Source organism: Halorubrum sp. (assembly GCF_046498025.1).
In the GTDB taxonomy this organism is placed as follows: domain Archaea; phylum Halobacteriota; class Halobacteria; order Halobacteriales; family Haloferacaceae; genus Halorubrum.
In genome coordinates, this window is sequence record NZ_JAWOBM010000013.1 from 1 (window position 1) to 53,914 (window position 53,914).

The 53,914-nt window shown below is 70.6% G+C and carries 59 protein-coding genes and 2 tRNA genes (1 of these 61 cut by a window edge); 30 read left to right on the forward strand and 31 right to left on the reverse strand.

Annotated features, from left to right (window positions below):
• The 6 genes from R6U01_RS02130 to R6U01_RS02155 form a co-directional block, all read left to right on the forward strand.
• Positions 1-426 (forward strand): hypothetical protein (locus tag R6U01_RS02130; RefSeq protein ID WP_410284814.1); only part of this gene is annotated, 426 nt, incomplete at its 5' end.
• 81 nt (positions 427-507) lie between these two features.
• Positions 508-1,071, forward strand: coding sequence for a hypothetical protein (locus tag R6U01_RS02135; protein ID WP_410284815.1), 564 nt, complete (start codon positions 508-510; stop codon positions 1,069-1,071).
• On the forward strand, positions 1,061-1,453 hold the full coding sequence (locus R6U01_RS02140) for a hypothetical protein (protein WP_410284816.1): 393 nt from the start codon (positions 1,061-1,063) through the stop codon (positions 1,451-1,453). Before R6U01_RS02135 ends, R6U01_RS02140 begins: the two co-directional genes overlap by 11 nt.
• On the forward strand, positions 1,450-2,739 hold the full coding sequence (locus R6U01_RS02145) for a helix-hairpin-helix domain-containing protein (protein ID WP_410284817.1): 1,290 nt from the start codon (positions 1,450-1,452) through the stop codon (positions 2,737-2,739). The genes R6U01_RS02140 and R6U01_RS02145 overlap by 4 nt, the downstream gene beginning before the upstream one ends.
• Positions 2,736-3,038: a hypothetical protein gene (locus tag R6U01_RS02150; protein ID WP_410284818.1), complete on the forward strand. Its 303-nt coding sequence runs from the start codon at positions 2,736-2,738 to the stop codon at positions 3,036-3,038. The genes R6U01_RS02145 and R6U01_RS02150 overlap by 4 nt, the downstream gene beginning before the upstream one ends.
• Positions 3,039-3,111: 73 nt before the next feature.
• Complete coding sequence (locus R6U01_RS02155; RefSeq protein WP_410284819.1) at positions 3,112-3,576, forward strand: universal stress protein; 465 nt, start codon at positions 3,112-3,114, stop codon at positions 3,574-3,576.
• Positions 3,577-3,609: 33 nt separating this feature from the next.
• Here R6U01_RS02155 and R6U01_RS02160 read toward each other — a convergent pair whose 3' ends face one another.
• From R6U01_RS02160 to R6U01_RS02175, 4 genes are all read right to left on the reverse strand, one after another.
• Positions 3,610-4,245: a DJ-1/PfpI family protein gene (locus tag R6U01_RS02160; protein ID WP_410284820.1), complete on the reverse strand. Its 636-nt coding sequence runs from the start codon at positions 4,243-4,245 to the stop codon at positions 3,610-3,612.
• Positions 4,246-4,319: 74 nt separating this feature from the next.
• Positions 4,320-5,006 carry an SCO family protein gene (locus R6U01_RS02165; protein ID WP_410284821.1) on the reverse strand — a complete coding sequence of 229 codons (687 nt, stop codon included), beginning with the start codon at positions 5,004-5,006 and terminating at the stop codon, positions 4,320-4,322.
• Positions 5,007-5,078: 72 nt separating this feature from the next.
• Entirely contained in the window at positions 5,079-5,981 is a 903-nt protein-coding gene (locus R6U01_RS02170; RefSeq protein WP_410284822.1) for a sulfite exporter TauE/SafE family protein, read from the reverse strand.
• An 81-nt stretch (positions 5,982-6,062) separates the two neighbouring features.
• The gene (locus tag R6U01_RS02175; RefSeq protein WP_410284823.1) at positions 6,063-6,566 is read right to left on the reverse strand and encodes a winged helix-turn-helix transcriptional regulator; all 504 of its coding nucleotides are present in this window, start codon (positions 6,564-6,566) and stop codon (positions 6,063-6,065) included.
• Positions 6,567-6,709: 143 nt separating this feature from the next.
• Here R6U01_RS02175 and R6U01_RS02180 point away from each other — a divergent pair, with 143 nt between their 5' ends.
• Positions 6,710-7,057: a hypothetical protein gene (locus R6U01_RS02180; RefSeq protein WP_410284879.1), complete on the forward strand. Its 348-nt coding sequence runs from the start codon at positions 6,710-6,712 to the stop codon at positions 7,055-7,057.
• Positions 7,058-7,084: 27 nt separating this feature from the next.
• On the opposite strand, the gene R6U01_RS02185 is transcribed toward R6U01_RS02180, so the two are convergent.
• The 3 genes from R6U01_RS02185 to R6U01_RS02195 are packed head-to-tail and all read right to left on the reverse strand — an operon-like array spanning position 7,085 to position 10,813.
• Positions 7,085-7,948 (reverse strand): copper ABC transporter permease, encoded by an 864-nt coding sequence (locus R6U01_RS02185; RefSeq protein ID WP_410284824.1) that lies wholly within the window; start codon positions 7,946-7,948, stop codon positions 7,085-7,087.
• Positions 7,945-8,790: an ABC transporter ATP-binding protein gene (locus R6U01_RS02190; protein WP_410284825.1), complete on the reverse strand. Its 846-nt coding sequence runs from the start codon at positions 8,788-8,790 to the stop codon at positions 7,945-7,947. The genes R6U01_RS02185 and R6U01_RS02190 overlap by 4 nt, the downstream gene beginning before the upstream one ends.
• Complete coding sequence (locus R6U01_RS02195) at positions 8,783-10,813, reverse strand: NosD domain-containing protein (RefSeq protein ID WP_410284826.1); 2,031 nt, start codon at positions 10,811-10,813, stop codon at positions 8,783-8,785. Before R6U01_RS02195 ends, R6U01_RS02190 begins: the two co-directional genes overlap by 8 nt.
• A gap of 105 nt (positions 10,814-10,918) precedes the next feature.
• On the opposite strand from R6U01_RS02195, the gene R6U01_RS02200 reads away from it, so the two are divergent.
• On the forward strand, positions 10,919-11,488 hold the full coding sequence (locus R6U01_RS02200; RefSeq protein ID WP_410284827.1) for a nitrous oxide reductase accessory protein NosL: 570 nt from the start codon (positions 10,919-10,921) through the stop codon (positions 11,486-11,488).
• A gap of 95 nt (positions 11,489-11,583) precedes the next feature.
• Here the strand turns inward: R6U01_RS02200 and carB are convergent, their stop codons facing one another.
• Positions 11,584-14,805, reverse strand: coding sequence for a carbamoyl-phosphate synthase large subunit (gene carB, locus R6U01_RS02205; protein ID WP_410284828.1), 3,222 nt, complete (start codon positions 14,803-14,805; stop codon positions 11,584-11,586).
• A 91-nt stretch (positions 14,806-14,896) separates the two neighbouring features.
• On the opposite strand from carB, the gene R6U01_RS02210 reads away from it, so the two are divergent.
• Entirely contained in the window at positions 14,897-15,058 is a 162-nt protein-coding gene (locus tag R6U01_RS02210; protein ID WP_410284829.1) for a hypothetical protein, read from the forward strand.
• A 32-nt stretch (positions 15,059-15,090) separates the two neighbouring features.
• On the opposite strand, the gene R6U01_RS02215 is transcribed toward R6U01_RS02210, so the two are convergent.
• From R6U01_RS02215 to R6U01_RS02230, 4 genes are all read right to left on the reverse strand, one after another.
• Positions 15,091-15,306: a hypothetical protein gene (locus R6U01_RS02215; protein ID WP_410284830.1), complete on the reverse strand. Its 216-nt coding sequence runs from the start codon at positions 15,304-15,306 to the stop codon at positions 15,091-15,093.
• Positions 15,307-15,432: 126 nt separating this feature from the next.
• The gene (locus R6U01_RS02220) at positions 15,433-15,966 is read right to left on the reverse strand and encodes a DUF5815 family protein (RefSeq protein WP_410284831.1); all 534 of its coding nucleotides are present in this window, start codon (positions 15,964-15,966) and stop codon (positions 15,433-15,435) included.
• Between the two features lie 64 nt (positions 15,967-16,030).
• Positions 16,031-16,306, reverse strand: a complete 276-nt coding sequence (locus tag R6U01_RS02225; RefSeq protein ID WP_410284832.1) for a hypothetical protein — start codon at positions 16,304-16,306, stop codon at positions 16,031-16,033.
• A 122-nt stretch (positions 16,307-16,428) separates the two neighbouring features.
• The gene (locus tag R6U01_RS02230) at positions 16,429-18,651 is read right to left on the reverse strand and encodes a CDC48 family AAA ATPase (protein ID WP_410284833.1); all 2,223 of its coding nucleotides are present in this window, start codon (positions 18,649-18,651) and stop codon (positions 16,429-16,431) included.
• 229 nt (positions 18,652-18,880) lie between these two features.
• Between R6U01_RS02230 and R6U01_RS02235 the strand changes: the two genes are divergently transcribed.
• Together R6U01_RS02235 and larC are read left to right on the forward strand one after the other, a co-directional pair.
• Positions 18,881-19,069, forward strand: a complete 189-nt coding sequence (locus tag R6U01_RS02235; RefSeq protein WP_410284834.1) for a hypothetical protein — start codon at positions 18,881-18,883, stop codon at positions 19,067-19,069.
• 70 nt (positions 19,070-19,139) lie between these two features.
• Positions 19,140-20,489 (forward strand): nickel pincer cofactor biosynthesis protein LarC, encoded by a 1,350-nt coding sequence (gene larC, locus R6U01_RS02240; protein ID WP_410284835.1) that lies wholly within the window; start codon positions 19,140-19,142, stop codon positions 20,487-20,489.
• Between the two features lie 64 nt (positions 20,490-20,553).
• Here larC and R6U01_RS02245 read toward each other — a convergent pair whose 3' ends face one another.
• Positions 20,554-20,895, reverse strand: coding sequence for a hypothetical protein (locus R6U01_RS02245; protein ID WP_410284836.1), 342 nt, complete (start codon positions 20,893-20,895; stop codon positions 20,554-20,556).
• A gap of 550 nt (positions 20,896-21,445) precedes the next feature.
• Here R6U01_RS02245 and aspS point away from each other — a divergent pair.
• The 3 genes from aspS (at position 21,446) to R6U01_RS02260 (ending at position 24,072) form a co-directional block, all read left to right on the forward strand.
• The gene (gene aspS / locus R6U01_RS02250; RefSeq protein ID WP_410284880.1) at positions 21,446-22,750 is read left to right on the forward strand and encodes an aspartate--tRNA(Asn) ligase; all 1,305 of its coding nucleotides are present in this window, start codon (positions 21,446-21,448) and stop codon (positions 22,748-22,750) included.
• Positions 22,751-23,039: 289 nt separating this feature from the next.
• Entirely contained in the window at positions 23,040-23,333 is a 294-nt protein-coding gene (locus R6U01_RS02255) for a hypothetical protein (protein ID WP_410284837.1), read from the forward strand.
• A gap of 1 nt (position 23,334) precedes the next feature.
• A complete protein-coding gene (locus tag R6U01_RS02260) occupies positions 23,335-24,072 on the forward strand; it encodes a DUF4382 domain-containing protein (RefSeq protein ID WP_410284838.1) in 738 nt (245 codons plus the stop codon).
• Between the two features lie 423 nt (positions 24,073-24,495).
• Here R6U01_RS02260 and R6U01_RS02265 read toward each other — a convergent pair whose 3' ends face one another.
• From R6U01_RS02265 to R6U01_RS02275, 3 genes are all read right to left on the reverse strand, one after another.
• Positions 24,496-25,173, reverse strand: a complete 678-nt coding sequence (locus tag R6U01_RS02265) for a TVP38/TMEM64 family protein (RefSeq protein ID WP_410284839.1) — start codon at positions 25,171-25,173, stop codon at positions 24,496-24,498.
• Positions 25,174-25,309: 136 nt separating this feature from the next.
• A complete protein-coding gene (locus R6U01_RS02270; protein ID WP_410284840.1) occupies positions 25,310-25,837 on the reverse strand; it encodes a hypothetical protein in 528 nt (175 codons plus the stop codon).
• Between the two features lie 46 nt (positions 25,838-25,883).
• On the reverse strand, positions 25,884-26,711 hold the full coding sequence (locus tag R6U01_RS02275) for an NAD(+)/NADH kinase (RefSeq protein ID WP_410284841.1): 828 nt from the start codon (positions 26,709-26,711) through the stop codon (positions 25,884-25,886).
• Positions 26,712-26,832: 121 nt separating this feature from the next.
• On the opposite strand from R6U01_RS02275, the gene R6U01_RS02280 reads away from it, so the two are divergent.
• Entirely contained in the window at positions 26,833-28,146 is a 1,314-nt protein-coding gene (locus tag R6U01_RS02280) for a KaiC domain-containing protein (protein WP_410284842.1), read from the forward strand.
• A gap of 61 nt (positions 28,147-28,207) precedes the next feature.
• Positions 28,208-28,627: a hypothetical protein gene (locus R6U01_RS02285; protein ID WP_410284843.1), complete on the forward strand. Its 420-nt coding sequence runs from the start codon at positions 28,208-28,210 to the stop codon at positions 28,625-28,627.
• A gap of 123 nt (positions 28,628-28,750) precedes the next feature.
• Here the strand turns inward: R6U01_RS02285 and R6U01_RS02290 are convergent.
• A tRNA-Gly gene (locus tag R6U01_RS02290) sits at positions 28,751-28,821 on the reverse strand.
• 91 nt (positions 28,822-28,912) lie between these two features.
• Between R6U01_RS02290 and R6U01_RS02295 the strand changes: the two genes are divergently transcribed.
• A complete protein-coding gene (locus tag R6U01_RS02295) occupies positions 28,913-30,409 on the forward strand; it encodes a M28 family peptidase (protein ID WP_410284844.1) in 1,497 nt (498 codons plus the stop codon).
• 35 nt (positions 30,410-30,444) lie between these two features.
• Here R6U01_RS02295 and nadE read toward each other — a convergent pair whose 3' ends face one another.
• Positions 30,445-31,443, reverse strand: a complete 999-nt coding sequence (nadE, locus tag R6U01_RS02300) for an NAD(+) synthase (RefSeq protein WP_410284845.1) — start codon at positions 31,441-31,443, stop codon at positions 30,445-30,447.
• Between the two features lie 420 nt (positions 31,444-31,863).
• Between nadE and R6U01_RS02305 the strand changes: the two genes are divergently transcribed.
• Positions 31,864-32,394, forward strand: a complete 531-nt coding sequence (locus R6U01_RS02305; protein ID WP_410284846.1) for an Rrf2 family transcriptional regulator — start codon at positions 31,864-31,866, stop codon at positions 32,392-32,394.
• Here R6U01_RS02305 and truA read toward each other — a convergent pair.
• From truA to R6U01_RS02320, 3 genes are all read right to left on the reverse strand, one after another.
• Entirely contained in the window at positions 32,391-33,275 is an 885-nt protein-coding gene (gene truA, locus R6U01_RS02310) for a tRNA pseudouridine(38-40) synthase TruA (RefSeq protein WP_410284847.1), read from the reverse strand. The two genes, R6U01_RS02305 and truA, sit on opposite strands and share 4 nt — an antisense overlap.
• Positions 33,272-33,784, reverse strand: coding sequence for a universal stress protein (locus R6U01_RS02315; RefSeq protein ID WP_410284848.1), 513 nt, complete (start codon positions 33,782-33,784; stop codon positions 33,272-33,274). The genes truA and R6U01_RS02315 overlap by 4 nt, the downstream gene beginning before the upstream one ends.
• 75 nt (positions 33,785-33,859) lie before the next feature.
• Positions 33,860-34,060, reverse strand: coding sequence for a XapX domain-containing protein (locus tag R6U01_RS02320; protein WP_410284849.1), 201 nt, complete (start codon positions 34,058-34,060; stop codon positions 33,860-33,862).
• A 157-nt stretch (positions 34,061-34,217) separates the two neighbouring features.
• Here R6U01_RS02320 and R6U01_RS02325 point away from each other — a divergent pair, with 157 nt between their 5' ends.
• Positions 34,218-34,784: a peptidylprolyl isomerase gene (locus tag R6U01_RS02325; protein WP_410284850.1), complete on the forward strand. Its 567-nt coding sequence runs from the start codon at positions 34,218-34,220 to the stop codon at positions 34,782-34,784.
• A gap of 46 nt (positions 34,785-34,830) precedes the next feature.
• On the opposite strand, the gene R6U01_RS02330 is transcribed toward R6U01_RS02325, so the two are convergent.
• The 4 genes from R6U01_RS02330 to R6U01_RS02345 form a co-directional block, all read right to left on the reverse strand.
• Positions 34,831-35,778, reverse strand: coding sequence for a D-2-hydroxyacid dehydrogenase (locus tag R6U01_RS02330; RefSeq protein WP_410284851.1), 948 nt, complete (start codon positions 35,776-35,778; stop codon positions 34,831-34,833).
• Positions 35,779-35,893: 115 nt separating this feature from the next.
• On the reverse strand, positions 35,894-37,093 hold the full coding sequence (locus R6U01_RS02335; protein ID WP_410284852.1) for a cystathionine gamma-synthase: 1,200 nt from the start codon (positions 37,091-37,093) through the stop codon (positions 35,894-35,896).
• A 96-nt stretch (positions 37,094-37,189) separates the two neighbouring features.
• Positions 37,190-37,300, reverse strand: a tRNA-Glu gene (locus tag R6U01_RS02340).
• A gap of 213 nt (positions 37,301-37,513) precedes the next feature.
• Complete coding sequence (locus R6U01_RS02345; RefSeq protein ID WP_410284853.1) at positions 37,514-37,918, reverse strand: MaoC family dehydratase; 405 nt, start codon at positions 37,916-37,918, stop codon at positions 37,514-37,516.
• Between the two features lie 243 nt (positions 37,919-38,161).
• Here R6U01_RS02345 and R6U01_RS02350 point away from each other — a divergent pair, with 243 nt between their 5' ends.
• Genes R6U01_RS02350 through R6U01_RS02360 form a run of 3 tightly spaced genes read left to right on the forward strand, consistent with a single transcriptional unit; the run spans position 38,162 to position 40,374 of the window.
• Positions 38,162-39,160: a PhoU domain-containing protein gene (locus tag R6U01_RS02350; RefSeq protein WP_410284854.1), complete on the forward strand. Its 999-nt coding sequence runs from the start codon at positions 38,162-38,164 to the stop codon at positions 39,158-39,160.
• On the forward strand, positions 39,157-39,954 hold the full coding sequence (locus R6U01_RS02355) for an alpha/beta fold hydrolase (protein ID WP_410284855.1): 798 nt from the start codon (positions 39,157-39,159) through the stop codon (positions 39,952-39,954). The genes R6U01_RS02350 and R6U01_RS02355 overlap by 4 nt, the downstream gene beginning before the upstream one ends.
• Before the next feature lie 36 nt (positions 39,955-39,990).
• A complete protein-coding gene (locus R6U01_RS02360; protein ID WP_410284856.1) occupies positions 39,991-40,374 on the forward strand; it encodes a hypothetical protein in 384 nt (127 codons plus the stop codon).
• Positions 40,375-40,407: 33 nt separating this feature from the next.
• Here R6U01_RS02360 and R6U01_RS02365 read toward each other — a convergent pair whose 3' ends face one another.
• The gene (locus R6U01_RS02365) at positions 40,408-41,937 is read right to left on the reverse strand and encodes a GMC family oxidoreductase (RefSeq protein ID WP_410284857.1); all 1,530 of its coding nucleotides are present in this window, start codon (positions 41,935-41,937) and stop codon (positions 40,408-40,410) included.
• Positions 41,938-42,058: 121 nt separating this feature from the next.
• Here R6U01_RS02365 and R6U01_RS02370 point away from each other — a divergent pair, with 121 nt between their 5' ends.
• From R6U01_RS02370 to R6U01_RS02385, 4 genes are read left to right on the forward strand one after another with little or no spacing between them, the layout of a single operon-like run.
• Positions 42,059-42,340: a ubiquitin-like small modifier protein 1 gene (locus R6U01_RS02370; RefSeq protein ID WP_410284858.1), complete on the forward strand. Its 282-nt coding sequence runs from the start codon at positions 42,059-42,061 to the stop codon at positions 42,338-42,340.
• On the forward strand, positions 42,337-42,744 hold the full coding sequence (locus tag R6U01_RS02375) for a hypothetical protein (protein WP_410284859.1): 408 nt from the start codon (positions 42,337-42,339) through the stop codon (positions 42,742-42,744). The genes R6U01_RS02370 and R6U01_RS02375 overlap by 4 nt, the downstream gene beginning before the upstream one ends.
• Positions 42,744-43,196, forward strand: a complete 453-nt coding sequence (locus tag R6U01_RS02380; RefSeq protein WP_410284860.1) for a hypothetical protein — start codon at positions 42,744-42,746, stop codon at positions 43,194-43,196. The genes R6U01_RS02375 and R6U01_RS02380 overlap by 1 nt, the downstream gene beginning before the upstream one ends.
• Positions 43,197-43,256: 60 nt before the next feature.
• Positions 43,257-43,976 carry a fumarylacetoacetate hydrolase family protein gene (locus tag R6U01_RS02385; protein WP_410284861.1) on the forward strand — a complete coding sequence of 240 codons (720 nt, stop codon included), beginning with the start codon at positions 43,257-43,259 and terminating at the stop codon, positions 43,974-43,976.
• Between the two features lie 603 nt (positions 43,977-44,579).
• Here the strand turns inward: R6U01_RS02385 and R6U01_RS02390 are convergent.
• The 3 genes from R6U01_RS02390 to R6U01_RS02400 all read right to left on the reverse strand — a co-directional run bounded on the left by R6U01_RS02390 (position 44,580) and on the right by R6U01_RS02400 (position 48,804).
• Positions 44,580-45,800, reverse strand: a complete 1,221-nt coding sequence (locus R6U01_RS02390) for a DUF418 domain-containing protein (RefSeq protein WP_410284862.1) — start codon at positions 45,798-45,800, stop codon at positions 44,580-44,582.
• 130 nt (positions 45,801-45,930) lie between these two features.
• The gene (locus tag R6U01_RS02395) at positions 45,931-47,001 is read right to left on the reverse strand and encodes a Gfo/Idh/MocA family protein (protein WP_410284863.1); all 1,071 of its coding nucleotides are present in this window, start codon (positions 46,999-47,001) and stop codon (positions 45,931-45,933) included.
• Positions 47,002-47,079: 78 nt separating this feature from the next.
• Positions 47,080-48,804 carry a thiamine pyrophosphate-binding protein gene (locus tag R6U01_RS02400; RefSeq protein ID WP_410284864.1) on the reverse strand — a complete coding sequence of 575 codons (1,725 nt, stop codon included), beginning with the start codon at positions 48,802-48,804 and terminating at the stop codon, positions 47,080-47,082.
• A gap of 76 nt (positions 48,805-48,880) precedes the next feature.
• On the opposite strand from R6U01_RS02400, the gene R6U01_RS02405 reads away from it, so the two are divergent.
• The 3 genes from R6U01_RS02405 (at position 48,881) to R6U01_RS02415 (ending at position 50,728) form a co-directional block, all read left to right on the forward strand.
• Positions 48,881-49,621: a sugar phosphate isomerase/epimerase family protein gene (locus R6U01_RS02405; protein WP_410284865.1), complete on the forward strand. Its 741-nt coding sequence runs from the start codon at positions 48,881-48,883 to the stop codon at positions 49,619-49,621.
• Positions 49,622-49,883: 262 nt separating this feature from the next.
• The gene (locus tag R6U01_RS02410; protein WP_410284866.1) at positions 49,884-50,174 is read left to right on the forward strand and encodes a hypothetical protein; all 291 of its coding nucleotides are present in this window, start codon (positions 49,884-49,886) and stop codon (positions 50,172-50,174) included.
• The gene (locus R6U01_RS02415; RefSeq protein WP_410284867.1) at positions 50,174-50,728 is read left to right on the forward strand and encodes an adenylate kinase; all 555 of its coding nucleotides are present in this window, start codon (positions 50,174-50,176) and stop codon (positions 50,726-50,728) included. The genes R6U01_RS02410 and R6U01_RS02415 overlap by 1 nt, the downstream gene beginning before the upstream one ends.
• Positions 50,729-50,831: 103 nt before the next feature.
• Here R6U01_RS02415 and R6U01_RS02420 read toward each other — a convergent pair whose 3' ends face one another.
• Together R6U01_RS02420 and R6U01_RS02425 are read right to left on the reverse strand one after the other, a co-directional pair.
• On the reverse strand, positions 50,832-52,691 hold the full coding sequence (locus tag R6U01_RS02420) for a DEAD/DEAH box helicase family protein (RefSeq protein WP_410284868.1): 1,860 nt from the start codon (positions 52,689-52,691) through the stop codon (positions 50,832-50,834).
• A gap of 70 nt (positions 52,692-52,761) precedes the next feature.
• On the reverse strand, positions 52,762-53,481 hold the full coding sequence (locus R6U01_RS02425) for a hypothetical protein (protein ID WP_410284869.1): 720 nt from the start codon (positions 53,479-53,481) through the stop codon (positions 52,762-52,764).
• Positions 53,482-53,688: 207 nt separating this feature from the next.
• On the opposite strand from R6U01_RS02425, the gene R6U01_RS02430 reads away from it, so the two are divergent.
• Positions 53,689-53,914 carry the 5' portion of a hypothetical protein gene (locus R6U01_RS02430; RefSeq protein WP_410284870.1) on the forward strand. 473 nt of this gene lie beyond the right edge of the window, so the window shows 226 of its 699 coding nt (coding positions 1-226); its start codon is at positions 53,689-53,691; its stop codon lies off the right edge, out of view.

Consider the following 53,914-nt stretch of genomic DNA (forward strand, 5'->3'; position numbering starts at 1 on the left):
GACATGAACTCGGTCGAGGTCGCCAAGACGCTCGCGGAGACGGAGATCGAGGTCGTCCCGGCGATCACGCGGACGATCGACTCCAACGGCGACGTCACCTACTCCTCGGCGGACGCGATCGACGTCTCGCTGCTGCAGGCGGGGCTGTTCCCGACGTTCTACCAGTTCTCGGAGGCCGTCATCGAGGTCGAGATGGACATCAAAACGACCACCGAACGAGAGACGAACATCGACGTCAGCGCCGAGGCGCACGCCGGGTTCGGCCTCTGGGGCGGCAGCATCCAGACCGACGTGAGCCACAACCGCAAGTTCGGTAAGGAGGTCCACGGGACGAGCAAACTGAAGACCACGATGGTCCCGGTGCCGGAGCCGCCGTACCTCTTCCCCGAGGTCGAGACCGTCGACAACCGCACGACTGAGGAGTGATCGAGCCGGTTCCCGGCCGTCGACGGCGAGCGCCGCACGCTCGACCGCGACGCCCGAACCGCACCAGCGACACCGACATCAATGCCATTACGAGCCCATCACGTATCACCGGCCAGTATCGCCCGCCGCCGACCGACCCAGCCGGTCGCGGACGTCCCGTTCGACGACCTCGTCTACCTGCTGGCCGCGGGCCTCATCGACGCCCAGACCGCGCTCGACGCGCACACCGCCGAGACGGCGGCGTCGCTCGCGGAGACGGAGGTCGAGGTCGTCCCGTCGGTCACCCGGACGATCGACGCCGACGGCGGGGTCACCGCGGAGGCGGCCCCGCCGGAGCGCCGGTCCCTGCTCGAACTGGGGATCGCGCCCGCCTGGTACCGATTCAGCGAGGCGACGATCGAGGTCGACGTCGACGTGAGCGTGACGGACCGCGCGAGCGACGAAGACGACCGCGAAAGCGGCGACGAGGAGCGAGCGAGCGGGCTCAGGGCGGACACGCGGTCGGTGATCGGTCGGCGCCGGTTCGACCGAGCGGCGGACGCGAACGCCCGACTGGCCGCGCGTCTCGAATCCACGCCGCGCCCCGTGCGCGCGGGTCCACCGGCGGATTCCGAGCCGGCACCCGGAGGCGACCGTGCCGACTGACGAGTGGCTCGCGCGGCCGCTCACGGAGTTCATCCGCGCGGTCGCGTTCTCGGTCGCCGAGGGACAGGAGGAACTGGACCGTCGGTCATTGGCCGCACAGCGGGCGATCGAACGGGATATCGAGAGCGGCGAGCTCGCGTACGACCTCGACGCGTCCTGGCTCCGCTTCGCCGACGTCCAGGCGGACCTGGAACTGACGCTGTCGATGGAGGGCCGGGAGATCCGCGACCCGGAGACGAACGAGGTCCGCGCGTACAAGCCCGTCGTGAGCGCGGTCCCGCTCAACCATCGCGTCGTCGACGAGTACGAGGTGGACGCCGACATCGCGAGCGAGGTCCGCCTCACGATCGCCCCCGTGCCGCCGGAGTCGCGCCGCCCATGAGCGAGCGGTTCGACGCCGGCGACTCGTTCCGGATCGCCGAGACGTTCCAGCTGACGGAGATACCGCACCTCGACGTCGACAAGCTCGACACCGTCGAACGGGCCGCGGTCGAGCGGGTGATCACCGAGCAGCAGGAGTCGCTCGTTCGGCTCCAGACCGACGTGCTGGACGTGCGGATCGAACGCGACGCGCTCGAACACGAGCTCTCGAGGCTGACCGACGACCGGGAGCGGCTTCGGGACCGCGTGCACGAGCTGGAGGCGGAGCGGCCGGCACTGGAACCGAAGGCGGTCTTCTCGACCCTCGGCGCGGCGCTGGAGGCGGCCGACGACGACCTGTCGAGCGAGCGGTACCGCGTCGACGACGTCGATTTCACGCTCAAAGCGAACCTGACGCAGACCGAGGACGGGATTCGGATGCACCTCCCCTCGCTGGACGAGTCGTCCGTCTCGGCGAACCTCAGCGAGGTATCGTTCCGGCTGCGCGCGCCGCGCGAGCGCCCCGACCGACCCGAGGCGGAGTACGTCGACGTTCCGGAGCTGGGAGGTCTGTCGCGCGAGGCCGCGGTCCGCCGGTTGGCGGCCGCCGGCCTCACTCTCGGAACGGTCGAACGGACCGCCGACCCGACGACGACGCCCGGAGCCGTCGTCGAGCAGTTCCCCGACGCCTACGCCCTCGCGGAGCCCGGGGCGTCCGTCGACCTCGTCCTCGCCGCGGAGCCCGACGTCGAGGAGCAGGAGGTCGAGGGGCCCGACGCCGATCCGGAGACGCCGGGCGATTCGAGCGCGGAGTCGGACGCGTCGACGGGGTCGGACGGTACACCCGACGATGACGGCGGCGCCGAGGGGGACAGCGGCGCGGACGCGGACGACGGCGAGACCGACCTCGACGAACGGGAGCGCATGGAGGCGTTCCGGCGCGCTCTCGTGGAGGTCGACCCGGAGAACGGCTCCGCGGTCGCGGACCGGCTCGGCCGCGCCGGCGTCACGGACCTCGAGTCGTTGGTGCGGCAGGACCCCGAGGAACTCGCCGAGCGGCTGTCGATTCCGGTCGAACGGATCGTCGCGTTACAGGAGCGGCTCGGCGGCCACGGCGAGCCGAAAGAGCTCGAATCGGTCTCCGGCATCGGCCCCACGTACGCGAGCCGGCTTCGCGAGAAGGGAATCGAGACGGTCGCCCACCTGTCGACGCTCGATCCGGAGACGGTCGCCGAAATCACGCGGGCGTCGACGAGCCGGGCCGCGGACTGGATCGAACAGGCGGCGAAGATGACCGGGGACCGATGAGCCTCGCGGAGCGGTTCGGCGCGTCGATCGAGGTCTCGGGGCCGGACCCCGACGCGGAGGCGTTCTTGTTCGTGAAGCGTCCCGACTCGACCGACCACGACGCGTTCGTCACCGGTCTGCTCGGGATCGTGGGGACGTCCGGCCGACTCGTGCTCCACCACCGGTCCGGGTTCGCCGTCGTCCGCGTCTCGCACGAGCGCGCCCGACGGCTACGGCGGCTCCCGTGGATAGACACCGTCGGCGGCGTCCGGTTCGACCCGGCGCAGTTCGCGGCGGTGACCGGCGCTCCCGTCCCGTGAAGAGCGGGCCCGGTTCTCAACGCGATCACTCGGACCGACAGCGTATTTATACTCCCCATGCAACGAAACAGACATGACTCTCGTCGTGGTCCCGGTCCGGTACCCGCCGTCGTCGCACTCGGCGGCGACGCTGCGGGAGGCCGTCCGCGTCGCCGAAGAGCGCGACGCCGACCTCACGGTCCTCCACGTGGACCTGTATCAGAACCCGGGGGGCGTCTCGCGAAGCGACCTCAAGCGCGCCGTCGAAAGTCACGTCGGGAAGCTGGATCGCGCGCGGTACGTCGTCCGACGTGGGTTCCTCGTCGAGGAGACCATCTTGGAGGAGATCGTCGCCGAGGAGGCCGACGTCGTCGTCATCGGCTCGAAGCAGGCCGGTCGCTGGCGGCGAATGGTCCAGAAGCTGCTCTCCGACCCCGACATCGAATCGTTCCTCCGGAGCGAGCTCGACTCCACCGTGATCACGGTCGCCCGCGACGGCGCGACCGAGAGCGGCGACGCCGAAACGGGCGCGCCCTTCCCAGACGACGGCGACGACTGACGCGGCGACGCCGCTCGACGACGTACCGGCCTCTTATGCTCCCCGGCCGGCGACCTCGTAGCGACGCTCGTACTCGATGACGGTCGCGACGCGGTCGGCGACCTCCCGGCCGAACTCCCGCTCGACGACGTACAGCGCCAGGTCGATCCCCGAGGTCACGCCGCCCGCGGAGAGCAGGTCGCCGTCGTCGACGACGCGCGCGTCCACGACCTCGGCGCCCGACTCGCGCAACTCGTCTATCGCGCCGGCGTGCGTGACCGCGCGTCGGCCGTCGGTGACGCCGCCCTCCGCGAGCAGCATCGATCCGGTACACACCGACGCGATCCGGGTGCCGGCCGCGTGGTGGTCGGCGAGCGCGAGCGGCACGTCGCCCTTCTGTGCCTCCGCCCATGCGCTGGCCTCCTCGTCGCGGGCGTTCCACCCGCCACCGGGGACGACGAGGAGGTCGGGGATGTCGACGGCGTCCGGCTCCGGGAGGACGCCGTCGACGCCGACGCGGGTCCCGTGGCTCGCGGTGACCGACTCGCGCTCGTCGAGGCTCACGTATCGGACGCGTCCGGCGCGGTCGTCGCCCTCGGCGGCGTAGCCCAGCGCGTAGTCGAACACCTCGTACGGGCCGATCCCGTCCAGCTCGTCGAAGCCGTCGTACAGCAGCACGTCGACGTTCATCGTCGGGTCCGTACACGCCCGGGCGTCATGTGCGTTCCCCCGCCGTCACGCCTCGCCGAGCGCTCCGGAGGTCGTCACGCCTCGTCGAACGCGTCGGCGACCGCCTCGATGTCGCCGACGACGCGGTCGCGGTCGATCCGCTCGCCGCGGTACGCCCGCTCCACGACGCCGTCGGGGTTGACGAGGAAGGTGACGACGATGTGCGTGAAGTCGTAGCCGGGGAGCCGGTCGCTCTCGGTCGTGCGCTCGAAGCCGATCCCGAGCCGCTCTTCGACCACCGTTTTCGCCTGCTCCGGGCTCTCCGGGCGGAGATAGTGCCAGTTGTCCGCGTCGAGGTCCGCGCCGATCGACTCGGCGTTCTCGCGGAACGCCGCCGCGTCGTCGCGCTCGGGGTCGAACGTGATCGGGAGGAACACCGCCTCGTCGGTCAGCCCCGCCTCGGCGACGCGCCGCTGGACCCCCGCCAGTCGTCGGAGGAGGACGCCGCACTCCGCGGGACAGCTGATGAAGACGCCGGTCACGACCGCGGTTCGGTCGAGGGCCTCGCTGTCGACGGTCACCCCCGCGACCGGGTCCCGCAGCTCGAACGCGGGGAGCGGCTCGCCGTACGCGGGATACGCGAGGTCCTCGCTGTCCGCGAGCTGATCTTCCTGCGGCCCGAGCACGACCCCCTCCGGCTCGCCGCCGAGCACCGACGTACAGCCGGCCGTCGCACCCACCGTCGCCGCGGCGATCCCGCCGAGCAGCGCTCGCCGTTGCATGCCGAATCCGACGGACCGTGGTCGCATAACCGGTCTGGTGCGGGCGTCGAACGCCGCTCGCGACGCGGGCCCTTATACCGGCGCGTAGTACGGGATCGGCGGGTGCGGCAGCGGGACGCCGAGCGTCGCGAGCCCGTGCTGGAGCGGGATGTAACCGAGCGCGACGAAGGCGACACCCAGCGCGCGGTGGAGCCGCATGCGGGTCTCGACGCTCACGGCTCCGAACGCGGTACCGAAGAGGAACAGCGCCGGCACGGTGCCGAGACCGAGCGCGGCGAGCGCGACCGCGCCGCCGAGCGCGCTCCCCTGCACGAACGCGTACAGGAACGCCGGGTACAGCAGGGGACACGGCAAGAGCCCGTGTGCGGCGCCGAGTCCGACGATCCGCCAGTCGCCGACCCACGCGTCGACCCGGGGCACGATCCGACCCGTGACGACGCCCGAGGCGGCCTCGATCCCGGGGACCGGGATCCGCTGCAACTCCAGTCGGAGGGCGTACCGCGCGCCGATCGCGATGACGACCGCGCCGACCACGAGGCCCGTGAGCGCGTGCACGTCGTCGGCGACCGTCGTCACGGTGCGGCCCGTGACGAACGCGAGACCTCCCGCGAGGCCGAACAGGCCCCCGATCGCGGTGTAGCTCGCGGTCCGACCGAGGTTGAACAGCGCGTGCTGACGCACCTGTCGCACGGTGAGATCACCGCGGCCACCGACGCGTCCGCTTCCGGCGGCGGCGTTCGCGGCGGGCTCGGCGCCGTCGGCGGAGGCGCCGCCCCGCATTCGGTCCGCGTACGTCGAGACGAGCGGGCCGCACATGCCGAGGCAGTGCGCGCCGCCGAGGAGGCCGACCAGCAGGAACACGCCGAGGCTCAGCGGCTCCGCCGAGTGGATCGTCCCGGTGGGCTCACACGTCGCCGTCGCGGGGACGAGCGATAGCAGATCGAGTGAGCCGGCGCCGTCCCCGAGTTCGAACATGCCGTATCGCTCGCGCGCGGCGGCCCTAACGGATCTGGTGCGATCGACGAACGCGGGGGCGGGGACCGTCGCCGGAGGGTGTCACTCGAAGAGGCTGTCGACGGTCCGGACGAACCGGTCGACGATCCGGTCCGGGAGCGACGCCGACACCTCGTCGAGGAGCGCCGCGGTCCGCTCGGGGCGCGCGAGCGAGACGCGCACGGGCCGCTCGTCGGACTTCTCGACGATCCCGCTCTCGACCAGGTTCGAGACGTGCCACGAGACGGTGCTCCGCGCGATGTCCAGATCGTCCGCGAGCGCCGCCGGGCGGGTCGGCCCCTCGGCGTGGAGCCGGACGAGGATACCGCGAGCGGTCTCGCGTCGGAGGAAGGCGACGGCCCGCCGTTCCCACGGGTCGAACGTCGGGTCGAAGTAGTGGGCGCGGCCGCCGATCCGCTCGACGGCGACCTCGCCGTCGCGGACGAGGCGGCGCAGGTGATACTGCGCCTGCCCGGTGGCGATGTCGAGGTCGCGGCTCACCCGGTTGAAGTGAACGCCCGGCGTGTCGCGGACGTGTCGGCGAACCCGGGTTCTGGTGTCCGGCATGGGTGCTCGTCGTGACCTATCGTGTCGGTAGTTAAAACGAGCCCGCGCGTTCTCTCCGCGCGGGAGCGAACGGGAGAGTATTCTTGTCGCTCGCCGCAGTAGGTGTCGAGAGCGTGAGCCCGATCTCCGCGACCGCGACCGTGATAGGAACGACGACGGCGACCGCGACCGTCGGCGGCTGGGGCGTAGAGGGGTCGCTGCCGCTGCTCGGCGTCGTGCTCGTCGCCGGCGCGGGGACGGGGCTCCTCTTCCTCGTGAGCCTCGTCGCCTACCGCCGCCGCAGGAGCGCGCAGTACGCCCTGATAAGCGTCGCCGTCGGCGCCCTCCTCGCCCGCTCGGTCGTGGGCGCGGGGACCGTGCTCGGCGTCGTGCCGATGCCGGTGCACCACTTCCTCGAACACAGCTTGGACTTCCTCATCGCCGCGGTGGTCCTCTACGCGGTGTACGCGCACGCCCCCGGCTCCGTGGGCGACGACGCGCCCTCGGACTGACGGGAAGCCGTCCCGTCGCGCGCCCGCTCAGTCGCCGATACCGCGGCGAACGCGCTCGACGGCCGCGTCGACGTGACGACCGTACGCGAGCGTCACGCCGGCGACGACCGCGCCGAGGAGCGTCCAGCCGACCAGCGACCCCACCGCTCGGCCGGTCGAGACGAACCCGCCCTCAGGGGCGAAGGCGACGCCGATGACGTGCTCGAAGACGAGCCCGCGGAACGCCCCGTTCGGCGCGAGCGCGAGCGACGCGGGGACCGTCGCCGGCGACGCTCCGCCCGCGAGCGACCGGAGCAGGACGAGGTCGCCGCCGAGCACGCCCGCCGCGAGCGCGAGGGTCCCGAGGGCGATCGCGCTGCGGCGGCTCGCGGCGAGCGCCGAGACGGCCGCCGCGAGCGACACGTACGCCGCGCCCAGCAGGAGGACGAACGCGAGGAATCGCAGGTACAGCAGCGGCGAGTCGACGCCGGTGTGCGTCGCGAAGATCCCCGTGTCCGGCGCGGCCGTCAGCCAGACGACGCCGCCGATCGCCGCGTACGGGACGCCGACAGCGATGACGAGCGCGGCCAGCCGCGCCAGCAACACCCCCGCCACGTACTCGCCGACGCGGACCGGGTAGGTCCGGATCACCGCGAGCTCGCCGCTCGCGGCGTCGGTGAGCAGCGCGCGGTAGCCCAGCACCACCGCGACGAGCGGGACGAGCGCCTCGGTCGGGAGGAGCAGGTCGACGACCGCCGGCACGAATCCGGTCGCCCCGCCGCCGCCCGCCGCGAGGAGGCCGCCGAGGACGACGAGCAGTCCGACCGCCAGCACGCCGTAGCCGGGCGTGCGAACCACCGTCGCGAGCTCTCGCCGGAACACGGTCGCGACTCCGGTGAACCGGCCGCTCATCGGTCCGACACCCCCGTGACGTGAACGTCCGCCTCCGCGTCGTCATCCTCGGTGTCGTCGCCGTCGCCCTCGGTGTCGTCGCCGTCGCCCTCGGCGTCCCCGCTCGCCGCGTCGCCTGCGTCGCCCGCGTCGTCCGTGTGGTCCGCCCGCGCTCCGGAACTCCCCGTCACGACGCGGTAGAGCTCGCTCGCGTCGGTCGCGTCGTGCTCGTCGAGCAGTCGGTCCAGCGGCCCCGCGGCGGCGACCCGCCCTCGACGCAGGATCACGACGCGGTCGGCGTGAGCGTCGACGAGGTCGAGCGCGTGCGAGGAGACGACGACGGCCGTGTCGCCGTCGGCGCGCCGGGCGGCCGCGCGGAACGCGCGTTCGCGCATCCCGGGGTCAAGGCCGCTCGCCGGCTCGTCGAGGACCGCGAGCGATGGATCCCCGAGGACGGCCTGCGCGATGCCCAGCAGGCGGCGCATTCCCCCCGAGAGCGCCTCGACGCGCCTGCCGCCCGCGTCGCTCAGCCCGACCCGTTCCAGCGCCGCGTCCGGGTCGTCGCCGACGAGCCGCGCGTAGAACGCGAGCGTCTCGCGGGCCGTGAACCCGTCCCGAAACGGCACCCGCTGCGGCAGGTAGCCGATCGGCTTCGGACCGGTCGCGCCGGGGTACCGGACCTCGCCCGCGGTCGGCTCCGTCGCGCCGACGAGAACCCGCAGCAGCGTCGATTTGCCGGAGCCGTTCGGACCGATGACGGCGGTGAGGCCGGGCCGAACGTCGAGCGACACGGCGTCGAGCACCCGGACGCCCCCGTAGGTCCGGGCCGCCTCCGAGAGGCTCGCGACGGGCTCGTCAGGCATCCGCCACCCCGCTCGTCGCGTTCCGAGTGCTCGTGTTCATCGTATCGGCGTCTCCGTCGTCGTCCCCCTCGTCGAATCGGGCGCGCCAGTCTGCGTGGACCGGCCCCGCGTCCGGGTCGAGCGCGGCCGCCACCCGGTCGGGCGAGTGCGGCTCCGTCGCCGGCGCCGGGTCGATGATGCTCCCCGAGCGCGCGCCGGGGACCGTCCCGCGGAGGCGGTCGAGGAGGGCGACCGCGGGCGACTCGCGGACGGCCACCACGGCGACCTCGCGGTGGAGCGCGCCGTCGACGGGCGAGGTCGGTCGGTACGCGCGCTCGCCCGGCTCGTGGACCCCGACGTTCGCCCCTTCCCAGTAGTTCCCGCGGTCGCCGTCGGCCCAGACCCGGAGTGCGCCGGGCCCGGCGGCCGCGTGGTCCTCGTTGCCGACGAAGTCGTTCGCGACGACGCGGCTCGACGGGACGACCGTGGTCGCGCGCGCGCCGAGCTCGTTGTTCGCGGCGACGTTGCGCTCGTACAGCGACCCGCGCGAGCTGGTCGAGAAGCCGAGCTCGTTGCCGACGAGGGTGTTGTAGCCGAGGTACGCCCGTGTCCCCGACGCCTGGATCCCCGCGCTGGAGTTCCGCACGTCGTTGCCGACGATCGCGTTGCCCGACGGGCGCGTCATCACGGTGACGCCGGCGAACAGCTCGTCGCGGAACGCGTTGTCGGCGATCAGCGCGTCGCCCGTGTACATGAGGTGGACGCCGTAGCGGTTGTCCGCGAACGCGGAGTTCCGGACGACCGAGCCGTCGGCGCGGTGGAGGTAGATCCCGTCCCGGCCGCCCGCGAACGCGCTGTCCGTCACGGTCGCCCGCGACTGCATGCCGGTGATCCCCATGAAGCCGTCCTGCCAGCGATCGGTCCCGTCGACGCGGAGGTCTCGGACCACCGCGTGAGAGCCATCCCGGAGGAGCAGGCCGCTCGCGTTGGACTCGATCGTCACGTCGTCGACGAAGAGCCCCGGGGCGCCGACCGCGCGGATCCCCGCGTCGCCGTGCCCGTACCCGAGCTGGATGTTGGTGTCCCACGCCTCGCCCTCGCGGTCGCGAGCTTCGCGCGCCGCCTCCGGGTCGCGCGTCTCGTTCCCGCTCCCGTCGACCGTAATTCCGGTGATCGCCACGTCAGGCGCTCGCACCGTGATCACCGACCCGTTTCGGTCGCCGCTGATCCGCGCGTCGTCGCCGGCGATGGTGACAGACTCGTTCACCGTCGGGGTCTCCTCGTAGGTGCCGGGCGGGACGACGACCGTCGTGTTCGCCGGCGCGGCCGCGAGCGCCGCCTCGATCGTGGGCGCGTCTTCGCCGACGACGACGGAGACCGGCCGGTCGGCGCGGCGCTCGGCGGCCGCGACGCGCTCGTCGGCTTCGGTCCACCGCTCGGGGGCCGTCTCGCGCACCGTCGCCGCGGAGTCGGCGTCGAACGACAGGCCGCGGACCGCCTCCCAGTCGACCGCCCGCCCGCCGTGGTCGGCGGTGAACGCCTCGGCGGCGTCGCGCTCCCGGAACGGGACGACCGTCTCGCCGGCCGGGCTCCGGGCGTCGCTCCCGACCACGTAGACCGCCTCCGGCGCCGGCGTCCACTCGCCGTTCCGTTCGGCCTCGAACAGCCCGGTCTCCGTCGTCCCCGGCCGCGCGTCGTCGAACGTCTCGACGTAGGCGACGATCGGGTAGCCGAACTGCCGTTCCGTCCGGTCGTCGTCGAACGCCGACGCGAGCGACTCGACGCCGTTGTACCCAACGACGTACTGGAGCTGCGAGTAGAACACCTGCGTCCGCGGAATCCTCGCCGACCCCGCCATCAGCGCGTCCGTCTCGGAGGAGAGGCCGAGCTCGACGACGTCGTCGTAGGCGACCGGCGACGGCGCGGCCGACTCGGGGTCGGCGAGGAACGCCCCCGCCGTCGCGGCCGCGGCGACGAGGAGGAGCGTCGCGAGCGCGAGCCGAACCGGAAGCGAGGGATCGCCGTAGGGGTCGAAACGCGTCACGGTGAGGCTTCGATCGGTCGGGGTTTATCGGATCTGGTTCGTTCCTCGAACGACGGCGTGAATCGGTCCCGAGGGGCTAAGACGGACGTTCCGCAACTATCACGCATGACCGAACGCCAGCGTCCGTCGACGTCGCGTCGGAGTCTGCTCGCCGGGATGAGCGCGGGGCTCTCGCTCGCCGCCGCCGGCTGTCTCGGAGAGGAGAGCGAGTCCATCGCCCCCGTCTCGCTCGACGGAGAGCGCGCGTGCGACGAGTGCGGCATGATAATCGAGGACCACCCCGGTCCGGTCGGGCAGGTCCACTTCGAGGACGACGAGCCCGAGGGGGGCCGACCCGGCCAGTTCTGCAGCAGCACCTGCACGTACACCTACCGGTTCGACGCCGAAGACGCGGGACGGACCCCGCTGGCGACGTTCCTCACCGACTACTCGCTCGTCGACCAGGAGGTGTTCGAGGAGGGCTCCGACACGATGTTCTCCTCGCACGTCGAGCGCGACGCGTTCTCCCGGACGACCGACCTCACCGTCGTCGCACGCAGCGAGGTCGTCGGCGCCATGGGCCCCGAACTGATCCCGTTCAGCGAGGAGGCGGACGTGACGGCGTTCGTCGAGGAGTACGGCGGCGAGTCGATGCCCGCAGAGGACGTGGACCGGTCGACGCTCGAAGCCTTATAAGTAGTCGAGCGCGGTCGGCGTCGTATTCGCAAACAGAGCGTCGCGATTGCGGGTCGATTATAAACGGTCTGAGAGCGCGGCGGTCGATCCGCCGTCTACTCCGCGGCGCCCCACTTCTCGACGCGCTTCGGCCGGTCGGAGACGGCCATCACGTCGATGTCGTCGGCGGCGTGGTCGAGCGCCTCCAGGGCCGCCTTCGCGGAGGCGTGCGTCGAGAAGTAGGTGATCTCCTCCTCGACGGCGACCTCCAACAGCTCGCGCTGCCGGGAGACGATGAGGTCGATCTCGCCGTGTCTCGCGGCCTCGATCAGGTCCGTCGCCGTCGAGAGCTCGAAGTGCTCCGCGTACCCCTCGACCAGCGCCTCGCCGGCCTCGGTGTCGGGGTCCGGGAACTCCTCGGCGGAGAGGTCGACGACGGCGGTGCCGGACTCCGGGATCGGCTTGCCCGTGGAGTCCTGCGCCTTGTCGTACGCCTTGCCGAACGAGCGGGCCGTGCCCATGACCTCGCCGGTCGACTTCATTTCCGGCCCGAGACGCGGGTCCGAGCCCGGCAGGCGGTCGAACGGCAGGACGACCTCCTTCACGCTGCGGTGTTCCGGAATCTGCTCGTCGACGTCGAGGTCGGCGAGCGTCAGGCCGTCGGTCATCACCTTGGCCGCGAGCTTCGCGATGGGGACGCCCGTCGCCTTCGAGACGAACGGGACCGTCCGCGAGGAGCGCGGGTTCGCCTCTAACACGAACACCTCGCTGTCGGCGTCGTCGTCGCCGACGCCCGTCACCGCGAGCTGGACGTTGAGCAGCCCGACCGTGTCGAGCGCGCGGGCGATGTCCTCGGTGACCTCGCGGACCCGCGCCATCGTCTCGTCGTCGAGCGAGCGCGGCGGGATCATGCAGGCGGAGTCGCCCGAGTGGACGCCCGCGCTCTCGACGTGCTCCATCACGCCGCCGAGGAGCACGTCCTCGCCGTCGGCCACGGCGTCGACGTCCAGTTCGACCGCGTCGTCGAGGAACTGGTCGACCAGGATCGGCTTGTCGGGGGAGACCCGGACCGCCTCCTCGATGTACTCTTCGAGCTCCGCGTCGCTCTCGACGACCCGCATCGCGCGCCCGCCGAGGACGTAGGAGGGACGCACTAAGACGGGGTAGCCGATGTCGTGGGCCAGTTCGAGCGCCTCGCTCTCGCTCGTCGCGGTGCCGCCCTCGGGCTGGGCGATCCCCATCTCGTCCATCAGGACGTTGAACCGGTTGCGGTCCTCTGCCAGGTCCATCGCCTCGACGCTCGTCCCCATTATCTCGCAGTCGAGTCCGCGGCGTTCGAGCTCCGCCTCCAGCGGCTCGCCGATGTTCACGGACGTCTGCCCGCCGAACTGGACCATCACGCCGTCGGCGCCGGTCGCCTCGGCCACGTCGGCGACCTCCTCGGCGGAGATCGGGTCGAAGAACAGCCCGTCGGAGGTGTCGTAGTCGGTCGAGACGGTCTCGGGGTTGTTGTTGACGACGTGTGCCTCGATGCCGAGCTCGCGAAGCGCCTGGATCGCGTGGACCGCGCAGTAGTCGAACTCGACGCCCTGCCCGATCCGGATCGGACCGCCCCCGACCACGACCACGCTGTCGACGCTCTTGTCGACGACGAGCTCGCCGGCCGCGGCGTCGCCCTTCAGCGGTCCCCGGTTGAACTCCGACTGACGGGCTGAGTAGTAGTACGGGGTCTCGGCGGCGAACTCGCCGGCGCAGGTGTCGACCTGTTTGTACGTCCGACCGGGGACGTCCTCCTCGACGGCGGCGACGTCGGCGCCGCCCGCGAGGGTCGCGATCTCCGCGTTCGTGTGGCCCGCGGTGGCCGCCTGCGCGAACTCGCCGTTCTGGGCGGCCTGCGCGGAGTCGCTGACCCGCTCGAACCGCTCGAGGTACCACGGCTTGATGCCGGTCAGGTCCTCGACGTCCGCGACGGTGTACCCGCGGTCGAACGCCTCGAAGATCGCGTACGGGCGGTCGGGCGAGGGGCGTTCGAGGTACTCGGTCTCCAAGGCGGCGTCGCCGACCGTCTCCCAGTCGACCGCCGGGTCGTACTCCGACGAGCGGAGCGACTTCAGCAGGCTCTCTTCGAAGTTCCGGCCGATCGCCATCGCCTCGCCGGTCGACTTCATCGCCGTCCCGAGCTCGAAGTCCACGTCGTCGAACTTGTCGATGGGCCAGCGCGGCACCTTCGTCACCACGTAGTCGATGGCGGGCTCGAAGGCCGCGGTCGTCTCGCCGGTGATCTCGTTGTCGATCTCGTGGAGCCGCTTGCCCAGCGCGACCTTCGCCGTGACGCGGGCGATCGGGTACCCGGTCGCCTTCGACGCGAGCGCGGAAGAGCGCGAGACGCGCGGGTTCACTTCGACGACGCGGTACTCGCCGCCGGGCGTCCCGTCGTCGTGCCACGCGAACTGGATGTTACAACCGCCCTGGATGCCGAGGTCGCGGATGACTTCGAGCGCCGCGTCGCGCATCTCCTGGTGGCCGTCGTCGGGGATGACCTGCGAGGGGGTGACGACCGTCGACTCGCCGGTGTGGATCCCCATCGGGTCGATGTTCTCCATGTTACAGATGATGATACAGGAGTCGTCGGCGTCCCGCATCACCTCGTACTCGAGTTCGACCCAGCCCGCGATGGACTCCGTGATCAGCACCTCGCTGTTCCGCGAGAGACGGAGCCCCTTGCGGACGCGTTCGACGAGTTCCTCGAAGTCGTCGACGACCCCGGAGCCGGAGCCGCCGAGGGTGTACGTCGTCCGGGCGATGACGGGGAGCCCGCCGACCGCGTCGACCGCGTCCTGCACGCGTTCACGGAAGGCCTCCTCGTCGAAGTCGGTGACCGACTCGCCCTCGTCGAGCGAGATGGTGGTCGACTTGGGGACCGGCTGCCCGAGGTCCTCCATCCGCTGGCGGAACAGGTCGCGGTCCTCCGTCGCGTAGATGGTGTCGAGCGGTGTCCCCATCACCTCGACGTCGTGCTCCTCTAAGATCCCCTCCTCGGCGAGCTCGGCGGTGACGTTGAGTCCCGTCTGGCCGCCGAGCCCGGCGATGACGCCGTCGGGCTCCTCGATCCGGATGACCTCCGAGATCGCCTCCGGCGTGATGGGTTCGATGTACACCCGGTCCGCGGTGTCCGGGTCGGTCATGATCGTCGCCGGGTTGGAGTTCACCAGCACGACGCGGGCCCCCTCCTCTTGGAGGGCGCGACACGCCTGTGCGCCGGAGTAGTCGAACTCGGCCGCCTGTCCGATCTGGATCGGCCCGCTACCGATGAGTAGAATGGTCCGGTCCTCGCTCATTACCGCGACGAAGTACGCTCATCGTAATAAGGTCGGCGATAGAATACGAATCTCGCAGTCGATTTGCGATTTTCGAAAGGTACGTCGAGACATGACACACGAGATCTGGTCTCATACATCGAGGAGGGGGTGTCCGGACGGCGGGTGCGCCCTCATCGCCACGGCGTTCACGGGGACCTCTCCGCCCGACGGCGAACAGGCGCTCGCGACGTTCGATCCGGTCGACGGGAGGCTCCGGTTCGGCTCGGAGTGATCGCCCCTTTCGCTCCGGCCGGGTCGCTCCGATCAGGTCTCCAGCCTGTACCGGTAGGGCCGGTCCGCGATGACCTCGACCTCGCCGCGTTCGGCCCACCGGCCCAGCACGGTCGCGAGGCGGTGCGGGCTGTCGATCTCTTCGCACTCGTCGGCGAGCGCCAGAATTTCACGCGCCGTCAGCGGCTCGTCGGCCTCGGCGAGCACGCTGCGAATTCGGTCGTACCGGTCGTATCCACCGGCGTTCATGTGTCTTACGTACGGCTCCCGCACATATAGGGTTCAGTGAGACGGGAGTCGGACAATCGTCTGACATAAGCGTTGAACCCGGGGATCCGACCGCGTCGAGCGAGCCGACGCGTCGACCGCCGGTCCTCAGGCGTAGGGGTCTTCGGCCTCCAGATCGCGTTCCGCTCGGTACTGGTCGACGAACTCGCTCACGTCGAACTGCACCATCTCCGTCTCGAACGCCGAGAGCGCCTCGTCGTCGTCGGCGTGGCTCACGGCGTGTTCCATCAGCTCGACGACGAGCTCGACGACGATCTCGTGGAGGCGCCGCGAGTCGAAGTCGGTCACCCACGCCATCGCGTAGCCGACGTCCGCGTTCTCGCTGGCGTCGTAGGCGACGACGGCCTCCGGGAACTCCTCTAACACGACGCCGAGGAGGTGCGGCGTGTCGAACTCCGGCATCTCCTCGCTGGTCGTCTCTATCGCCTCGCGGAGCACCTCGACGAGGAAGTCGGGGAGGAACCGTTCCGGCGGGTGGACGTCCATCACGACCGCGTGCGTCTCGCCGCAGTCGCACTCGAACTCGCGCATGCCGAGGTCCAGCTCGCCGGCCGCCATCGTCTGCCCGCAGGGCAGCTCCAGCGTGTTCTCGTCACCGCCCGGGACGCGCGGCTGGGACATACCTCAAGTTGGCCGTTCTCGGGGTTAAAAGGCGCGGAACGACCCGACGGTTCGGTCGCCGAGCTCACTCGTAGTCGTCGTAGCCGCCGTCGTCATCGCTCTCGTCGTCGCCAACCTCATGATCGCCCTCGCCCTCGTGGTCGTCGTCGCTCTCGTGGTCCTCGCCCTCGCCCTCGTCTACCCGGTCCCCGTGCGTCTCCACTTTCGCCTCGATTTCTATCTCGACGCCGTCGGCCTCGTAGCTCGCCTCGACGAGCTCGGCGTCGTCGCGTGCGATCTCCAGCTCGTCGCTGTCGACCTCTACCTCGACCTCCACGTCGACGGTGACGTCTTCGGACATAGGCGGGCCTCGGTACGCGTCCCGAACGCAAAAACGGTCGGCAGTGGCAGACGAGCGCGGCGACGGACGGTCGGTGGCGGACGAGCGCGGCGACGGGAGACTCGCGGAGGCGATTCAGCCGCTTACTGGAACCCGATCCGGCCGCCGGTGTCGCGGATGGCGTTCCCGCTACCGCCCTTGAACTGCTCTTCGATCTCCTCGTAGTACGCGAGGATGTCGTCGTTGATCGTGGGGCGCACCGACTCCAGCGCGCGCCGGAAGTGCTTCATGTCGACCTCCTCGGCCTCGTCGTCGTCGCGCAGCGCCTCGATAGCGGCCTCGCGGGCGATCCCCTCGAGGTCGGAGCCGACGTAGCCGTCCGTGATCTCCGCGATCTCGCGGAGGCTCACGTCGGGCGCGAGCGGCGTGTCCTGCGTGTGGATGTCGAGGATCTGCTCGCGGCCCTCCTGGTCGGGCTGGCCGATCATCACGAGCCGGTCGAACCGGCCCGAGCGCAGCAGCGCGGGGTCGATCATGTCGGGGCGGTTGGTGGCGCCGATCACCATCACGTCGCCCATGTCTTCGAGCCCGTCCAGCTCGGTGAGCAGCTGGTTGACGACGCGCTCGGAGACGTTGTTCCCCATCTCCTGCCCGCGCGAGGGCGCGAGGCTGTCGAGCTCGTCGAAGAAGATGATCGTCGGGCTCACCTGCCGGGCCTTCCGGAAGGTCTGCCGGATCGCTTTCTCCGACTCGCCGACCCACTTCGAGAGCAGCTGCGGCCCCCTGACCGAGATGAAGTTCGCGTTCGTCTCGTTGGCGACCGCCTTCGCCATCAGCGTCTTCCCGGTGCCGGGCGGCCCGTACAACAGGACGCCTTTCGGGGCGTCGACGCCCATCCGGTCGAACTTCTCCGGCGAGGTGAGCGGCCACTCCACGGACTCTTGAACCTGCTGTTGGGCCTCGTTGAGCCCGCCCACATCCTCCCAGGAGATCTTCGGGAGCTCGACGAGCACCTCCCGCATCGCCGAGGGCTCCACCTCCGTGAGCGCGCCGGAGAAGTCGTCGCGCTTGACGATCATCCGGTCGATCAGGCTCGGCGGGACCTCCTCGTCGTCGAGGTCGATCTCGGGGAGGTACCGCCGGAGCGCCTTCATCGCGGCCTCCTTCGTCAGGCTCTCGATGTCGGCGCCGACGAACCCGTGCGTCTCGTCGGCGAGGTGGTCGAGGGAGACGTCGTCCGAGAGCGGCATCCCGCGGGTGTGGATCTGGAGGATCTCCTTGCGGCCCACCTCGTCGGGGACGCCGATCTCGATCTCCCGGTCGAACCGCCCCGGACGGCGGAGCGCGGGGTCGACGCTGTCGACGCGGTTGGTCGCGCCGATGACGACCACCTGCCCGCGCGTCTCGAGCCCGTCCATCATCGTCAGCAGCTGCGCGACGACGCGGCGCTCGACCTCGCCGGTGACGTCCTCGCGTTTGGGCGCGATCGAGTCGAGCTCGTCGATGAAGATGATGCTGGGGCTCTCCTCTTTCGCGTCCTCGAAGATCTCCCGGAGCTGCTGTTCGGACTCGCCGTAGTACTTCGAGATGATCTCCGGACCGGCGATCGAGAAGAACGACGCCGACGTCTCGTTGGCGACCGCCTTCGCGAGCAGGGTCTTGCCGGTCCCCGGCGGGCCGTGCAGGAGGACGCCCTGCGGCGGCTCGATCCCGAGCTTCGAGAAGATCTGCGGGTGTTTCATCGGCAGCTCGACCATCTCGCGGACGCGCTGGATCTCGTTCTGGAGGCCGCCGATGTCCTCGTAGGTGATCCCGCCGCCGGTCTTCTCGAACCCGGAGATCGGCTCCTCGCGGAGCTCGACTTCGGTGTCCTCAGTGATCAGACAGACGCCGTCGGGCTCGGTCTCGACCGCGATCAGCGGGATGGCCTGCCCGGGCGACCGCATGAACGGGTGGTTCGTCGAGGACATCACGGGGACGATGTCGCGCTCGACGACCGGGCGTTTGAGGATCTGGCGTTTCACCATGCCGGCGGCGTCCGAGCCGAACTGGACCGACGCCTCCTCCGGCGGGGCCAACACGAGCTTCTCGGCCTTCTCGGCCTCGGCCTTTCGGATGGTCACGCGCTCGCCGATGCCGACGTCGGCGTTCTGCCGGGTGAACCCGTCGACGCGGACCGTGTCGGTGTTCCAGTCCTGGCGGTCGGCGCGCCAGACCTTCGCGGCGGTCGTCTCCGCGCCCTCGATTTCGATGATGTCGCCGGGCGAGAGCTTGAGATGCAACAGCGTGTCGGGGTCGAGTCGGGCGATGCCGCGTCCCGAGTCGTTCGGGTACGCCTTCGCCACTTCGAGTTGGACTTCGTTCATAGTTCCTCGCGGGGGTTGTCCGTATCTCCATCCGGTTCGGGAATAAGCCTGTTGCCGGTGCCGGCGCCGCCGGGCCGTCCGGGAGAACCGGGGGCCGCGGCAAGCTGTGGTATCATGTGACACGGTACGGAGTCCTGACTTAAAACGCCGTCGTAAGCGTGCGTTTTCGCCGTCGATCCGACGACGACGCCGTCCGACGCTTTATGAGCGCTCGGCGCGAGGTGCGGCCGTGTTCGATTCGCTTTCCGACCCGATGCGGATGCTGCTCTCACGGGTCGCCGTGCTGCTCGTCGGAGCCGTCGTGGGGCTCGCGCTGTACGCGCTCGGCGTCGGCGACGTCCTCGTCGTCCCGCTCGCGGTGGCCGGAGCGCTGGTGATCGGCGAACTGTACCTGTTCGTCGCCGCGGAGCGCTCGTAGCGTCGGTCCCGCCGCGGGCACCCGGTCCCGGACCGCGGACTATTTGTCCCGCGATCGCCTCCGGTCGGCCATGCGAACGCTCGTCTTCGACGGTCGGACCGGCGCCGCCGGCGACATGGTCTGTGCCGCGCTGATCGCGGCCGGCGCCGACCCCGACGTCCTCTCGCCCGTGACCGACCGGCTCCCGGTCCGATACGACGTCGGGGAGACGGCGAAGAACGGCATCCGGGCGACGACCGTCGACGTGCGTCTCACGGAGTCGACGAGCGACGAGCAGGGCGACGACGGGCGACCGACGGAGAGCGGTCACGATCGCGAACACGGTCACGACCACGACCACGAACACGGCCACGACCACGACGCTCATCACGCCGAGGGCGCGGGTGTCCACCGCAGCTACCCCGAGGTGGTCGCGCTCGTGGAGTCGATGGACCTCCCGGGTGCCGTCGAGTCGGTCGCGCTCGGCGCGTTCGAGCGACTCGGCCGCGCCGAGGCGTCGGTCCACGGGGCCGACCTCGACGAGACGCACTTCCACGAGGTCGGCGCGGACGACGCGATCGCCGACGTGGTCGGCGCGGCGCTCCTGATACATGACCTCGCCCCCGACCGGGTCGTGACGACGCCCGTCGCACTCGGCGGCGGCGAGGTCGAAATGAGCCACGGCGTCTACCCGGTCCCCGCGCCGGCGACGACCGAGATCGCGGCTGACGCCGATTTCTCGACGGTCGGCGGACCGCTCGACCGCGAACTGCTCACGCCGACCGGGGCCGCGATCCTCGCCGCGGTGGCCGAGGGCGCCGACCGGCTGCCCACCCTCGATATCGACGCGTCGGGGTACGGCGCCGGCGCCGCGACCTTTCCGAACCACCCCAACGTGCTTCGCGTCCTCGTCGGCGACGGCGGCGACGAGGCCGTCGACGACGCGCGGACCGACCCCGTCGACGGCGGGCTCGTTCGGGACGACATCGCGGTCCTCGAGACGAGCCTCGACGACGCCCCACCGGAGGTGCTCGGCGGGCTCCAAGAGACGCTCTCGCGCGTCGGCGCGCGGGACGTAAGCGTGGTCCCGACGACGATGAAGAAGTCGCGACCCGGTCACCTCGTCAGGGTGATCTGCAAGCCCGCGGACGCGGAGGCAGTCGCGGAGCGACTCGCCCGCGAGACGGGGACACTCGGCGTCCGGCAGTCGGGCGCGACCCACCGGTGGATCGCCGAGCGCGCCTTCGAGACGGCGACCCTCTCGGTCGACGGTGACACCCACGAGGTGTCGGTGAAGGTCGCCTCCACCGCCGACGGCGACGTCTACGACGTGAGCGCCGAGTACGACGAGGCGGCCGCGGTCGCCGAGGCCGCGGGGCTTCCGGTTCGGGACGTGCTCCGACGGGCTGAGACGCGCGTGCGCGAGGAGAGAGGCGAGTAGCCCGTCGGAGGCGAGTAGCCCGTCGAAGTGGGTCGCCGAAGCGAATCGGGAAGTGGGTCGCCGGTCACCCGCGTTCGACGCGCTCGACGTGCTCCGGATCCACGCCGAACCCGTCATCCAGTCGCTCTGCGACCCGATCGGTGACGCCATCGGGAGGGTCCACGCGCCGGTATCCGTCGGGATCTGCGACCGGTCGCTCGTCTTCGAGCGAGAGGATCGCGACCGCCTCGACCGTCGTGTCATTGAATCCCGGCTGGACGCCCGCGATCGTCAGCTCCTCGACGGCGACGCCGTCGACTCGGTCCAGTTGCCGGCGCGCGCCGGCGGCGAGGTCGCCGCCGGCCGCCTGCGAAACCCGGACGGTCACCGTCGCTTCGACCGTCTGCGTGCGGATGGCTGCTGCCATGAGCCCCTCGCCGCGAGTCGAACGCGGTGCGACCTCGAACGCCGGTGCCGGTCTCGAAGCCCGCGTCATTCGGGCGGAGGCGGCGTCGGCGCTCGCGAGGGTGACACGGTCTGGTTCGGCGCGAGTCCGCGGGCGAGACGGCGACGGCTGGAGAGGACAGGGTGCGGTCCGTCCCGCGGGGAAACCCTCCCCAGCCGACGCGCGTTACGCGGTCGGCCGGACGGACCGTGTACCCGGAGTCCCGTAGCCGGTCCAGCCGCGGAGCCCGCCGCTGTCGATGGCGGCGGACGCCGAGGCGACGGAACGGAAGCGGGTCATACGTGGACTCCGGCGGCGCGAGTGCGCCGTTGTCGTCGCATTTGTAGGATCGCTATTAAATCTGTGGCAGGGTTGCGAACTGCTATCACGCCGCTATTTCCGGTGCCGACTCCGACCGGCCGACCCCCGCGAATCCGCGGTCGAGACCGCCGCGTGCGACGGGTTCCGCCGACGGCGAGACGACAGGCCTATGCCGAACGCCCGACCAGATGCATTCAACGCAGTCACCGTCATGATCGAGCGAATCCACACGTCGGACGTCGAACCGGACGCGGACGAGGTCGCCATCGCCGGCCACGTCCACGAGATCCGCGATTTGGGGGGCCTCGTCTTCCTCATCGTGCGCGACCGCGAGGGACTCATCCAGATCGTCTTCAAGGAGGAGCGCGAACCGGACCTGTTCGAGGCCGTCCAGGACGTCGGCGCCGAGGACGTGGTCCGCGTCGTCGGGAAGCCGCTGGAGAGCGACCAGGCGCCCGGCGGCGTCGAGATCGCCCCGACCGAGTACGAGGTCATCGACGAGGCCGACTCCCCGCTCCCGCTGGAGATCTCGAAGGACATCGAGGTCGACCTCTCGACCCGGCTCGACAACCGCGCGCTCGACCTCCGGAAGCCGGAGACGCTCGCCGTGTTCACCCTGCGCTCGAAGCTGATGACGGCGATGGAGGAGTGGTTCGACGACGAGGGGTTCGTCGACATCAAGACGCCGCGGATCTCGAAGGGCGGCGCCGAGGGCGGCGCGGAGCTGTTCCCGATCCTCTACTACAACAAGGACGCGTTCCTCTCGCAGAGCCCGCAGCTGTACAAGCAGATGCTGATGGCGTCGGGGTACGAGGCCGTCTACGAGAACGGCACCGCGTTCCGCGCGGAGGACTTCGCCACCTCGCGGCACGTCTCCGAGATCGCGATGTTCGACGTGGAGCTCGCGTACATCGAGGACCACGACGACGTGATGGACGTCCAGGAGGAGTCGCTGCGGTACGCGATCCGCGAGGCCGCAGAGAACGCGCAGCGCGAGCTCGACCTCCTCGACGTCGACCTGCAGGTCCCCGAGGACGACTTCCCGCGGATCACCTTCGACGAGGCGCTGGACGTCTTAGAGACCGAGTACGGTCACTTCCCGGACGACCCGACCGACCTTGACACGAAGGGCGAGAAGCTGCTCGGCGAGCACTTCGAGGAGCAGGGCCACCCCGCGTTCTTCGTCGTCGGCTACCCCGACGAGAAGTTCTACTACATGCAGGACGTCGAGGGCGACGAGATCGCCTCGCGGAAGTTCGACCTCATCTACAAGGGGCAGGAGCTCTCCTCGGGCGGGCAGCGCGAACACGACGTCGACCGCATGGTCGAGGTCATGGAGGAGGAGGGCGTCGAGACGGCCAACTTCGAGTTCTACATCGAGGCGCTCAGCTTCGGCACCCCGCCCCACGGCGGCTACGGGCTCGGCATCGACCGACTCGTCCAGAAGGTCGCCGACCTCGACAACATCAAGGAGGCGATCATGTTCCCGCGCGACCCGAACCGGCTGGAGCCGTAGCCGGGACGACCCGCTCCGATGCGGTTCGACCCGCTCCGATGCGGTTCGACCCGCTCTGTCGCGGGCGCCGATAGCCGATCCCCAATGCGGTTCGCGCTCGGTCGGGAAGCGGTCCGCGGCCGCGCCGTCGACCGCGACGGTTAGGCGGGTCCTTTTATGTGCAACCTCGACTGTGTCGGGAATCACGTCACCGTCCCGCCTGCTTGCGATTAAATCGGGTTAAATTGGGACTAAATGGGCTGAAGGGCTTGTGTCATTTAAGCGGGTAGCGCCTCGAGAGGAAATCGTCATGAACGCGATTCGAACGACACTGATCGTGGCGCTCGCCACGGTGGTACTGATCGGGACCGGCGCGGCCGCCGGCGCCGTCGCGGCGACGCCCGGCGCGGACAACGCCTCGGGCGACGCGGGACCGCCGAGCGACCTGCCGGACCAGGTGCCCGACTTCGTCGGCGACATCCTGAGCGGCGTGAACGACTTCCTGTCGGGCGGGGTCGACGACCTCGGTGACACCGTGAGCGATATCGCCGGCAACGGAGACGAGAGCGGCGACGACACTGACACCGAGTCGGAGGACGCGTAACGTGACGGACCGCACGCCCGGCCTCGACGCAGTCTCCCGACGGACCTACCTGCAGGCGACCGGCGCCGCCGCGCTCGGGGCCGCCGGCCTCGCCGGCTGCGTCGGCAAGGCGACAGGAACGCTCGCGACGCGAGTGACCGACCAGCCGGCCGACATCGGCGACTTCGAGTCGCTCGTCGTCACCGTCGAGGGGATCTGGCTCGGCCCCGAGGGCGCCGAGAGCGGCGCAGACGGAGACGAGACCGACGGCGAGAACGCGACGGACGACGGAGAGTCGACCGAGGGCGAGGACGCCGACGGCAACGAGACCGACGGAGGGGATGAGGAGGACGAACCCGCCGGCCGCGAGTACCACGAGTTCGACGAGTCGCAGGAGGCCGACCTCGTCCAGCTGCAGGACGGCGAGACCCAGCTGATCGACGAGCGCGAGCTAGAGGTCAACACCTACCAGTTCCTCCAGCTCGACGTCTCGAACGTGGACGGGACCCTGGAGGGTGGCGACGAGGCCGACGTCGACCTGCCGGGGAACGCGCCGCTCACGTTCAACGAGGAGTTCGAGGTCCGCGAGAACACCCTGACGAGCTTCACCGCCGACTTCGCGCCGGTGCGGCGCGGCAACGGTTCGTACATCCTGCGTCCGGTCCCGCGGGGGATCGAGGTCTCCTACGAGGAGTCCGTCGACGGGGAGGACGACGGCGGTAACGACACGGACTCCGACGGCAACGAGACCGGAGACTGAACGGAGGAGTCGGAGACGGGCGACAAAGGCGCGCGACGCGGCGACGCGTCTCCCTCGGGCCCCCGTTGAAGTCGCGTCCGACCGGCGCACCCCTTCCGGGTGCGCCGCCGCGGCTTCGGGGTTAGGGCTGGGACGGTCCCGGGAATCGGGGTCTGGGGGATGCACGCCCGTACCGATCCGCATGGATGCACGCGCTCGCTTCGGCTGCTCGGAGCCACCGCGGCGCGCCCGAGCGGTCGGCTCGTGTCGCTGACACGCGGAAGCTGCGCGGGACGACGGGGTCACCACGCCGAACTATCTTTCCGTGTACTCCTTTTCCGAGAGCTACCGTTCCGGTGCGACGCCCCAGCCACGGCGAGCGACCGCCACGCCGCGATACCCGCCGACTGCGGTCGCGTCGCCGCAGTTCGCCCGCCGAGGCGGTTACGCCGTCGACGCGGATTCCTCTCCGGCGAGCGTCCGATACAGCGGCCCGGCGAGCAGTAGCGCCCCCGTACCGGCCATCGCGACCAGCACGGTGGGGTCGACGGCGGCGAGGTCGCCGGCGGCGAGCCGGTCCAGCGAGACCCCGACGGCGACGCCGACGATAACCCACGGCAGTTCGCCGGCCGCGGTCCCGAGCAGGAACGGGCGCGGGCCGATCCCCGCGGCTCCGGCCCCGACCGAGACCGCGTCGGACGGGAGCGGAAGCAGCCGCGAAGCCGTCACAGCCCGGGCGCCGCCGGCCGCCGTCGCCAGTCGCTCGCCAGCGTCGCAGAGCCGGTCCGCGGCCCGGGAGGCGCCGCGGACCCGGACGCGGCCCGCCCGTGCGAGTTGATAGGGGACGATCGCCGTCGCCACGAGGAGGACGACGCCGAGCGGGACGCCGACCCACCCATACCCGAACCCGACGGCCACGGCGAGCAGCGTCGTCGGCCACGCGAGGAACGGCCTGACGGCCGTCAGCGCGAGCAGCGCGACGCCGAACCAGACTGGCTCGTCGGCGAGCAGCGCGAGTCTCCCGATCGCGGCCTCGGGCGACGCGACCCAGGCGACCGCGAGGCCGCCGGCGAAAGCGACGCCAGCGGCGGCGTATCCCGACAGCGCGAACCGGCGGTTCACGGCCGAGCGTTCGCTCGACGGGATAAACGCTTTGTGGGCCGACGTCGCCGGCCGGAGTTCGCGCGAGCGGGTGGGCCGACCGCGGACCTATCCCTCGGCGACCGGCGGTCGAGGGGTCGTCCCTCGAGCACCGGACTCACTGCTCGGCGAACGCCCGACGGAACTCCTCCGAGAGGTGCTCGCGCTGCCACTCCTCGACCGCGTCCTCGCCGAGGGCGCTCGCCCAGAGCGCGAGGAGCCCGGCGGCGAACGCGACGCCGGGAGCGACCAGGGCCGCGGCGTCGACGATCAGCCCGGGCCGAAAGGCGAGGAACCCGATCCGATCGCGGACCGCGTCCCACGCCGGGCCGAAGACGCCCCACCGGAACGCGAACGGGACGAGCGTCACCGTCGCGATCGGATACGCGAGGACGTCGGTCACCGGGCCGCCCTTGCCGCGCACGAACGCGGCGGCGTAGAATCCCCAGCAAGCGAGCGACGCGAAGACGGACGCGACGCGGCGCGGTCCCGCCGGCCCCCCGTGGTCGAGCGCCTCGAGACCGAAGAGGAGGACCGCGGCGCCGACGTAGCCGACCAGGCAGGCGAGCGCGCCGCCGAGCAGCACGGCGGCGTGCTCGGCGCGGGACTGCCCGGCGAAGGGCGCCAGTCCGAGGGGGATCTCCATCGACCGCCGATGCGGCCGGCGACCCGTTGAAGCTTTCGCGTCTCGGTCAGGAGAGCTTCCCGAGCGCCTCGAAGAAGTCCAACGGCGGGCCGGCGATCCGCATCGGCGGCGTCGTCCGCTCCACGGTCACCTCGACCGGCGCCTCCAGGGTCGTCGCGTTCCGCCCGTCGCTGACGACGACGGCCTCGTCGACGCCCTCGACGGCCACCGTGACCGCGGCGTCGACGTCGACGACGAGCGGGGGCATTCCCGACTCGGCCGCCATCTCGTTGACGACGAGCCCGCTCACGTCCGGGCCGACGAGGGGGCCCCGCTCGGAGAGGTTGTACGCGCTCGATCCGGTCGGCGTCGCGACGAGGACGCCGTCGGCGTGCCCGTCGGAGTAGCGGCTCCCGTCGACGCGCACCTCGTAGTCGACGCCGGCGCCGGGGCCGCGCCGGTCGCCCTGTATCACGACCTCGTTCGCCGCCGGCACCGAGGACCAGTCGCCGGCGTGCGCCGCGAGTCTCGGCGCCTCTCGGACGTCCATCTCGCCCCGGTCGAACGCGTTGACCTCGGCGAGCACGGCCTCCTCGGCGTCCTCGGGGGGGACCGCGTTGAGGAAGCCAACTTCCCCGAGATTGACGCCGAGGATCGGGGTGTCGCCGGCGTTGCGCGCGGCGAAGAGGAACGTCCCGTCGCCGCCGACCGCGACGGCGAGGTCCGCGTCGACGAGGGCTTCGACCGATCGCCCGCGGTCGCCCTCGTCGAGCGCGTCGGCCGTCTCCGCGTCGAGCCAGACCGACTCCCCGGCGGCGAGGATCGCGTCGCGCAGCGTCGCCGCGAGGCTCACCGCGCGCTCGCTCCCCTTCCGCGCCACGATGGCGACCTCCATGTGCTACCGGTTCTCGCGCCCGAACAAAAGGATGCGGACTTCGGCCCCGGGTTCCGGAAAGTTTCAAGCCGCCCGCCCGCGTGTCCCGTGACATGTCGACCGCCCACGGCCGACCGGGACGATGAGCGAGGAGGACGACTGGTTCGAGCGCGCCCTGCGCGACCTCGACGGGGAGTCCGACCGCTCGACTGACGGAGATTCCGGCGACGGAGAGGTCGCCGCCGACGAACTCGGCGACGGCGATACCGGACCCGATGAAAACGATTCCGTCGGTGACGGGTCGTTCAGTGGCGACGGTGCGTCGGGCGACGAGGGCCCCGTCGACTCGACGTCCGACGGAGATTCCGCGGACGAGTCCGGCGACCCCGTAGGCGAGTTCGCCACGGACATCGCCGAGGCGTTCGACGTCGGAGCGCTCGATTCGTCCGAACCGGACGAGGATGCGGGCGAATCGTTCGGCGATGGCGGCGACCCATTCGGCGGCTCCGGGGAAGACGACGACCCGTTCGGCGGCTCCGGGGAAGACGACGACCCGTTCGGCGACGACGATCCCTTCGGCGGCGGTGAGGGCGCGTTCGACAGCGGGGACGCGTTCGGCGGCGGGACGTTCGGCGACGACGATCCCTTCGGCGGGTACCGCGGAACCGCCTCGTCGCGGTCCGGCGACGTCGGGTTCGGCGAGTTCGGCGGCGGCGAGTCGACGGGGTTCGACGTCGACCCGGACGAGTTCGACTCGTCGATCGAGCGCACCGACGTCGGGATCGAGGGGCTCGACGACATGATCCTCGGCGGCGTGCCTCGCCGCTCGCTCCTCTCCGTCATCGGCGGGGCGGGAACGGGCAAGACGACGTTCGCGCTCCAGTTCCTCAACGAAGCGCTCGAATCCGGGGGAAAGGGCATCTACATCACGCTGGAGCAGACGCGCGAGTCCATCCTCTCGACCGCGTCGGAGAAGGGGTGGTCGTTCCGCGACCACGCCGACGAGGACCGGCTCGCCGTGGTCGCCATCGACCCCGTCGAGATGGCGAATTCGCTGGCGTCGATCCGGAACGACCTCACGCGGCTGATCGCCGAGTTCGACGCCGACCGGCTCGTGCTCGACTCCGTCTCGCTGCTGGAGATGATGTACGACCACCCGGCGAAGCGGCGCTCGGAGGTGTTCGGGTTCACCCGGTCGCTGAAGGAGGCGGGCGTGACGACGCTGCTCACCTCCGAGGCCAGCGAGGAGAGCCCCTACGCCTCGCGGCACGGGATCGTGGAGTACCTCACCGACGCGGTGTTCGTGCTCCAGTACATCCGGGGCTCGGACTTCCGCGAGACGCGGCTCGCCGTCGAGATCCAGAAGATCCGCGACGCGAACCACTCCCGGGAGACGAAGCCCTACGAGATCACCGACACCGGGATCTCCGTCTACGGGCAGGCGAACATCTTCTGACGGGCGCGTTCGCGCGCTGCGGGCCGGTTTTATTATAAGCCGCGTCGCGCAACGGACCGTCGTGTCACCCGCGATCGCGGCCTTCGCCCCCTCCCGTCGAGCACTCGGGATCGGTCTGCTCGCCGGCCTCGTTCACCTGATCGCCTCCGGCGCGCTCGCCGAGTGGTTCGGATTCTCGATAGGCGGCACCCTCTTTTTGGGGGACGTCGTCGGAGGCGGCCTGCTGCTCGGAGCGGTCCCGGTCGCGATTTCGGTCGAGACCCGACTCGTCGCCCCGTCGAGCGTCGTCGGCGCCGCACTTGCGGCGTCAGCGTACGGGACGTGGTCCGTGTGCGTCGCCCCGGAGGTGAATCCCACTCCGGTCGACCCCACGCCGTTCGGGTGGTACCTGATCGGGTGGCCCGTGGTGATGGGGGCGGCGCTCGTCACGGGCGGGGCGGAGTACGGTCTCCGTCAGGTGGTGACCGCGGGACGCGAGTGAGCGGGTGTAGTCCACTTAAAAATAGGCCCGTGGCTCGCGGTGTTGCTCGCCAAAGAAATGCACCGTCCGGGACCCCCGCGAGCCTGCGAGCGGGGGTACGGACGGGGCATGAACGGAGTGAAGTGCACCGTCCGGGAATTGAACCCGGGCTATTAGCTTGGGAAGCTAATGTCCTACCACTGGACCAACGGTGCTCGGTCGAAAGTACCCGACCGTCCCACTTCAACGTAGCGTTTCCGGTGCCGGGAGCCACACGCTTAACAGGCTGCCGCGGCAGTCTGTGCTATGCACTCACAGCCGACCGGGACCGACGTGGCGGCCGACGCCGAGGCCGTCGAGCGCGTCCGCGAGCGACGCGACGCGCTCGCCCCGGCGCTCGGCCGCACGTGGACCGACGGCGAACCGTGGCGCTTCATCACTGACCTCACCGCGATCGGCAGCCGGATGGCCGGCAGCGACGGGGAGCGCCGGGCCGCGGGGATCGTCGCAACGGCGTTCGAGAACGCCGGCCTCGCCGACGTCGACGTCGAGCCCTTCGAGTTGGACGCGTGGGAACGCGGGAGCGCGGAGCTTCGCGTTCGGTTCCCCGACCGAGAGGGCGCGGTCCGCGAGTTCGAGTCGATCGCGCTCCCGTACTCCCCCGCGGGCGCGGTCGCCGGCGAGCTCGTCGACGTCGGGTACGGCACTCCGGCGGAGATCGACGAGCGCGACGTCGAGGGACGGATCGTCGTCGCCTCGACGACGACGCCGCCGGGCGGGCGGTTCGTCCACCGCATGGAGAAGTTCGGCTACGCCGTCGACGCGGGCGCGGTCGGGTTCGTCTTCGTCAATCACCTCGACGGACAGCTCCCGCCGACCGGCTCGCTGACCTTCGGCGGGGAGGCCGACGCGGTCGCCGTCGGCGTCTCCAAGGAGACGGGTGCGTGGCTCAGAGAGTACGCGGCCGGTGGGAGCGTCGGGAGAGGCGGAGGCACCGGGAGGGGCGGAGGCGCCGGGAGCGGTCGGGGCGCTGCCGACGGGACGCGAGATCCGAGCGGCGACGCCGTCCCCGCGGCCGAGCTCGTCGTCGAGGCGACGACGATCCCCGGCGAGAGCCGGAACGTGGTCGGCCGCGCGGGGCCAGACACCGACGAGCGCCTCCTGCTGCTCGCCCACTACGACAGCCACGACATCGCGGAGGGGGCGCTCGACAACGGCTGCGGGGTCGCGACCGTCGCGACCGCGGCGGGCATCCTGACCGAGGCCGACCTCCCCGTCGGCGTGGACGTCGTCGCGGTCGGGGCCGAGGAGGTCGGGCTGCTCGGCGCGGAACACCTGGTCGAGACGGTCGATCTCGACACGGTACGCGGAGTGGTCAACGTCGACGGCGCGGGGCGGCACCGGGATCTCGTCGCGCTCACGCACGCCTCCGAGGCCGCCGCGTCGATCGCGAAGGCCGTGTCGGCGGCGACCCGGCAGCCGATCGCGGTGGACACGGAGCCGCACCCGTTCTCCGACCAGTGGCCGTTCGTCCGGCGCGGGGTGCCGGCCCTCCAGCTCCACAGCGAATCCGGCGACCGCGGCCGCGGCTGGGGGCACACGCACGCGGACACCCGAGACAAGGTCGACGACCGGAACATCCGGGAGCACGCCATGCTGGCGGCACTGCTCGTCTGCGAGTTCGCGGCCGACGAGCGCGACGCGCCTCGGCTCGACCCCGACCGCCTCGCCGACGAGTTCCGCGACGCCGACTTCGAGACGGGGATGCGCGCGGCCGACCTCTGGCCCGACGACTGGGAGTAGCGCGGCGACCGCGTGGGCGGAAGGCGCGTGAGCGGCTACCGCCCGCGCCCGGTCGGAACGCGCGGGGTCGCGCGCTTGTGAGCCGTGGTCCGATGCCGCGCGAGCAGATCGGCGACGGTTTGCCCGTCGACGTCGACGCGCTCGCCCGCCGAGTCCGAGCCCTCCTCGTCCCCCGAACCCCCGTCGCCGGACAGGCGGTCCGTGATCGTCTCGGCGTCGAGTCCGCGGTCGACGCCCAGCCGGAGCACGCGGTCGATGACCTCGTATGACGCCCCCAGGTCGTCCGCGTCACGCTGTCCCGGCAGGAACCCCGCGGTCGGCGGCTTCTCGACGACGAACTCGGGAACGTCGAGCTCCGCCGCGAGCGCGCGGACCTCCGTCTTGTACAGGTGTCCGATCGGGTGCAAGTCCGCGCCGCCGTCGCCGTGCTTCGTGAAGTAGCCGAGGAGCAGCTCGCTCCGATTGGCCGTGCCGCAGACGAGCCGGTTCGTCGCGTTGGCCGCGAGATATGCGAGGGTCATCCGGAGCCGCGCGACCGCGTTGCCGGAGAGGACCGGCTCGTCGTGGAGGTCGAAGCGGTCCGGCGCGACCGCGCCGAGCTGCGCGAACAGCGAGTGGAGGTGCACCGTGTCGTGGTCGATCCCGAGGGCGTCGGCGAGCGCCTCCGCGTCGCGGGCGTGGGGCGCGCCCACCTTGTTGCACGGGAGGATGAGGCCGTACACCCGGTCGGCGCCGAGCGCTTCGACGGCGAGCGCCGCCGTCACGGTGGAGTCGAGCCCGCCGCTCATGTTGACGACGACCCCGTCGGCGCCGGCGGCGGCGACCGACGACGCGAGGAACGACCGGACGCGCTCGCGTTCGTCACCGGGGTCGCGCAGGTCGAGGTCGGCGGCGGCGACCGCGTCGTCGCCGACCGTGTCGTCGTCCACTCGGTCCGCGTTCCCCGCCTCGTCGCCGGGGTCCGACCGGCTCGCGCTCGCCGTGGGCCGGTCCAGCGAGTCGCCGTCGAACGCCGGCGATCCGCGCTCACTCATCGAGTCTCCCCCCGCTCGGTCGTGTCGTCGCTCCGCCACGCCACCGCGCGAGGCGGAAGCGTCACTCCGGTTCGGCGGGGAGACGGTCGCGTTCGACCACCGCGTAAACGGTCCATTGTCACCCGCCGATTCTGCACGGACGGATAAATACTCACGGTGCCAAGTGTATAAGGTATTAGCCAGATTCTTACGCACTCTACAGCTAAATGTGGCCACTACGGCTAGAAAAACACATATATTCGGATGAAATCCCATATATAGCCAATACAAGTCCTACACGCAGAGTAATAAACTATATTCGTGGTGTTTTGGGCAGTATTACACGAATGATTACAACTCAAACCGCGTAGAACAACTGTATCAATAATATAAGGCACGTAGAACCCAACGTTTATTCATATCCAATCGCTGTCTTCACGCATGTCAGCGATACAGCTCACGTCGAGCCAGAAACGCATCCTTACCGCGCTCGTCAACCTCGCGGAGAACGCCGATCGGCCGGTGTCGGGCAGCGAGATAGCCGAGTCGATAAACCGGAAGGCCGGCACGGTCCGGAACCGGATGCAGAGCCTCCGCGACCTCCAGCTGGTCGAGGGCGTCCCCGGTCCCGACGGCGGATACGTCCCCACCGACGGCGCCTACGACGTCCTCGGCGTCGAACGGATGGACGACGCGGAGACCACGCCGGTCACGGTCGACGGCGACCCCGTAGAGGGGGTGAACGTCGAGGAGATCGACCTGTCATCCGTTGCCAACCCCGAGCTCTGCCGCGCGGAGCTCGTGATCCGCGGACCGGTCGGCCCCTTCGAGGCCGGCGACCGCGTTACCGTGGGGCCGACCCCCGCGGCGGGGCTCCGGCTCTCTGGCGTCGTCGACGCCACCAACATCGACGGCAACACCCTCCTGTTGCGCATCGACGGGATGGAGACTCCCCCCGACGCGGCCAGCTAGGCGTCGTCGCCGCCGCGCTCCCCCGTCGCGACCCGGTCGCGGATCGCCCCCGTCGCGGCGGCGACGTGTCGGGCCGTCCGATAGCGCTCCCCGAAGGCGACGCGAGCGCTCTCGGCGGCCTCCCGATCGACCTCGAACGAGACCCCTTCGTACGCGACGTCCCACAGCACCAGCGGTTCGGGAGGTGCGGGGCCGACGCCGAGTTCACCAGGCACCGGCTCGGCGTCGAGCAGCCGGTCGATCCGGGACGGCTCGGCCTGCCTCCGGCCGACCGCTCGGACCGCGGCGACGAGCCGCCGGACGAGCGCCCGGGGAAAGCCGTCGGCGGCGACCTCGATCACGAGGACGTCGCCCTCCCGCGTCGCCGTCGCGGTCAGGTCTCGGACGGTTCCCGCCCGGTCGCTCGTCAGGTTGTGGAAGTCGTGCCGGCCCGAGAGCCGCTCAAGTGCGTCGCGGACGCGGTCGTCGGCTACGGCGTGGGTGGGATCCGCCGATTCGCCCTCCGCCTCGGGGGCGTAGAGGTGGTACCGGTACGTCCGCCGGGTCGCGTCGTGGGTCGCGTGGAACCCCTCGGGCACGTCCGCGGCCGCCCAGACGCGAACCGAACCGGGGAGGTGGCCGCTGAACGCCCGCGGCGTGAGCCACGGCGGCGCCTCGAACGCGACCGTCTGGGCGACAGCGGAGACCCCGGCATCGGTCCGGCCCGCCGCCGCGTAGCCGGGCGGCGTCGCGTGCGTCGGCCCGTTCCCGCGGTCCAGGACGCCGTGTTCGGCGAGCGCCCGGAGGAGAGTCCCCTCCACGGTGGTCGCGTGGGGCTGCCGCTGGAAGCCGGCGTACTCGCGGCCGTCGTACGCGACCCGGAACGCGCGGGTCGCAGTCACGTCCCGTCGACGGTCGACTCGTCGCGCTCGCCCTCGTCGCTGACGGCCGCGCCGTCGTCGCGGTCCGCCTCGTCGGCCTCGTCGTCGGCCATCGGCACGATGACGACGGGGACGGGCGAGACGCGGACCACCTTCTCGGTGACGCTGCCGAGGAACACCCGGCGGAGACCGGTGCGGGTGTGACTCGGCATCACGACGATGTCGGCGTCGGTGTCGGCGATGGCGTCTTCGATGACGTCGATGGGTTCGCCCTGACGAACGGTGCCGACGGCGACGACCCCCGCGGCCTCGAGTTCCGCGGTCACCGTCCCGACGCGCTCCCGGGCCGCGGACTCGACGCGCTCGGCGAACGCGCCGGCCTGCGGGCCGCGGAGCGTCCGGGCCAGCGTGTCGACCGCGCTCACGACGTGGACGGTGGCGCCGTACCGCTCGGCGAGACTGGCCGCGTGGGGAATCGCCTGGTTCACCTCGCCCCCGGGCGCGACGGGCAGGAGGATATCGTGGTACATGCGCCGTACTGCTCGCGCCGAGTGCAAAACGATACCGGCCGTCGAGCGGCACGCGGGGCGGGGCGGCGGTGACCGCTACAGCCCGAGCGCGTCGAGCAGGTCGAAGCCGACGCCGGCGTGGGCGACGAGCTTGAACCCGAGGTAAATCCCGACGATCGCCATCACCCCGGGCAGCTCCGGCGGGGCGGGGATCGGGACGCGGAGGAACGCGAACAGCGCCCCGACCGTCACCCCGACGAGGAGCGCGGCGACGGTGAGGACGGAGGTCGAACTCATGTCGACGCGTCGGCGGCGTCCGCTTATAAGCGCGGTGTTCGCGTCCGACGATCCGCTCCGACGTGGAGACACGCGACCGCTGACGGGCGCCGCGGGTCCGGCTCGCTCGGCACGGCGGATGGGTAGGGTTTTCCGACCCGCGTCCGTCAATGGGGATATGGCACGAGATGTTTCCAACCCCGACAATCCGCAGGTGACGCTCCACACGAACCACGGCGACGTCGTCGTCGAGCTGTTCGCCGACCGCGCCCCGAAGACGGTCGAGAACTTCCTCGGGCTGGCGCTTCACGACCCCGCCGCTGACGCAGACCCCGCGCGCGACACGAACACGTGGGAAGACCCGGAGACCGGCGAGGTCCGCGGCGACTCGCTGTACGAGGGGAACGTCTTCCACCGGGTCATCGAGGGGTTCATGATCCAGGGCGGCGACCCGCAGGAGAACGGACGCGGCGGTCCCGGCTACCAGTTCGACGACGAGTTCCACGACGACCTCACCCACGACGGCCCCGGCATCCTCTCCATGGCGAACTCCGGCCCGAACACGAACGGCTCCCAGTTCTTCATCACGCTGGACGCGACGCCGCACCTCGACGGCAAGCACGCCGTCTTCGGGCAGGTCATCGACGGGATGGACGCCGTCGAGGAGATCGGTTCCGTGCCGACCGACCGGCGCGACGAGCCCCGCGATACGGTCGAGATCGAGCAGGTCACGGTCGACGAGTAGGACGCGGGACGGTCGCTCTCTGCTTATAAATCGCCCAACGGCCCGCTCAGATCACTCTGTTCTCCAGTTCCTCGCGGTCGTCGAGCCGGTCGAGGTTGTCGGCGAGGATGTCGGCGACGCGGTCGTAGTAGTGCGGCGTGTGGCCCGCGTTGTGCGGGGTGATGGTGACGTTCCCGAGCCCCCACAGCGGGTGGTCCTCGGGGAGCGGTTCGGGGTCGGTCACGTCGAGCGCGGCCCCGCGGATCCGGCTGTTCCGGAGCGAGGAGACGAGCGCGTCGGTGTCGACGATCGGGCCGCGCGCGATGTTTATCAGCACGGCGTCGGAGCGCATCGTCTTGAGCGCCTCCGCGTCGACCATCCCCCGCGTCGTCTCCGTGAGCGGGCACGCGAGCACCACGTACTCCGCGTCGGCGATCGCCTCGTGGAACTCGTCGAAGCCGTACACCGCGTCGGCCGGCCCGCCCTTCTCGGGCGAGTACCGGACGCCGACCGCGTCGACGTCGAACGACTCCAGCCGCTCGAGGACCGTCCGCCCGATGGCGCCGAGCCCGACGACGGCGACGGTCGAGCCGTACACCTCGGTCGTCTCGTAGGTGCGCCACTCGCGTTCGGCCTTCTGCCGGTGCGCGCGCGGCCACTGGCGGGCGTGGGTGATCATCGACCCGACGACGTACTCGGCGATGTTCGGTCCGTGGACCCCCGAGGCGTTCGTCACGGCGACGCCGCGGTCGGCGAGGGCGTCGCGCGGCAGGTGGCCGGTCCCGGCGAACACGCAGGCGAAGAGCTCCAGCTGCTCGGCGGCGGCCAGCAGTTCCTCGTCGATGTCGAGTCCGACCGCGACGCGGGCGTTCGCGATACGCTCGCGCTCCTCGTCCGGCGTCCGCGCCAGCGCGATCTCGCGGTCCGGGAGCCGCTCGCGGAGCGACGCGACGAGGTCCGCCGCTCCCGAGCCGTGGATCGTCTGTCGCAACACGAGTACGTCTGGATCGCTCATGGCGACGCCACTCGGCGCGACTCTTATAAAGGGTGCCCGTGCGGCGAAGGGTGCCGGCTTCGGGAGGTGGCGGAGTCGGCGATCCGCGTCCGGTGACTCCGCGATCCGCGTCCCGCTACTCCAGCGCCGCGTCGAACGCGGCCTGCAGGTCGGCTTTCATGTCGTCGACGTGTTCGATCCCCACCGAGACGCGGATGAGGCCGTCCGTGAGCCCGGCCGCCAGGCGCTCCTCGCGCGGGATGGCGGCGTGGGTCATCGCGGCCGGCTGCTCGATGAGACTCTCGACGCCGCCGAGCGACTCCGCGAGCGTGAACACCTCGGTCTCGCTCACGACGGTCGACGCCTGGTCGAGGCTCCCGTCGAACTCGAAGGAGAGCATCCCGCCGAACGCGTCCATCTGCTCGGCCGCGAGCTCGTGGTCCGGGTGGCTCTCCAGCCCGGGATAGTAGACGCGCTCGACGTCGTCGTGGTCTTCCAGCCACTCGGCCAGCGCCATCGCGTTCTCGCAGTGCCGGTCCATCCGCACCGGGAGCGTCTTCGTCCCGCGGAGCACGAGGAACGAGTCGAACGGCCCCGGCGTCGCGCCCACCGAGTTCTGGTAGAAGCCGAGCCGCTCGTCGAGGTCGGCGTCGTCGACGATCAGCGCGCCGCCGATCGTGTCGGAGTGCCCCCCGAGGTACTTCGTCAGCGACTGGGAGACGATGTCGGCGCCGTGTTCGAGCGGACGCTGGAGGTAGGGCGTCGCGAACGTGTTGTCGACCGCGCAGAGCGCGTCGTTGGCGTGCGCGAGCTCGGCGAGCGCGCCGATGTCGTTGACGTTCATCAGGGGGTTCGTCGGCGTCTCGACCCACACCAACTCCGTCTCCTCGCGAATGGCGTCCCGGACCGCGTCGAGGTCGGTCGTGTCGACGAAGCTGGTGTCGACGTCGTACTTGTCGTACACCTGCGTGAGGATGCGGTGGGTGCCGCCGTACACGTCGTCGCCGGCGACGACGTGGTCGCCCGCCGACAGCAGGTTCAGGACGGTGTTGATCGCGCCCATCCCCGAGGAGAAGCAGCGCGCGTGGCTCCCTGACTCCAGCGACGCGAGGTTCGCCTCCAGGTCGGTCCGGGTCGGGTTTCCGGTCCGGCTGTACTCGTAGCCGCGGTGGTCGCCCGGGGCGTCCTGTTTGTACGTGGAGTTCGCGTGGATCGGCGTCATCAGCGCGCCGGTCTCCGGGTCCGGCTCCTGTCCCGCGTGGATCGCCCGGGTCTCGAAGCGACGGTGATCGCCGCCGTCGGGCCTCGCGTCGTCGCCGTCGGACTGATCGCTCATACCGGAGCGACGACGCCGGGCGTGGTGACTCTTCCCCTTCGACACCGGGTTCTCAGGGAGACGGTATCGCCGCTCGCCGAACGGGTTCGCGAGAAGTGCTCGGTCAGGGATTTGAACCCTGGTCGTCGGCTGACTTCCGAACCGGCGCACCGTCGCGCCGAATCCGCCGAAAGGCCAACATGATTGGCCGGACTACACCAACCGAGCGCAACTTTGGCTAACGCCGCATCCGATTTAACTCTTCTCAACTTTCGCCACCGTGCGACGGCACGGCACGGGGATCCGGCCCCCAAACCCGGCCGCGCCGCCGGGGTCCGAGCGGGGGTGTCTCCCGGGTCGGTCGGGGCGGGGGTGTCTCCGGCGTCGACCGAGCTATCGAAAGGGTGTCGTGCGGGGCGACGCGGCGTCCGCGATCGTCCCCTACTCCTCGTGCGCCAGCGAGAGGATCGTCGCCTCGCCGTCGAGGACGCGCTCGTCGCGGGCGTCGACGAACGCTGCCGTCCGCACCCGGAGCCGGTCCTCGCCGAGGTCCTCGATGACCTCGACGGTGGCCCTGACCGTCTCGCCCGGCCGGACGGGCGCGGTGAACGACAGCTCCTGTTCGAGGTAGACGATGTCGCCCGGGAGCGACGCGAGCGCCCCGGAGACCGCCGCGGCCGACAGCATCCCGTGCGCCACGCGCCCGCCGAACAGCGTCTCCGCGGCGTACGCGTCGTCGAGGTGGATCGGGTTCTCGTCGCCGGAGAGCTCGGCGAACGCGTCGATCGCCTCGTCCGTGACCTGTACCTCGTGGGACGCCGTATCACCGACGGTCGCGACTGGCATGACTTACCGATCCACCCCCAGGAGCCTCAATCCCGGGGTTCGCCCTCGAACGCCGACGGCCTACGCGCCGCGTCTGATATATAGAGATATATAATCAACAACGATATCGCTCGATTCCGGTCCACAGTGTGACCGACGCCGGTGAGTAGTTCGGAGAAACACCGTCTGGTGGCGTTTGTGCCGGTGAGAAGACGAGTATATATTTTCAATAAATTTAAGGGAGATCGTGTGCGATCCTGATGCATGGAAACGAGGAAGGTGCAGGTCACCGGCGGCTCGACGTACACGGTCTCGATCCCGAAGACGTGGGCGACCGACAACGGCGTGGAGGCCGGCACCGAGATCGAGTTCTTCCCCGACGGCGACTCGCTGTTCCTCACGCCGCGGTCGGAGGAGGAGCGCACGCGCGGGACGCTCGACGTCACCGACCTCTCGGGCCAGGCGCTCACCCGCGCGGTGACGACGATGTACGTCAGCGGGTTCGACGTGATCGAGCTGGAGGGCGCCGAGATCACCACGGGCCAGCGCTCCACGATCCGCGAGGCCGTCCAGAGCCTCGTCGGGCTCGAGGTGTTAGAGGAGACCCGCGACCGGGTCGTCATCCAGGACCTGCTCGACTCCTCCGAGCTGTCGATCCACAACGCCGTCACCCGGATGCGACTGATCTCGCTGTCGATGCTGGAGGACGCGATCGCCGCGCTCTCCGAGCGCGACCACGGCCTCGCGCGCGACGTGATCGGTCGCGACGACGACCTCGACCGGCTGTGGCTCGTCGTCTCCCGGATCTTCCGCGCGACGCTTCGCACGCCGAAGGCGGCCGAGGAGCTCGGGCTCCCGCGCGAGGAGTGCTTCGACTACCACTCCAGCGCCCGCCAGCTGGAGCGGATCGGCGACCACGCGACGAAGATCGGCCACCTGACGCTCAGCATCGAGGAACCGCTGCCCGACGCGGTCGTCGAGGCCGTCAACGACCTCCACGCCGACGCCGTCGAGGTGATCGACACCGCGATGGACGCGCTGTTCGCCGACGACAGCGACGAGGCGACGCGGCTGGCGAACGAGGCCCGGACCGGCGTCAGGGCGATCGACGAGCGGGTCCGCGCGATCGACGAGCTCCTCCGCGACCTCGACCCGGCGCGCGCGCAGCTGCTCGGGCTCGTCGTCGACTCCGTGCTCCGGTCGGCCGACTACGGCGGCAACATCGCCGAGACGGCCCTCCAGAAGGCCGCCCCGACGCCGTGAGCGACGAGGGCGACGACCCGGGTCGGCTCCCATCCCGCCGCACCCTCGGCATCGCCGTCGCGGTACTCGCGCTGGCGGTAGCGGTGGTCGCGACCGGCGTGGGACTCTACTTCGCGGTCGGTGCGGGCCCGGACGAGGCGGCGGTGGACGCGGTCGAGTCCTCGCCGGCCGTTACGGTCGAGCGGGTCGACGGGCTGACGGTGGTTCGGAGCGGGTCGGTGACCGCGGAGACGCGCGGGCTGATCTACTATCCCGGTGCGCGCGTGAACCCTGAGAGTTACGTCCCGACCGCCGCCGCGGCGGTCGCGGGGCGAGACGTCGCCGTCGTGATCGTCGACGTGCCCCTGAATCTCGCGGTGCTGGGACCGGACCGGGCCGACCACGCGAGGGCGGCGTTCCCGGAGGTCGACTCGTGGTACGTCGGCGGCCACTCGCTCGGCGGCGCGATGGCCTGTCGGTACGCGGCCGCCCACGCCGACGAGCTCGACGGGCTCGTCCTCCACGCCTCCTACTGCGACAGTGACGTCTCCGAGAGCGGCCTGCGGGTCCTCTCGGTGCTCGGAGCCGCAGACGGGGTGATCGACGCGGACCGCGAGCGCGAGAGCCGGTCGAACCTGCCCGGGGACGCTCACGTAGTCGAGCTCGACGGGGTCAACCACGCCGGGTTCGGCGCGTACGGCCCGCAGCGGGGGGACGAGTCGGTGTCGACCGATCCGGCGGTCATGCGGGAGCGGGTCGGGACCCTCACGGGCCGGTGGCTCGTCGACGCCCCCGCCGTGCGGTCCGGCCGGTGAGCGGGTTTTTTGAGCGTCGCCGCCGGAGCCTTCGGCATGCCAGAGATAGAACTCGGCGTGCCGCGAGGGGTCGTCGAGTCGCTGCCCGAGGAAGACGGCACCGCGGCGCAGGACATGCGGCGCGCCATCGCCGGGATCCAGTCGCGGATCAACGAGGAGATTACGGGGGCCGAGCCCGCGGAGGCGGCCGAGGTCGTCGTCGACGCGATCGAGCGGATGGAGGCACAGGCGAGCACGTACCACGAGTTCGTCCCGGAGCTGCGCGCGTGGGGGCAGTCGCCGATCTACGCGATCGCGTGGCGGAACCTCTACGTGGAGCTGATCGGACAGCTGTACGAACACGAGTGGCTCGGCGACGAGCTGGACCGCGAGCGCAACTTCCGGCTCGTCGAGGACGGGATCCGGCTCTCGGACCTGTAAGCCTCCTTGCAGGCTGTGGGTCGGGGCGGTCGATCAGGCCCCGATGAGCGACGCCGCCCGCTCGCCGACGGCGATCACCGGCGCGTTGGTGTTCCCGCTCGGAATCGTCGGCATCACCGATGCGTCGGCAATCCGGAGTCCCTCGACGCCGTGCACGCGGAGCCGGTCGTCGACGACCGCGGACTCGCCGTCGCCCATCCGGCACGTCCCGGCCGGGTGGTACACCGTGTGGGCGGTCTCACGCACGTGTTCTTCGATCTCCGCGTCGGTCTCGACGTCCTCGCCCGGCCAGACCTCCTCGCCGCGGACCGAGTCGAGGGCGCTGGACCGGGCGATCTCCCGGGCTCGTTTGATCCCCTCGCGGAGGACCTCGAGGTCCGGCTCGGCCGAGAGGTACCGCGGATCGATGACGTGGTCGTCGGTCGGGTCGGCCGAGGCGAGCTCCACCCGTCCCCGGCTCTCGGGGCGTACCTGCGTCGCGCCGATCGAGAACCCGAGGCCCTCCGGGTTGTCGAAGCCGTGGTTCATGTAGTACGTGGGACAGAAGTGGAACTGGAGGTCCGGCGCCGGTTGGTCGTCGTCGACGTAGGTGTAGCCGGCACCTTCCCCGACGTTCGACGTCGGCGCCGGCGGTTCGTCGTCCGTCCGCTCGTACACCACGAAGCTGAACAAGTGGTCCTGGAGGTTTCGGCCGACGCCCGGTCGGTCTGCGACCACGTCGATGCCGTGGTCGCGCAGGTGGTCCGCCGGCCCGACGCCGGAGCACATCAGTAACTGCGGGGTGTCGTAGGCCCCCGCGCTGAGCACTACCTCTTCCTCGACGTCGATCCGGTGGGTCTCGCCGCCCCTCCGGTAGTCGACCCCCTCGGCGCGGTTCGCGTCGTCGAACCGGATATCGGTGACGTGCGCGCGAGTCTCGACCGTCAGCCCCTCGTGGTCCAGCATCGGTTTGATGAACGCCGCCGCGCTGCTGCAGCGTTCCCCGTCGCGCTGGGTCACGTGGTACAGGCCGGCGCCGGTCTGGGTCCGCCCGTTAATGTCGGCGTTCCGTTCGATGCCGCACTCGACCGCGGCCTCGACGAACGCCTCGGAGGTCGGATGAGGGTCTGAGAGGTCTGCCACGGTCAGGGGACCGCCCCGGCCGTGGAACTCCTCGTCGCCCGTCCCGACGAAGTCCTCGCTCCGCTTGAACACGTCGAGCATCTCGTCGGAGTCCCATCCCTCGTTCCCCATCGACGCCCAGTTGTCGTAGTCCCACGGGACCCCGCGGTTGTATATCATCGCGTTCAGGGAACTCGACCCGCCGAGCGTCTTTCCGCGGGGCTGGTACAGTTCCCGGTCGCTCAGCTCCGGCTGCGGTACGGTGTAGTACTCCCAGTCGGCCTCGGTTCTGAAGAGTTCCGGAAACCGGACGGGTGTGTAGATCTTCTCTCGGTCCTCCTCGTCGGATGCTCCCGCTTCGAGGAGGACGACGTCGGCTCCCTGCTCAACCAGTCGGCGCGCGACCACGCAGCCCGCCGATCCCGCCCCGACGACCGCGTAGTCATACGTCTCTTCGGACATTTCCGACGGAACGGTCGAGGGGACCACAGCTAAGTGCTATGATATACCATAGCATGTTACGGCCGTCACCCGTTTCGCGACGCGGGACCGATTTATAACCGTACGGACCGACCCTGTTGACATGGAACTGGAACTGCGGTTCTTCGCGACGTTTCGCGAGGCCGCCGGCGGGAAGACCGTCGAGGCGGAGTTCGCCGACGGGTCGAGCGTCGGCGACGTGTTGCGGGAGCTGGAGGCCGAGTACGACGGGATGGCCGGGCGACTGGTCGTCGACGGCGACCTCGCGCCGCAGATCAACGTGCTGAAGAACGGTCGCGAGGTGCTCCACCTGGACGGACTAGAGACGGCGCTGGAGGACGGCGACCGACTCTCGGTGTTCCCGCCGGTCGCGGGCGGCGCATGACCGGCGACGACGACGCCCCCGATCGGTCGGGCCGCGACGCGAGCGACGACGACACGTCCGGCGACGACACGTCCGGCGACGACACGTCCGGCGACGACGGGGCCTCCCGTCCGCACGCCGAGGAGGGGTGGGAGCGGGAGACAGTCGCGTACCGGGGCATCTCGCGGCGACTCGCGGCGCACTACCTCGTCAATCTCGGCGGGGAACTCGTGGGCACGGACGACCCCGCCGAGGCGACCCGCGTGGAGGGCGACGGGTGGCGCGTCGCGCTCAGCACCGAGACGGTGACCGCCGCGGCCGCGATCACGCTCACCGAGGTGACCGCGGAGTTCGCGGGCGACGCGGAGGCGCTCGACGAGCTCCTCCCGCAGTACCGGCAGAAGGCGATGCGGGCCGGGGGCTGATGGTCGGGAACGAGGAGCCGCCGAAGGCGGAGTCGACGTCGCCGGGCGGCGACTACCCGATCGACGGAACCGCGCTGATGAAGACGGCGGCACTCGCCAGCGTCCCCGCCGAGCGGCTCCCCGCGCTCCTCGCCCGCGTGCAGGCGGATCTTGGCCCGCGGATCGGCGACTACCGGCGGCGGTACGAACGTATCGCCGTCGAGTCGGACCGGGAGACGTTCCTCGTCGAGCCCGATCACTGGGCGAGCGTCGGGGAGCGGCTGGGCCTCTCGGACCGCGAGCGCGACGCCGTCGCGCGGGCCCACGAGGCGGCGGTCGAGCGCGCGGGATCCGGCCAGACGAGCCGCGAGGAGTTCGAGACGGCGCTGGAGATCCGGTCCGGCGTCGTGATCGGGACCGGAGACGAACGCGCCGGCGACGCGACGGAGCCGCCCGAGCGCGACGCGGAGTGAGCCGCGCGGGGCGGCGGCGCCGACCGACGCCTTTTCGGCGCCCCGCGCGGACGTGCCGCCATGCGACTCGCACGCCTGCTCACGCCGGACGGACCCGTTTCGGGACGCTACGAGGACGGAGCGATCGTCGCCGACGACGGTCGCTACGAGGTCGGCCGCGACGGGCGGCTCCTCCCGCCGTGCGACCCGAGCGCGCTCTACTGCGTCGGGCGGAACTACGCCGAGACGCTCGACCAGATGGCGTACGAGCGCCCGGAGGAGCCCGACTTCTTCATCAAGCCGCCGGCGAGCCTGCTGGCGCACGGCCAGTCGATCCCGTACCCCGAGTGGACCGACGAGCTGACCTACGCCGGCGAGCTGGTCGCGGTCATCGACGAGCGCTGTCGGGACCTCGCCCCCGAGGACGTCCCCGACGTCGTCCGCGGCTACACGATCCTGAACGACGTCGACGCGCTCGACCAGCAGGGTCGGACCGCGCGGAAGGCGTTCGACGGCTCCGCACCGCTCGGCCCGTGGATCGAGACCGACGTCGACCCGACGAACCTCGACATCGCCACCACGGTCGGCGGCGAGCAGCGGCAGGACGCCAACACGGAACTGATGCTGTTCGGCCCACACGAGATCGTCTCGTACCTCTCAGAGCGGTTCACCTTCGAGCCCGGCGACTGCGTCGCCTTCGGCAGCCCGGCGAACCCGGGTCTCGTCGAGCCCGGCGAAGAAGTCGAGATCACCTACGAGGGGGTCGGCACGCTCCGGAACCGGGTCGGCGACGGGAAGTAGACGAGGAGATCGAGAAGAGTATTTAAGAAGACGTGCGGTGACGCGCGCCTGCGAGCGCCCTTCAGGGCGCGAGCAGACCGCACGAGGGAGTCGGACCGGCGCAGCCGCGCCGGTCCGACGAGGCTGGGGAGGCGTGAGGTGCGGTTGCGGTCCCGCGAGTAGGGAGGGACCGGAGGTCCCTCTTGCAGCCGGCGGCACAGCCCCCGGCGACAACGCGAGCGGGAGCACGGAAGTCGCAGCCCGCGCAGCGAAGCGAGCAGGAGCAGGGCGAGACCGGAGGTCTCGCTTGCTCACGCGGTGAAACCGCGTGACCGTCTTCCGGTGGTGCGGGGCGGGACTCAAAGGGGCAGCCGCGCTCGGCGAACCCCAGCGACGCAAGCACCGAAGCGAAGGAGCGCAAGCGACTGAGCGAGGAGCGCAGCGAGCTGTGGGAGCCGAGCGTGGCTGGGGCTTTGGAGGTGTTCGTGTTGATCAGCGATTTATATGAGTCACTGCATAACCGAGCGTGGCTGGGACTTTGGAGGTGTTCGTGGTGACAGCGACGGCAACGGTATATAAACGGACGCCGAGTAAACCGACAAAGAGACGACCCCCGTAGTCCGATTAGTCCGGATTCTTCAGCGGCTGTCGCTCCCCGTACGTGAGCGTCCGCCAGACCCACTCGACGGGGCCGTATCGGTAGTACTTGAGCCACGCCACGGACAGGGCCACCTGCACGACCCAGATCGCGAGGACGATCCCGTACTGTTCGACGCGGTTCACGGAGCCGAACAGACCGAGGCCGTGCCCGTAGAAGATCGAGGTCGCGAGCACGGTCTGGAGCAGGTAGTTCGTGAAGGCGGTCCGACCGACCGCGGCGAAGGTCCTCGTGACCGGGCCGTTCGGCCGCCGCTTCGCGTACAGCATGACCAACCCGAGGTAGCCGCCGGCCACGAGGAGGCTCCCCCAGTAGTTGAACTGCCGCCAGTACAGCGCCGCGCCCGCGCTCCAGTCGTTGGCCTCGATGTAGGCGACGCCGGCGGCGACGACCGCGACGCCGACGACCCCGCCCGCGACGAGTCGTTTATAAAACGCCGCCGAGCGCTCACCGGTCAAGACGCCCCAGCGGTACAGGGCCATCCCGAGGAGCATCACGCCGCCGACGCGCCAGAAGCTGGAGCCGATGAAGCCGGTCGTCTGTCGCTGGAACGACGAGGGGACGCGGTGGTCCATCTGCTCCAGCCAGCCACTCCGGTACGTCGCGACCTCCTGGCGCAGCGCGGCCTCGCTCGGCGCCCACTGTGCCGCGATCGCGTCGCCCCCGATACTGACCGCGGCGAACAGCTCCATCGCCGGGACGAACAGGAGGAAGAGGCCGCCGAGCGCTGCGAGCTGTTTCGCCTCCGTGTCGCGGAGGGTGATCAGGAACAGCCCCGTGAACCCGTACGCGACCAGGATGTCGCCGTACCACAGCAGGTACGCGTGCATGAGGCCGATCGCGATGAGGACCGCGGTCCGCCGGTAGTGGAGCCGAACGGCGGGCTGGCCCTTCTCCTCCTTGCTCTCGACGAACAGGAGGACCCCGGCGCCGAACAGCGCCGAGAACAGCGTGATCAGCTTCGCCTGCGCGAACACGTGGCCGGCGAACCACGCCCAGTAGTTCGCGCCGCTGAAGTCGCCGTAGACGGTCGAATCGGCGTAGACGGTTGGGTTCAAAAGCGTCGTCTCCGGCATGGCGAACACCCAGACGTTGATGACTAAGATTCCGAGGAGGGCGAACCCCCTGAGCGCGTCGAGGCTGACGATGCGTTCGGAGGGCGGCGTCGGGCCGGCGTCGCGTGTCACGGATTGGTTCAGCGGAGGACCCCCAGGACCGAATAGGTTCGGATACGGGGATGCGCTGACGGAAACCGAGCCTGATCGAGTGTGAGCGGACGGAACTCGAGCCGGGTCGGGGGTGCGGTCGGCGTTCCCGTCAGTCCAGCCGGACGGCCTCGCCGCGCTCCGAGGACCGGTAGATCGCGTCGATGACGCGCTGGACGGAGAGCGCCTCCTCGACCGTGTTGATCGCGGGCGCCTCGCCCGCCGCGACCGCTTCGAGGAAGGCTCCCTGCTCGGCGTCGTGGCTGTCGCCCTCGCGGGTCTTCACCTCGGTGTCGGCGAAGTGGTGCTGGTCGCCGTCGAAGGACTTCGCCTCGTGGATCGTGAGCTCGTTGCTGCCGCGGTCGAACGTCGCACCGGCCTCGGTCCCCCGGATCACGAACTCGTCGTTGGTGGGGCGGTTCGTCGCCCACGCGACCTCCAGTGACACCGTGTTGCCGTCGGTGTCGCGGATGAACGCCGAGGCGGAGTCCTCGACGTCGAACCCCTTGGCCCCGTCGTCGACGCCCCACATGTGGACGTACGCGTAGTCGTCGCGGTCCCCGAACTCCGAGCGCGTCTCGCCCGACACCTCGACGACCTCCGGGTGGTCGAGGAAGTACAGCGCGAGGTCGATGGCGTGGACGCCGATGTCGATGAGCGCGCCGCCGCCGGCGACCTGGCTCGACGTGAACCACGACCCGCGACCGGGGACCCCGCGCCGTCGGACGTAGTTCGCCTCGACGTGGGTCGTCTCGCCGAACCGCCCCTCGTCCTGGTAGCCTTTGATCACCTGCACCGGCTCGGCGAACCGGTTGTTGAACCCGACCATGCAGAACCCCTCGGCGTCGCGAGCGGCGGCGGCGATGCGCTCCGCGCTGTCGATCGTGTGCGCGAGCGGCTTCTCTAAGAGCACGTCGAGGCCGGCCTCCAGGGCCGACACCGCGTACTCCTCGTGGAACCGGTTCGGCGTGGTGATCAGGACGGCGTCGCACTGCGCGTAGAGGTCCAGCTCGTCCTCGTAGATCTGAACGCCGAATTTCTCGTGGAACCGGCGGCGAGCGCCGGCGTCGATATCCATTCCGCCGACGAGGTTCGCGCCGCGCTCGGCCAACTTCGTCGCGTGGTGGTTACCGATCCCGCCGAGTCCGACGATCCCGATGGCGATATCGTTCGCGTGAGTCATATCCGAAATTCACAACGAATGTTGTTAAGGTTCACGCTCCGGTTGTCGACAGTGATATCGGTGCGAGAGGCCGTCTCGTCACCGATCTCGCGTCATCCATTCGCTCGCCTGTGGCTCCGTCGGGTCCGTGACGACCTCGACGAGCGCCGGGCCCTCGAGCCGCCGGGCCGCGTCGACCGCGTCGCCGATCGCGTCTCGGTCGGTCACGCGCTCCGCCGAGACGCCCATTCCGGACGCGACAGCGACGAGGTCCAACCCCGCGTCCGCCCAGCCGTAGGCGCTCTCGGGGAACCCGTACGAGCGCGACGCCTCCTCGCTGATGATCGCGTAATCGTCGTTGTTGAGCGCGACGACGGTCACGTCGATCCCCTCCGCGGCGAGTGTGTGCAGCTCGTGAACACACATCATGAGGCCACCGTCCCCGGTGAGCGCGACCACGTCGCGGTCGGGGTTCGCGAGCTTCGCGCCGATCGCCGACGGCAGGCCGGTCCCCATGGTCGCCCACGAGCCGGGGTTGACGTACGATTGAGGGCCCGCCGCCGGGACGGAGACGAGCGTCCAGAGCCGGAAGCCGCCGGCGTCTGCCGTCACGACGGTTTCCTCGGGGAGCGCGTCGCGGACCTCGCGAAGGACTTCGACCGAGCGGAGTGGGTCGTCGGCGTCGCGGTCGTCCGCGAGCGCCGAGAACCGCTCCTCGTCGAACGCTCTGACCGCTCCGGCTCGCTCGGCGCCGGACCGCCCCCTCGCCCCCTCGGCGTTCGGCTCGTCGGACGCCCCGAGCCGCTCCGCGACCGCCCGGAGGAAGCGGTCGGCGTCGGCGACGATCCCGAGCTCGGTCTCGTAGCCGAACCCGACGTCGTCGCCGTCGAGGGTGACGTGGACGAGTCGGTCCGGCATCGAGACCGACCACGAAGCCGTGGCGACCGCGTCGAGGTCGGAGCCGACGACGAGTCCGACGTCGGCCGCGGCGAGCAGATTGCGGAGCGCGGTGCTCGACCCGCCGCAGAGCACGCCGGCGGAGAGCGGGTGGGCCTCCGGCAGCGTTCCCTTCCCCTTATACGTCGTCACGACCGGCGCGTCGAGCGCCTCCGCGGCCGTCCGGAGCGCGTCGCTCGCGCCGGAACGCCGCACGCCGCCGCCCGCGAGGATCACCGGCGCGCCGCTCCCCGCGAGCAGGTCCGCGGCGCGGTCGACGGCCTCGGACGGCGGGGCGGGCGGCGCGCTCGGCGAGCGCTCGCCGACCGCGGGCTGGGGCGTCCGGCTCGCGAGGACGTCCTTCGGAATCCCGACGCGGACCGGGCCCTGCGGGTGCTCGCGGGCGACGCGGATCGCGTCGGCGACGGCCGGGACCGCGCCCGCCGGGGAGTCGACGAGGACGTTCTCCTTGACGACCGTGTCGTACGTCTCCGGCGGCGTCTCGTGGATGCCGTCGCCGCCGCGGACCTCCCGCTCCGTCTCGACGGCGAGGTGGAGGAGCGGGACGCAGTCGTTCAGGGCGTTCTTCAGCCCGTTCATCGCGTTCATGTCCCCGGGACCCGGAACGACGACGCTCGCCGCCATCGCCCCCGGCTCGCTCGTCTCGGCGTACCCCCACGCCTCGTGGGTGACCGCCGTCTCGTGGCGCGCGACCACGAACCGCGCGTCGCGGTCGGCGAGCGCCCGGTTGAGCGGGAGCGTCTGCTTCCCGGGGATCCCGAAGACGACGTCGATCCCGCGCGCGAGCATGTGGTCGACGACCGCCTCCGCGACCGTCGGGGTCCCGGGGTCGTCGCCCGATTCGCGCCGCGACTCGTCGGTGTCCATACCGCGCAGTCGACGGAGCGGATGTTGAAAGCTTCGGCGTCGGAACGGCTAGGTCGACGGCGCGGAAAGAGCGGGCATGGTCGATATCGCGGTCCAGCTCTACACGCTGCGCTCGCTCGACGCGCCGCTCTCGGAGATCCTCGACCGGGTCGGCGCGAGCGGGTTCGACGGGATCGAGTTCGCCTATCGGGTCGGCGAGGAGCCGGTCGACCGCGTGCTCGCCGCGCTCGATCGAACCGATCTGGACGTCGCGTCCGCGCACGTCCCCATCGAGGCGCTGGAAACCGAGTTCGACGAGACCGTCGCGCTGTACGACCGGCTCGGCGCCGACACCCTCGTGGTCCCGTGGCTCGACCCGGAGCACTTCGCGGACGAGGCCGCGGTCGACGCGGCCGCGGACCGACTCGAGGCCCTCGCCGTCGACGCGCGCGACGCGGGGTTCCGGCTCGCGTACCACAATCACGACCAGGAGTTCGCGTCCGTCGACGGAGCGCCGGCGATCGACCGGCTGCTCGCGCAGACGAGCGACCGGCTCGGCTTCGAGGTCGACGTCGGCTGGGCGCTGGCCGGCGGCGCGGACCCCGCCGCCCTGATCGACGAGTACGCCGACCGGGTCACGCACGTCCACGCCGCCGACGTCGACGTCGAGCGCGGTGAGTCGGTCGCCCTCGGCGACGGCGACGTGGCCCTCGACGCGACCGTCGCGAGCGCGCGGAGCGCGGACGTCGAGTGGCTCGTCTACGAACACGACGAGCCCGCCGACCCGATCGCGTCGATCGAACGCGGGGAAGCCGCGCTCCGTGAAGCGCTTCGATGAGCGCAATGGTTCGAGAGCCGCTCCGGTGGCCGCGACGGGCCGAGAGATCCCTCAAGACAGCAGCCGCCTTCGATCGTTGCGGTCGGAGACCGCGTCCAGACAGAGTCGGACCGCCCTCCGTCGACCCTCGGGCCCGAAAGCGTGATATCGGTGAGGCCGAACCCGCTGACGCGTGAGAATTGGGAGAAACGGACCGAAGCGGCGATCCCGCCGGTGGGAACACACACGTAGCTACTTTACTACACAGTATCATATGGTACGTATGCGCTTACCAGAGACCCGCGATCTGTTCGCACGGACGCTCCAGTTTCCGGCGTCGCGGAACACGGTGTTAGAGACGGTGGGGAGCACGGAGCTGTCACCCCCGGACGGAGAGATCACGACGATCCGAACGGTCATCGAGCGGTCCGACGTGGAGGAGTTCGATTCGGCCGACGACCTCTACGACACGCTGATGACGCTCGTCGGGGCACAGTTCATCGGGCGGAGGTACTACGACGACCGCGGCGGGATGCCACAGCAGGCCGACGACGACAGCGAGGTGAGCTTCTGATGGCGGTCACGCTGGTGTCGGGAGTCACCGGTGTCGGACTCTCCAGCGTCTGTCAGGCGGTTCGCCGCGGGCTCGGCGAGGAGTACAAGCTGATCAACTTCGGAGACGTGATGCTCGAACAGGCCGCGACGAGCGGTATCACGACCGAACGGAAGGACCTCAGTGAGCTTTCGCAAACGCAGACGCGCCGCCTCCAGCGTCGTGCGGGAGAGTTCGTCGCCGAGGAGGCGCAGAGCGCGGATATCCTCCTCTCGACCCACCTGGCGGTCGAGACGTCGGCCGGGTACATCCAGGGGCTCCCCGTGGAAGTGCTCCACGACGTGTCGCCGACCGCGTTCGTCCTCGTGGAGGCGGACCCGGAGACGATTCTGGAACGCCGACGGGGGAGCGACCGCGAGACGCGGGAGGCCACCGAGCGCAAGATCTCCTTCGAACAGGATCTCAACCGGTCCGCCGCGCTCCAGTACGCGCGCGACCGGAACGCCCCCGTTCGATTCATCGAAAACGAGGGAGGTATCGAAGAGGCGGCAGAGCGCATGGCCGACACCCTGTAATCGGGTGATCTCGTTCGGTCCCCCTCACGGGATCGGACGAGTCGCGTCACCGATCGATCCGCGCCGTTCGCGTCACCGATCGATCCGCGCCGTTCGCGGACCACTACTCTGCGACGTTCGTCTCCCGCACCCGCACGCCCTTGCGCGCGAGGTGTCGCATCTGGCGCTGCGCGAACTCCTCCTCGCTGGAGCCGCGGGTCGCGAGCACGTAGACGAGCGCGGAGCCGGCGGGTCGCATCGTCCGCCCCGCGCGCTGGGACCCCTGGCGACGGGAGCCGCCGAGGCCGCTGGCGACGATCGCGACCTCGGCGTTCGGGAGGTCGATCCCCTCGTCGCCGACGCGGGAGACGACGAGGGTCTCGAGTCCGTCGTCGTCCGAGCCGGTTCCCCGCTCCTCGCGGAACCGCCGGAACAGCTCCGCGCGCTCGTGATGCGGCGTCTCGCCGCTGATAAACGGGACGCCGAGGGCGTCCGCGATCGCCTCGCCCTGATCGAGGAACTCGATGAAGACGAGCGCCTTCTTGTCGCGGTGGGCGGCCAGCAGGTACCGGATCTCCTCGATCTTCGCGGGGTTCTCGGCGGCGAGTCGCCGTCGCTCGCGGCCGTCGGCGCTGGCGTACTCGTTCTGCGCCAGCTCGTCGCGCCACGGGACGTAGCGGATCTCGACCTCCGGCTCCTGGACGAACCCGGCCTCGAACAGCTCGTCCCAGTCGGCGCCGATCGGCTGGCCGATCAGGGTGTATATCTCCTCCTCGCTGCCGGTCTCGCGAACCGGGGTGGCGGAGAGGCCGAGCCGGTGTTTGCTCTGGAGCTCGGCGGTCCGGGAGTAGACCGGGGCGGTAACGTGGTGACACTCGTCGAAACAGATCAGCCCCCACTTCCGCGAGTCGAACAGGCTCCGGTGGCGGTCCATGCCGGCGATCTGGTAGGTCGCGATCGTGACCGGGCGGATCTCCTTCTGCCCGCCGTGGTACAGTCCGATGTCGGCCGGGTCGACGGTGGAGTGCGCGAGCAGCTCCTCGCGCCACTGGCCGGCGAGCTCGCGGGAGGGGACGAGAATGAGCGTCTCGCCGCCGACGGCCGCGATGGTCGCGATGGCGGCGACGGTCTTACCGGACCCAGGCGGACCGACGTACACCCCGGAGCGGCGTTCGAGGAACGTCTCGACCCACGTCTCCTGGTACGGGCGGAGGTCGGTCGTCAGGTCGATGTCGACCGGGTCGCCCACGTCGAGGTCGCGGTCGTCCTCGACCGGGTACCCCGCGTCGTAGAGCGCGCGTTTGATCTCGGCGACGGCGCCCTCGTTCACCCACGCCTCCGTCTCCGAGATGGGCGCCCGGAGGTGGTCGTCGTCGAGGTGTTGGTCGGCGACGTTGCCCATCAGGCTCTCGGAGGCGGCCGCCAAGACGACGTAGTCGTCGTCGTGAGTGTAGAGGCGAAACCGGTGCGCGCGGCGCCACTGGTCTCGGACCCACTCTTCGAGGTGCTCGTACCGCCGCGGGAGCACCGACCGGAGGCTGGCGATCAGCGCGTCGGCCTCGTCGAACGGGGCGGCCCACACGTCCTCCTGGCGGATCCGGTAGAGGTACCCGCGAGTGCCGGGCTCAGTCCCGGTGGTGTCGACGAGGTACGCGAACTGCGAGAGCCGCGCGCGGGTGTACTGCGTCGGGCGGTCGACGACGATCTCGCGGCGGTTCGGGAACGCGACGACGCGCTCGCGGGTCGCCAGTCGTCCCCAGTCGGTCGGGTAGAAGACGATCGGGTCGCTCTCGACGTCGAGCCGGTCGACGTCGCCGCGGTCGACGAGCGCGGACAGGGCGTCGCGGGCGGCCGCCTGGGTCGTCCCGAGCCGTCGAGCGACCTCGCTGGCGGTCGCGACCGGCCGCTCCTCGGCCTCGAGCGCCTCGTGAAAGCGGTCGAGCGAGATGTCGTCGCCCGTCTCGGCGCCGGCGTCGTCAGTCATTGAGGCGGATTCGAGCGCGACGCTGAAAGGGGTAGCGTCCGCGGACGGGAGACCGGGTGTGCCCCGGGTGTCAGCGACCGGACCGCCCGTGACAGCCGCGGGAGGTGATCGCGTCCTTCGAGCGGAACCGGCAGCCGCAGTCGGCACACCGGACGTACGGATCGCCCGGCTCGGTCTTCAGGCGGTGGTCGCCGACGACGAACGGCCGAGTCACGGTACGCGGGCGAATCCGGTCCGGGATCGGCGTCGAGGACGACTCGCTGAGCGCCGCCCGCACGGTGATGGTGTCGACGTCGACCGGGTCCCACCGCCGGGCGTCGAGCGCCGCCTCGCGGTCGGCCACCTCGGTCCAGCCGGTGACGACGACGGGGGAGTTGGTCTCCGTGTCGCCGACGACGACGACGAACCGGATCCCGCCCTCGACGAGGGCGAACCGCCAGCCGTCGGTCCGGTTCCAGCGGAGCTGTCCGAGCCGGATCGCGTCGCTCACGGTGCGCGTCGACACGTAGCGACCCGGCTGTTCGAGGCGCTCTCGGAAGTGATCGGTGAGCGCGTAGCGCCCGGGGTCGCGAATCGGCGGGTCCTCGGCGGTTCGCGCGACCGCTGACCGGCGATCGGGGACGGACCCACCGCTCCGCGGGTCGGTCGTCTCCGACGTGGAGGGAAAAGGGGTCGAGCGCGTTGCGCGCCGTTCGGCCCCCGCCGGCCTGGTCGTGGACGCGGTCCGACGTTCCGTCGATCCGGGACGGGATGACTCGGTGTCTCCCGGCCCGCCCTGTCGGGATGCCACTGACTCCTGATACAGAGCGGTCTCTTAAGTGTGTTACGCCAACACAGGGGTGCGGTCGGAAGCCGCGGTGTGCTCAGCGAGCCGCGACTGTGGCCCTGCGGTCCGCGAGAAGCGACGTGTTGGGCGTCGAAAGCAATGTGTCGGGGCGTCGAAAGCGACGTGTTGGGCGTCGAAAGCGATTTCGCCGACCGACCCGTCCGGTGGCACATGACGCGTGAGGCCGCGAGGTCGGGGTTCGAGACGTTCCTCGGCGACGCCGTGGCGGCGACCCGCGAGGAGTTCAGCGTCGAACGAGCCCTCCGCGGGACGGGGCTCGGGCCCGGGGGCGCGGTCGTCGACCGGCTCCGGAGTAACGCCGACGCGCTCGAGCGACGAGTCGTCGAACCCGAACTCGCCGCGTACCGGGAGGACGCGCTTCGACAGTTCGACGCCG

What these genes read in the sequence shown, in the direction of transcription:
- R6U01_RS02160 (WP_410284820.1), bottom strand. Translation starts at nt 4,245, where the DNA reads ATGAACGTCGACGTGCTGCTGTACGACGGCTTCGACGAGCTGGACGGG.
- R6U01_RS02410 (WP_410284866.1), top strand. Translation starts at nt 49,884, where the DNA reads ATGCGCTTACCAGAGACCCGCGATCTGTTCGCACGGACGCTCCAGTTT.
- larC (WP_410284835.1), top strand. Translation starts at nt 19,140, where the DNA reads ATGCGAACGCTCGTCTTCGACGGTCGGACCGGCGCCGCCGGCGACATG.
- R6U01_RS02315 (WP_410284848.1), bottom strand. Translation starts at nt 33,784, where the DNA reads ATGTACCACGATATCCTCCTGCCCGTCGCGCCCGGGGGCGAGGTGAAC.
- R6U01_RS02415 (WP_410284867.1), top strand. Translation starts at nt 50,174, where the DNA reads ATGGCGGTCACGCTGGTGTCGGGAGTCACCGGTGTCGGACTCTCCAGC.
- R6U01_RS02170 (WP_410284822.1), bottom strand. Translation starts at nt 5,981, where the DNA reads ATGTTCGAACTCGGGGACGGCGCCGGCTCACTCGATCTGCTATCGCTC.
- R6U01_RS02400 (WP_410284864.1), bottom strand. Translation starts at nt 48,804, where the DNA reads ATGGACACCGACGAGTCGCGGCGCGAATCGGGCGACGACCCCGGGACC.
- R6U01_RS02335 (WP_410284852.1), bottom strand. Translation starts at nt 37,093, where the DNA reads ATGAGCGATCAGTCCGACGGCGACGACGCGAGGCCCGACGGCGGCGAT.
- R6U01_RS02420 (WP_410284868.1), bottom strand. Translation starts at nt 52,691, where the DNA reads ATGACTGACGACGCCGGCGCCGAGACGGGCGACGACATCTCGCTCGAC.
- R6U01_RS02370 (WP_410284858.1), top strand. Translation starts at nt 42,059, where the DNA reads ATGGAACTGGAACTGCGGTTCTTCGCGACGTTTCGCGAGGCCGCCGGC.
- R6U01_RS02325 (WP_410284850.1), top strand. Translation starts at nt 34,218, where the DNA reads ATGGCACGAGATGTTTCCAACCCCGACAATCCGCAGGTGACGCTCCAC.
- R6U01_RS02360 (WP_410284856.1), top strand. Translation starts at nt 39,991, where the DNA reads ATGCCAGAGATAGAACTCGGCGTGCCGCGAGGGGTCGTCGAGTCGCTG.
- R6U01_RS02220 (WP_410284831.1), bottom strand. Translation starts at nt 15,966, where the DNA reads ATGTCCCAGCCGCGCGTCCCGGGCGGTGACGAGAACACGCTGGAGCTG.
- R6U01_RS02200 (WP_410284827.1), top strand. Translation starts at nt 10,919, where the DNA reads ATGACCGAACGCCAGCGTCCGTCGACGTCGCGTCGGAGTCTGCTCGCC.
- R6U01_RS02270 (WP_410284840.1), bottom strand. Translation starts at nt 25,837, where the DNA reads ATGGAGATCCCCCTCGGACTGGCGCCCTTCGCCGGGCAGTCCCGCGCC.
- R6U01_RS02150 (WP_410284818.1), top strand. Translation starts at nt 2,736, where the DNA reads ATGAGCCTCGCGGAGCGGTTCGGCGCGTCGATCGAGGTCTCGGGGCCG.
- R6U01_RS02230 (WP_410284833.1), bottom strand. Translation starts at nt 18,651, where the DNA reads ATGAACGAAGTCCAACTCGAAGTGGCGAAGGCGTACCCGAACGACTCG.
- R6U01_RS02185 (WP_410284824.1), bottom strand. Translation starts at nt 7,948, where the DNA reads ATGAGCGGCCGGTTCACCGGAGTCGCGACCGTGTTCCGGCGAGAGCTC.
- R6U01_RS02190 (WP_410284825.1), bottom strand. Translation starts at nt 8,790, where the DNA reads ATGCCTGACGAGCCCGTCGCGAGCCTCTCGGAGGCGGCCCGGACCTAC.
- R6U01_RS02255 (WP_410284837.1), top strand. Translation starts at nt 23,040, where the DNA reads ATGAACGCGATTCGAACGACACTGATCGTGGCGCTCGCCACGGTGGTA.
- R6U01_RS02210 (WP_410284829.1), top strand. Translation starts at nt 14,897, where the DNA reads ATGACACACGAGATCTGGTCTCATACATCGAGGAGGGGGTGTCCGGAC.
- R6U01_RS02280 (WP_410284842.1), top strand. Translation starts at nt 26,833, where the DNA reads ATGAGCGAGGAGGACGACTGGTTCGAGCGCGCCCTGCGCGACCTCGAC.
- R6U01_RS02405 (WP_410284865.1), top strand. Translation starts at nt 48,881, where the DNA reads ATGGTCGATATCGCGGTCCAGCTCTACACGCTGCGCTCGCTCGACGCG.
- R6U01_RS02275 (WP_410284841.1), bottom strand. Translation starts at nt 26,711, where the DNA reads ATGGAGGTCGCCATCGTGGCGCGGAAGGGGAGCGAGCGCGCGGTGAGC.
- R6U01_RS02375 (WP_410284859.1), top strand. Translation starts at nt 42,337, where the DNA reads ATGACCGGCGACGACGACGCCCCCGATCGGTCGGGCCGCGACGCGAGC.
- aspS (WP_410284880.1), top strand. Translation starts at nt 21,446, where the DNA reads ATGATCGAGCGAATCCACACGTCGGACGTCGAACCGGACGCGGACGAG.
- R6U01_RS02365 (WP_410284857.1), bottom strand. Translation starts at nt 41,937, where the DNA reads ATGTCCGAAGAGACGTATGACTACGCGGTCGTCGGGGCGGGATCGGCG.
- R6U01_RS02345 (WP_410284853.1), bottom strand. Translation starts at nt 37,918, where the DNA reads ATGCCAGTCGCGACCGTCGGTGATACGGCGTCCCACGAGGTACAGGTC.
- R6U01_RS02385 (WP_410284861.1), top strand. Translation starts at nt 43,257, where the DNA reads ATGCGACTCGCACGCCTGCTCACGCCGGACGGACCCGTTTCGGGACGC.
- R6U01_RS02380 (WP_410284860.1), top strand. Translation starts at nt 42,744, where the DNA reads ATGGTCGGGAACGAGGAGCCGCCGAAGGCGGAGTCGACGTCGCCGGGC.
- R6U01_RS02145 (WP_410284817.1), top strand. Translation starts at nt 1,450, where the DNA reads ATGAGCGAGCGGTTCGACGCCGGCGACTCGTTCCGGATCGCCGAGACG.
- R6U01_RS02225 (WP_410284832.1), bottom strand. Translation starts at nt 16,306, where the DNA reads ATGTCCGAAGACGTCACCGTCGACGTGGAGGTCGAGGTAGAGGTCGAC.
- R6U01_RS02295 (WP_410284844.1), top strand. Translation starts at nt 28,913, where the DNA reads ATGCACTCACAGCCGACCGGGACCGACGTGGCGGCCGACGCCGAGGCC.
- R6U01_RS02135 (WP_410284815.1), top strand. Translation starts at nt 508, where the DNA reads ATGCCATTACGAGCCCATCACGTATCACCGGCCAGTATCGCCCGCCGC.
- R6U01_RS02395 (WP_410284863.1), bottom strand. Translation starts at nt 47,001, where the DNA reads ATGACTCACGCGAACGATATCGCCATCGGGATCGTCGGACTCGGCGGG.
- R6U01_RS02305 (WP_410284846.1), top strand. Translation starts at nt 31,864, where the DNA reads ATGTCAGCGATACAGCTCACGTCGAGCCAGAAACGCATCCTTACCGCG.
- R6U01_RS02155 (WP_410284819.1), top strand. Translation starts at nt 3,112, where the DNA reads ATGACTCTCGTCGTGGTCCCGGTCCGGTACCCGCCGTCGTCGCACTCG.
- R6U01_RS02245 (WP_410284836.1), bottom strand. Translation starts at nt 20,895, where the DNA reads ATGGCAGCAGCCATCCGCACGCAGACGGTCGAAGCGACGGTGACCGTC.
- nadE (WP_410284845.1), bottom strand. Translation starts at nt 31,443, where the DNA reads ATGAGTGAGCGCGGATCGCCGGCGTTCGACGGCGACTCGCTGGACCGG.
- R6U01_RS02215 (WP_410284830.1), bottom strand. Translation starts at nt 15,306, where the DNA reads ATGAACGCCGGTGGATACGACCGGTACGACCGAATTCGCAGCGTGCTC.
- R6U01_RS02175 (WP_410284823.1), bottom strand. Translation starts at nt 6,566, where the DNA reads ATGCCGGACACCAGAACCCGGGTTCGCCGACACGTCCGCGACACGCCG.
- R6U01_RS02320 (WP_410284849.1), bottom strand. Translation starts at nt 34,060, where the DNA reads ATGAGTTCGACCTCCGTCCTCACCGTCGCCGCGCTCCTCGTCGGGGTG.
- R6U01_RS02350 (WP_410284854.1), top strand. Translation starts at nt 38,162, where the DNA reads ATGGAAACGAGGAAGGTGCAGGTCACCGGCGGCTCGACGTACACGGTC.
- R6U01_RS02330 (WP_410284851.1), bottom strand. Translation starts at nt 35,778, where the DNA reads ATGAGCGATCCAGACGTACTCGTGTTGCGACAGACGATCCACGGCTCG.
- R6U01_RS02165 (WP_410284821.1), bottom strand. Translation starts at nt 5,006, where the DNA reads ATGCAACGGCGAGCGCTGCTCGGCGGGATCGCCGCGGCGACGGTGGGT.
- carB (WP_410284828.1), bottom strand. Translation starts at nt 14,805, where the DNA reads ATGAGCGAGGACCGGACCATTCTACTCATCGGTAGCGGGCCGATCCAG.